At 63.5% G+C, this 56,943-nt stretch carries 54 protein-coding genes, 1 tRNA gene and 1 pseudogene (1 of these 56 only partly in view); 40 read left to right on the top strand and 16 right to left on the bottom strand.

What is annotated here, in order from left to right; genetic code table 11:
• Positions 1-881, top strand: the 3' portion of a protein-coding gene (locus FDP28_RS15135) for a bifunctional methylenetetrahydrofolate dehydrogenase/methenyltetrahydrofolate cyclohydrolase (RefSeq protein WP_144662371.1). It extends 13 nt beyond the left edge of the window; the window shows 881 of its 894 coding nt (coding positions 14-894); its start codon lies beyond the left edge, outside the window; it ends in the stop codon at positions 879-881.
• Between the two features lie 83 nt (positions 882-964).
• Here FDP28_RS15135 and aqpZ read toward each other — a convergent pair whose 3' ends face one another.
• On the bottom strand, positions 965-1,744 hold the full coding sequence (aqpZ, locus tag FDP28_RS15130) for an aquaporin Z (protein ID WP_144662370.1): 780 nt from the start codon (positions 1,742-1,744) through the stop codon (positions 965-967).
• A gap of 48 nt (positions 1,745-1,792) precedes the next feature.
• Positions 1,793-2,002, bottom strand: a complete 210-nt coding sequence (locus FDP28_RS15125) for an antitoxin (protein WP_144662369.1) — start codon at positions 2,000-2,002, stop codon at positions 1,793-1,795.
• Positions 2,003-2,256: 254 nt separating this feature from the next.
• On the opposite strand from FDP28_RS15125, the gene FDP28_RS15120 reads away from it, so the two are divergent.
• From FDP28_RS15120 to FDP28_RS15080, 9 genes are all read left to right on the top strand, one after another.
• The gene (locus FDP28_RS15120) at positions 2,257-3,186 is read left to right on the top strand and encodes an ABC transporter ATP-binding protein (protein WP_144662486.1); all 930 of its coding nucleotides are present in this window, start codon (positions 2,257-2,259) and stop codon (positions 3,184-3,186) included.
• A gap of 8 nt (positions 3,187-3,194) precedes the next feature.
• Complete coding sequence (locus tag FDP28_RS15115; protein WP_144662368.1) at positions 3,195-4,049, top strand: ABC transporter permease; 855 nt, start codon at positions 3,195-3,197, stop codon at positions 4,047-4,049.
• Positions 4,046-4,879: an ABC transporter permease gene (locus FDP28_RS15110; RefSeq protein ID WP_144662367.1), complete on the top strand. Its 834-nt coding sequence runs from the start codon at positions 4,046-4,048 to the stop codon at positions 4,877-4,879. The genes FDP28_RS15115 and FDP28_RS15110 overlap by 4 nt, the downstream gene beginning before the upstream one ends.
• A 123-nt stretch (positions 4,880-5,002) precedes the next feature.
• Entirely contained in the window at positions 5,003-5,569 is a 567-nt protein-coding gene (locus FDP28_RS15105; protein ID WP_144662366.1) for a hypothetical protein, read from the top strand.
• 10 nt (positions 5,570-5,579) lie between these two features.
• Positions 5,580-6,422: an exodeoxyribonuclease III gene (locus FDP28_RS15100; protein ID WP_144662365.1), complete on the top strand. Its 843-nt coding sequence runs from the start codon at positions 5,580-5,582 to the stop codon at positions 6,420-6,422.
• 11 nt (positions 6,423-6,433) lie between these two features.
• Positions 6,434-7,525, top strand: a complete 1,092-nt coding sequence (gene trpS / locus FDP28_RS15095; RefSeq protein ID WP_144662364.1) for a tryptophan--tRNA ligase — start codon at positions 6,434-6,436, stop codon at positions 7,523-7,525.
• Positions 7,526-7,529: 4 nt separating this feature from the next.
• Complete coding sequence (locus tag FDP28_RS15090) at positions 7,530-8,207, top strand: 2'-5' RNA ligase family protein (protein WP_144662363.1); 678 nt, start codon at positions 7,530-7,532, stop codon at positions 8,205-8,207.
• Positions 8,134-9,219 (top strand): YihY/virulence factor BrkB family protein, encoded by a 1,086-nt coding sequence (locus FDP28_RS15085; RefSeq protein WP_144662362.1) that lies wholly within the window; start codon positions 8,134-8,136, stop codon positions 9,217-9,219. The genes FDP28_RS15090 and FDP28_RS15085 overlap by 74 nt, the downstream gene beginning before the upstream one ends.
• A gap of 18 nt (positions 9,220-9,237) precedes the next feature.
• Positions 9,238-9,390, top strand: coding sequence for a DUF1269 domain-containing protein (locus tag FDP28_RS15080; RefSeq protein ID WP_144662361.1), 153 nt, complete (start codon positions 9,238-9,240; stop codon positions 9,388-9,390).
• A 9-nt stretch (positions 9,391-9,399) separates the two neighbouring features.
• On the opposite strand, the gene FDP28_RS15075 is transcribed toward FDP28_RS15080, so the two are convergent.
• Together FDP28_RS15075 and FDP28_RS20980 are read right to left on the bottom strand one after the other, a co-directional pair.
• Positions 9,400-11,580: a hypothetical protein gene (locus tag FDP28_RS15075; RefSeq protein WP_222120650.1), complete on the bottom strand. Its 2,181-nt coding sequence runs from the start codon at positions 11,578-11,580 to the stop codon at positions 9,400-9,402.
• A 120-nt stretch (positions 11,581-11,700) separates the two neighbouring features.
• Positions 11,701-12,510 (bottom strand): annotated as a pseudogene (locus tag FDP28_RS20980) (glycoside hydrolase family 43 protein); the annotation flags it as partial.
• Positions 12,511-12,619: 109 nt separating this feature from the next.
• Here FDP28_RS20980 and FDP28_RS15070 point away from each other — a divergent pair.
• Positions 12,620-13,921 carry an ABC transporter substrate-binding protein gene (locus FDP28_RS15070; protein WP_144662359.1) on the top strand — a complete coding sequence of 434 codons (1,302 nt, stop codon included), beginning with the start codon at positions 12,620-12,622 and terminating at the stop codon, positions 13,919-13,921.
• Between the two features lie 81 nt (positions 13,922-14,002).
• On the opposite strand, the gene FDP28_RS15065 is transcribed toward FDP28_RS15070, so the two are convergent.
• From FDP28_RS15065 to sdhC, 5 genes are all read right to left on the bottom strand, one after another.
• Positions 14,003-14,779, bottom strand: a complete 777-nt coding sequence (locus tag FDP28_RS15065) for an alpha/beta hydrolase (protein ID WP_144662358.1) — start codon at positions 14,777-14,779, stop codon at positions 14,003-14,005.
• A gap of 114 nt (positions 14,780-14,893) precedes the next feature.
• Positions 14,894-15,676 carry a succinate dehydrogenase iron-sulfur subunit gene (locus FDP28_RS15060; protein ID WP_144662357.1) on the bottom strand — a complete coding sequence of 261 codons (783 nt, stop codon included), beginning with the start codon at positions 15,674-15,676 and terminating at the stop codon, positions 14,894-14,896.
• Positions 15,676-17,475, bottom strand: a complete 1,800-nt coding sequence (sdhA, locus tag FDP28_RS15055) for a succinate dehydrogenase flavoprotein subunit (RefSeq protein WP_144662356.1) — start codon at positions 17,473-17,475, stop codon at positions 15,676-15,678. The genes FDP28_RS15060 and sdhA overlap by 1 nt, the downstream gene beginning before the upstream one ends.
• Before the next feature lie 100 nt (positions 17,476-17,575).
• On the bottom strand, positions 17,576-18,052 hold the full coding sequence (locus tag FDP28_RS15050) for a succinate dehydrogenase hydrophobic membrane anchor subunit (protein WP_144662355.1): 477 nt from the start codon (positions 18,050-18,052) through the stop codon (positions 17,576-17,578).
• 3 nt (positions 18,053-18,055) lie between these two features.
• Positions 18,056-18,436, bottom strand: a complete 381-nt coding sequence (sdhC, locus tag FDP28_RS15045) for a succinate dehydrogenase, cytochrome b556 subunit (protein WP_018777254.1) — start codon at positions 18,434-18,436, stop codon at positions 18,056-18,058.
• 289 nt (positions 18,437-18,725) lie between these two features.
• On the opposite strand from sdhC, the gene FDP28_RS15040 reads away from it, so the two are divergent.
• From FDP28_RS15040 to FDP28_RS14925, 24 genes are all read left to right on the top strand, one after another.
• A complete protein-coding gene (locus FDP28_RS15040; protein WP_397321062.1) occupies positions 18,726-19,823 on the top strand; it encodes a mannose-1-phosphate guanylyltransferase in 1,098 nt (365 codons plus the stop codon).
• Between the two features lie 108 nt (positions 19,824-19,931).
• A complete protein-coding gene (locus tag FDP28_RS15035) occupies positions 19,932-21,137 on the top strand; it encodes an amidohydrolase (protein WP_144662353.1) in 1,206 nt (401 codons plus the stop codon).
• A gap of 120 nt (positions 21,138-21,257) precedes the next feature.
• Positions 21,258-21,692, top strand: a complete 435-nt coding sequence (locus FDP28_RS15030; RefSeq protein ID WP_144662352.1) for a MarR family winged helix-turn-helix transcriptional regulator — start codon at positions 21,258-21,260, stop codon at positions 21,690-21,692.
• A 43-nt stretch (positions 21,693-21,735) separates the two neighbouring features.
• The gene (locus tag FDP28_RS15025; protein ID WP_144662351.1) at positions 21,736-22,167 is read left to right on the top strand and encodes an organic hydroperoxide resistance protein; all 432 of its coding nucleotides are present in this window, start codon (positions 21,736-21,738) and stop codon (positions 22,165-22,167) included.
• Complete coding sequence (locus FDP28_RS15020; protein ID WP_144662350.1) at positions 22,164-23,186, top strand: NADP-dependent oxidoreductase; 1,023 nt, start codon at positions 22,164-22,166, stop codon at positions 23,184-23,186. Before FDP28_RS15025 ends, FDP28_RS15020 begins: the two co-directional genes overlap by 4 nt.
• A 248-nt stretch (positions 23,187-23,434) precedes the next feature.
• On the top strand, positions 23,435-24,541 hold the full coding sequence (locus tag FDP28_RS15015) for a BMP family lipoprotein (RefSeq protein WP_443192756.1): 1,107 nt from the start codon (positions 23,435-23,437) through the stop codon (positions 24,539-24,541).
• A gap of 133 nt (positions 24,542-24,674) precedes the next feature.
• Positions 24,675-26,195, top strand: a complete 1,521-nt coding sequence (locus FDP28_RS15010) for an ABC transporter ATP-binding protein (RefSeq protein WP_144662349.1) — start codon at positions 24,675-24,677, stop codon at positions 26,193-26,195.
• Positions 26,185-27,534, top strand: a complete 1,350-nt coding sequence (locus FDP28_RS15005; RefSeq protein WP_144662348.1) for an ABC transporter permease — start codon at positions 26,185-26,187, stop codon at positions 27,532-27,534. The genes FDP28_RS15010 and FDP28_RS15005 overlap by 11 nt, the downstream gene beginning before the upstream one ends.
• Positions 27,531-28,820: an ABC transporter permease gene (locus tag FDP28_RS15000; protein ID WP_144662347.1), complete on the top strand. Its 1,290-nt coding sequence runs from the start codon at positions 27,531-27,533 to the stop codon at positions 28,818-28,820. The genes FDP28_RS15005 and FDP28_RS15000 overlap by 4 nt, the downstream gene beginning before the upstream one ends.
• 2 nt (positions 28,821-28,822) lie before the next feature.
• Positions 28,823-29,236: a cytidine deaminase gene (locus FDP28_RS14995; RefSeq protein ID WP_144662346.1), complete on the top strand. Its 414-nt coding sequence runs from the start codon at positions 28,823-28,825 to the stop codon at positions 29,234-29,236.
• Complete coding sequence (locus FDP28_RS14990) at positions 29,223-30,533, top strand: thymidine phosphorylase (RefSeq protein WP_144662345.1); 1,311 nt, start codon at positions 29,223-29,225, stop codon at positions 30,531-30,533. Before FDP28_RS14995 ends, FDP28_RS14990 begins: the two co-directional genes overlap by 14 nt.
• Positions 30,534-30,619: 86 nt before the next feature.
• Entirely contained in the window at positions 30,620-31,270 is a 651-nt protein-coding gene (locus FDP28_RS14985) for a DedA family protein (protein ID WP_144662344.1), read from the top strand.
• A gap of 192 nt (positions 31,271-31,462) precedes the next feature.
• Positions 31,463-32,146 (top strand): DedA family protein, encoded by a 684-nt coding sequence (locus FDP28_RS14980; protein WP_144662484.1) that lies wholly within the window; start codon positions 31,463-31,465, stop codon positions 32,144-32,146.
• 28 nt (positions 32,147-32,174) lie between these two features.
• Positions 32,175-33,317 (top strand): adenosine deaminase, encoded by a 1,143-nt coding sequence (locus FDP28_RS14975; RefSeq protein WP_144662343.1) that lies wholly within the window; start codon positions 32,175-32,177, stop codon positions 33,315-33,317.
• Positions 33,295-33,972, top strand: coding sequence for a MazG nucleotide pyrophosphohydrolase domain-containing protein (locus FDP28_RS14970; protein ID WP_144662342.1), 678 nt, complete (start codon positions 33,295-33,297; stop codon positions 33,970-33,972). The genes FDP28_RS14975 and FDP28_RS14970 overlap by 23 nt, the downstream gene beginning before the upstream one ends.
• A 116-nt stretch (positions 33,973-34,088) precedes the next feature.
• Complete coding sequence (gene eno / locus FDP28_RS14965; protein ID WP_142939905.1) at positions 34,089-35,369, top strand: phosphopyruvate hydratase; 1,281 nt, start codon at positions 34,089-34,091, stop codon at positions 35,367-35,369.
• A gap of 131 nt (positions 35,370-35,500) precedes the next feature.
• Positions 35,501-36,217 carry an FtsB family cell division protein gene (locus FDP28_RS14960; RefSeq protein WP_144662341.1) on the top strand — a complete coding sequence of 239 codons (717 nt, stop codon included), beginning with the start codon at positions 35,501-35,503 and terminating at the stop codon, positions 36,215-36,217.
• Positions 36,218-36,285: 68 nt separating this feature from the next.
• On the top strand, positions 36,286-36,960 hold the full coding sequence (locus FDP28_RS14955; protein ID WP_186313657.1) for a DUF501 domain-containing protein: 675 nt from the start codon (positions 36,286-36,288) through the stop codon (positions 36,958-36,960).
• On the top strand, positions 36,957-37,913 hold the full coding sequence (locus tag FDP28_RS14950) for a Ppx/GppA phosphatase family protein (protein ID WP_144662339.1): 957 nt from the start codon (positions 36,957-36,959) through the stop codon (positions 37,911-37,913). The genes FDP28_RS14955 and FDP28_RS14950 overlap by 4 nt, the downstream gene beginning before the upstream one ends.
• Positions 37,910-39,301, top strand: a complete 1,392-nt coding sequence (locus FDP28_RS14945; protein ID WP_144662338.1) for a S8 family serine peptidase — start codon at positions 37,910-37,912, stop codon at positions 39,299-39,301. The genes FDP28_RS14950 and FDP28_RS14945 overlap by 4 nt, the downstream gene beginning before the upstream one ends.
• A 38-nt stretch (positions 39,302-39,339) precedes the next feature.
• On the top strand, positions 39,340-40,794 hold the full coding sequence (locus tag FDP28_RS14940; protein ID WP_144662337.1) for an NAD(P)/FAD-dependent oxidoreductase: 1,455 nt from the start codon (positions 39,340-39,342) through the stop codon (positions 40,792-40,794).
• Positions 40,795-40,920: 126 nt separating this feature from the next.
• Positions 40,921-41,478, top strand: coding sequence for a GNAT family N-acetyltransferase (locus tag FDP28_RS14935; protein ID WP_144662336.1), 558 nt, complete (start codon positions 40,921-40,923; stop codon positions 41,476-41,478).
• A 21-nt stretch (positions 41,479-41,499) separates the two neighbouring features.
• Positions 41,500-41,573, top strand: a tRNA-Leu gene (locus tag FDP28_RS14930).
• 220 nt (positions 41,574-41,793) lie between these two features.
• Positions 41,794-43,155 (top strand): ABC transporter substrate-binding protein, encoded by a 1,362-nt coding sequence (locus FDP28_RS14925; RefSeq protein WP_144662335.1) that lies wholly within the window; start codon positions 41,794-41,796, stop codon positions 43,153-43,155.
• 290 nt (positions 43,156-43,445) lie between these two features.
• Here FDP28_RS14925 and FDP28_RS14920 read toward each other — a convergent pair whose 3' ends face one another.
• The 4 genes from FDP28_RS14920 to FDP28_RS14905 are packed head-to-tail and all read right to left on the bottom strand — an operon-like array spanning position 43,446 to position 47,502.
• Positions 43,446-44,216, bottom strand: a complete 771-nt coding sequence (locus FDP28_RS14920) for an ABC transporter ATP-binding protein (RefSeq protein WP_144662334.1) — start codon at positions 44,214-44,216, stop codon at positions 43,446-43,448.
• The gene (locus FDP28_RS14915; RefSeq protein ID WP_144662333.1) at positions 44,213-45,250 is read right to left on the bottom strand and encodes an ABC transporter ATP-binding protein; all 1,038 of its coding nucleotides are present in this window, start codon (positions 45,248-45,250) and stop codon (positions 44,213-44,215) included. The genes FDP28_RS14920 and FDP28_RS14915 overlap by 4 nt, the downstream gene beginning before the upstream one ends.
• A complete protein-coding gene (locus FDP28_RS14910) occupies positions 45,247-46,215 on the bottom strand; it encodes a branched-chain amino acid ABC transporter permease (RefSeq protein ID WP_144662332.1) in 969 nt (322 codons plus the stop codon). The genes FDP28_RS14915 and FDP28_RS14910 overlap by 4 nt, the downstream gene beginning before the upstream one ends.
• Positions 46,216-46,224: 9 nt before the next feature.
• A complete protein-coding gene (locus FDP28_RS14905; RefSeq protein ID WP_186313644.1) occupies positions 46,225-47,502 on the bottom strand; it encodes a branched-chain amino acid ABC transporter permease in 1,278 nt (425 codons plus the stop codon).
• A gap of 476 nt (positions 47,503-47,978) precedes the next feature.
• On the opposite strand from FDP28_RS14905, the gene FDP28_RS14900 reads away from it, so the two are divergent.
• Complete coding sequence (locus FDP28_RS14900) at positions 47,979-48,887, top strand: Bax inhibitor-1/YccA family protein (protein WP_144662330.1); 909 nt, start codon at positions 47,979-47,981, stop codon at positions 48,885-48,887.
• A 59-nt stretch (positions 48,888-48,946) separates the two neighbouring features.
• On the opposite strand, the gene FDP28_RS14895 is transcribed toward FDP28_RS14900, so the two are convergent.
• Genes FDP28_RS14895 through galT form a run of 3 tightly spaced genes read right to left on the bottom strand, consistent with a single transcriptional unit; the run spans position 48,947 to position 52,543 of the window.
• The gene (locus tag FDP28_RS14895) at positions 48,947-50,185 is read right to left on the bottom strand and encodes an acetyl-CoA C-acetyltransferase (protein WP_144662329.1); all 1,239 of its coding nucleotides are present in this window, start codon (positions 50,183-50,185) and stop codon (positions 48,947-48,949) included.
• A gap of 52 nt (positions 50,186-50,237) precedes the next feature.
• Positions 50,238-51,398 (bottom strand): galactokinase, encoded by a 1,161-nt coding sequence (gene galK / locus FDP28_RS14890; protein ID WP_144662328.1) that lies wholly within the window; start codon positions 51,396-51,398, stop codon positions 50,238-50,240.
• A complete protein-coding gene (galT, locus tag FDP28_RS14885) occupies positions 51,395-52,543 on the bottom strand; it encodes a galactose-1-phosphate uridylyltransferase (protein WP_144662327.1) in 1,149 nt (382 codons plus the stop codon). Before galT ends, galK begins: the two co-directional genes overlap by 4 nt.
• A 122-nt stretch (positions 52,544-52,665) precedes the next feature.
• Here galT and FDP28_RS14880 point away from each other — a divergent pair, with 122 nt between their 5' ends.
• The 4 genes from FDP28_RS14880 to FDP28_RS14865 are packed head-to-tail and all read left to right on the top strand — an operon-like array spanning position 52,666 to position 56,831.
• Positions 52,666-53,616 (top strand): aldose 1-epimerase family protein, encoded by a 951-nt coding sequence (locus FDP28_RS14880; RefSeq protein WP_260842490.1) that lies wholly within the window; start codon positions 52,666-52,668, stop codon positions 53,614-53,616.
• A 60-nt stretch (positions 53,617-53,676) separates the two neighbouring features.
• A complete protein-coding gene (locus FDP28_RS14875; RefSeq protein ID WP_144662325.1) occupies positions 53,677-54,957 on the top strand; it encodes an AI-2E family transporter in 1,281 nt (426 codons plus the stop codon).
• A gap of 3 nt (positions 54,958-54,960) precedes the next feature.
• Positions 54,961-56,199, top strand: a complete 1,239-nt coding sequence (gene ilvA / locus FDP28_RS14870; protein ID WP_144662324.1) for a threonine ammonia-lyase — start codon at positions 54,961-54,963, stop codon at positions 56,197-56,199.
• 14 nt (positions 56,200-56,213) lie between these two features.
• On the top strand, positions 56,214-56,831 hold the full coding sequence (locus tag FDP28_RS14865) for a rhomboid family intramembrane serine protease (protein ID WP_144662323.1): 618 nt from the start codon (positions 56,214-56,216) through the stop codon (positions 56,829-56,831).
• Positions 56,832-56,943: the final 112 nt, after the last annotated feature.

Genomic DNA, 56,943 nt, shown 5'->3' with positions numbered 1-56,943 from the left:
CCGCACAGATCCTTGACGGCAAGGCCACCGCCGCAGCCATCAAGGCAGAACTGACCGAACGCGTTTCCATCCTGGCCGGCAAAGGCATCGTCCCGGGCCTGGGTACCATCCTGGTGGGTTCGGACCCCGGCAGCACCTGGTACGTCGGCGGCAAGCACAAGGACTGCGCCGAGGTCGGCATCCAGTCCATCCGTCGCGAGCTGCCTGAGGACATCACCCAGGAAGAACTGCTCAAGGTTGTCCAGGAGCTCAACGAAAACCCTGAATGCACGGGCTACATCGTCCAGCTTCCGCTGCCCAAGCACATCGACCAGGACGTCATCCTTGAAGCCATGGACCCGGACAAGGACGCCGACGGCCTGCACCCCATGAACCTTGGCCGCCTGGTGGCCAACGTGAACGGCGAGATGAAGTCCCCGCTGCCCTGCACCCCCAAGGGCTGTGTGGAGCTGCTTCGCCGCCACAACATTGAACTCAAGGGCAAGCGTGTCCTGGTGGTCGGCCGAGGCGTCACCATCGGCCGCCCGATCGGCCTGCTGCTGACCCGCAAGGAAGTCAACGCCACCGTGATCCTGGCCCACACCGGAACCGTGGACCTGCCCGCGGAACTGAAGCAGGCCGACGTCGTGATCGCTGCTGCCGGCGTGCCGCACATGATCAAGGCTGAGGACCTCAAGCCGGGTGCCATCGTGCTCGACGTCGGTGTCAGCCGCGTGGACGACGGCAACGGCAAGGCTGTGGTCACCGGAGATGTGGACCCGGCTGCTGCCGACGTCGCCGCCTGGTTGTCCCCGAACCCGGGTGGCGTGGGTCCGATGACCCGCGCGATGCTGCTTGCCAACGTCGTGGAGAGCGCCGAGCGCCAGGCCGGCATCGCCTGAGATTCCACAACAGTGCAGGGCGCCTGCTCCCCATGGAGCAGGCGCCCTGCACTTTTAAGCCGTCACGTCCTGACGGTCCGGAATCAATCCGTTGTGGCTGCAAACACGCCGCGGTAGAGCGCTGCTGCTGCAATGGCACCGGCGATCGGGGCAACAATGAACACCCAGAGTTGGCCGAACGCCCAGCCCTCGCCGTAGAGGGCCGTCGCGATGGAACGCGCCGGGTTTACCGAAGTGTTTGTCACCGGAATGCTGACCAGGTGGATCAGCGTGAGGCTGAGACCAATGGCAAGGGCGGCGAACCCTGGCGTTGCCCGCCGGTCCGTAACGCCGAGGATGACCAGGACGAAGACCGCGGTCAGCACGAACTCGATCACCAAGGCCGGGACGAGGCCAAAGCCTCCGGGGGAGTGATCACCGAAACCATTGGAGGCGAAGCCACTGGCCCGGGCGGAAGTGAAGAAGCCGTTGGGGCCGCCGGCAGCGATGGCGGCCAGGACGCTGGAAGCCACCGCACCGCCCACAACCTGGGCCACGATGTACGCCGCGATGTCCTTGGCGGGAAACCGCCCGGCAACTGCCAGTCCGATAGTGACGGCCGGGTTGAAGTGCCCACCCGAGACGTGGCCGAACGCGTAAGCGCCTGCAACGACGGTCAGACCGAACGCCAGTGATACGCCGAGAAGCCCCACGCCCAAGGTGTTGGCTGGATCCGGGAAGTTCGCTGCGAACAGTGCGGTCCCCACGCCACCAAAGACCAGGATGAAAGTACCAACGGCTTCGGCTCCCAGCCTGGAAGTCAAGGTCGGGCTGCTATCAGGAACGGTGGGACGCGGAGCGGTGCGGGTATTACGGCTGACCATGCTGGGCCTTTCACATGCTGGGTAAGGAGACGGGGATGTTCTGAACGGCTACTGGTCCGAAGCCTCGCCGGCATCTCCCTTGACCTTTGCTACATAGTCCGACGCAGCACCCTGAACGAGATCAACCTGGTCGGCGAACTTGCCGTCGGTCTTTTCATCGAAGATGTCGCCGGCCTTTTCGATGCCATCCTGAATGGCCTCTTCGTTGCCCTCGATGAGGTCCTTTGCTTTGCCCTGCAGATCATCGAAAAGTCCCATGGGGGTTCTCCTAGCCATACGTTGAGATTGCCGCGGAGGCGATTTGCTCCACATATGGACGGTCTGCCGAAAGGCAGGTTCGTGACGCGGTTCAGCCCATCTTTTCCGGAACACGCGGCGCTCGCGGGGCGACTATATTCAATAAATTTGCGGAATAGATCTTTCACATCTTCCTTGGCGCTACTAGTCTGCTGAGGGTGCACAATGAAGCAATCCGCTCTGCCTCGCCGGAATCACCACAAGCCAGCTTCGACATGAACCCACCCACAGTCATCAGCGCACACAACCTCACCAAGACCTACGGTGAGCTCACCGCTGTCGACAACATCTCCTTCGACGTGCCGGCAGGGGAGTCTTTCGGCCTGCTGGGGCCCAACGGCGCCGGGAAATCGACCACCATGAAAATGATCGGCGGCGTCTCCCAACGCACGTCCGGCTCGCTGAACATCATGGGGCTGGACCCCGAGACGCATGGCCCCGAGGTCCGCGCGCACCTGGGAGTGGTTCCCCAGCAGGACAACCTGGACGAAGAGCTCAAGGTCCGGGAAAACCTCATTGTCTACGGCCGGTACTTCGGGCTGCCCCTGAGCTACCTGCGGCCCAAGGCCGATGAGCTCCTGGAATTCGCCCAGCTCACGGACAAAGCCAACTCAAAGGTTGATGCGCTCTCCGGCGGCATGAAGCGACGGCTCACCATCGCCCGTTCGCTCATCAATGAACCCCGCGTCCTGCTCCTGGACGAGCCCACCACCGGCCTGGACCCGCAGGCGCGCCACATTCTCTGGGACCGGCTGTTCAGGCTCAAGGAAAGCGGGGTCACGCTCATCCTCACTACGCACTACATGGACGAGGCCGAGCAGCTGTGCGACCGGCTCATCGTGGTGGACAAGGGCCGGATCATGGCCGAAGGCTCGCCGGCGGCATTGATCCGCGAGCATTCGTCGCGCGAAGTACTCGAGCTCAGGTTCGGTTCCGAGCGGAACGCGACAATCGGCGTCGAACTTCAAGCCATCGGCGAGCGGCTCGAGACGCTGCCTGACCGCGTGCTGATCTACGCACACGATGGCGAGGCAGCGCTGGAACAGGTCACCGCCCGCGGACTGAGGCCGCTGACATCGCTGGTGCGGCGCTCCTCACTCGAGGACGTGTTCCTCCGGCTGACGGGCAGGAGCCTCGTTGACTAGGGGGACCGTTGACTGACAAACCAAGCACGACGGCGGTGCCCCCTTTGCGGGCCCACCCACCTGAGGTTTCGGCTGCCCGGGCGCGCCGTTGGGGTTCCTTCTTCTACGCCGAGCAGGTCCTGAGGGTCATGCGCAATTACGGCTGGTCCGTGATCCTGTACAGCGTTGGGCAGCCTGTGGCGTATCTGTTCGCCATGGGAGTTGGCCTGGCCAGTTTGGTGGACGCCAACAGTGTGTCGGCCTTCGGCGGGGTGAGTTACCTGGAGTTCGTGGCGCCGGCGTTGCTGGTCTCCGCTGCCGTGATGACGGCGTCGGGAGAGTTTTCCTATCCTGTCATGGATGGATTCAAGTGGCGCCGCGTGTTTTACGGGCCGCATGCCTCGCCGTTGACACCGCAGCAGATCGCCAGCGGACACATCATGGCCAGCACGCTGAGGTTCCTGCTGCAGTCGGTGGTCTACTTCGCGGTAGTTGCCATGTTCGGTGCATCGCCGGGTCCGTGGGGTTGGGTCTCTGCGATCGTCGCGACTGTTGCGGCACTTTCCTTCGGGTTGCCACTTATGGCCTATGCGGCGGGCATCACCCAGGACAAGGGGCAGTTCGCGTTGGTTCAGCGGTTCATCGTGATGCCCTTGTTCCTTTTCTCCGGGACGTTCTTCCCCTTGGACACCTTGCCGATTGCCGTGCGCTGGATCGGCTGGATCTCCCCGGTCTGGCACGGGACGGAGCTGGGCCGGGTGTTCACCTACGGGATGGACGAGAACCCGTTGCTGACCATTACCCATGCGGTGTTCCTGCTGGCGTCGGCCGTGGTGGGCTGGGTTCTGGTCCGCCGCCAATTCGTGAAAAGGATGGGTTCATGAGCGTCCTGACGGGCGGGCACAGCGCCACCGATGTTGCCAGGGAGCGCAAGTTCGGTTCCCTGTACTCCCGCAACGCCCGGGCCGTGGTGGGGCGTGGCCTGATGGCCGCGAAATCCAGCACTTGGCTGGTGCTGGTGTCCGGGTTTTTCGAGCCCGTGCTCTTCCTGCTGGCCATGGGGGTGGGTATGGGCTCGATCGTGGGTACCGTGCAAGGGCCGGGAGGTGCGGAGATCAGCTATGCCGCCTACATCGCCCCTGCACTCCTGGCGGTTTCGGCGATGAACGGTGCCATCTACGACTCCACGTGGAACGTCTTCTTCAAGATGAACTTTGCCAAGCTGTATCAGGGGATGCTCTACACCTCCCTTGGCCCGTTGGACGTTGCCATCGGGGAAATTTTCCTGGCGTTGCTGCGCGGTCTTCTCTATGCCACGGGGTTCACGGCGGTCATGGGTGTGATGGGGCTGCTCACCAGTTGGTGGGCCATCCTGGTGATTCCAGCGTCGGTGTTGATCGCTTTCGGCTTCGCCAGCTTTGGCATGGGCATCACCAGCTTCATGAAGACCTTCCAGCAGATGGACTGGATCAACTTCTTCCTCCTGCCCATGTTCCTGTTCAGCGCCACGTTCTATCCGCTGAGTGTCTACCCGCAGCCGATCCAGTGGTTAATCCAGGCCATGCCCCTGTGGCACGGAGTGGAGCTTCTGCGGCAGATCAGTGTGGGTGTCTTCACCCCTGCCACCGCCATCCACGTGGGCTATTACCTGGTGATGATCGCACTGGGAATCATGCTCACCACAGGAAGGCTGCGCCGACTCTTCCTCAAGTGATGGAGTTTTTGTACAGCCAACGCGCTTATGGGCCTTTTAGGCGCATCAGGTATACAAAAACCCGCGTGTTCGCCGTCCGTGGAAGCGTCCGGGGCACCTTTGTGCGTTTGAGAGAATGGGTTCATGCAATCTCTCGGTGACCCGCACCCGTCCACGTCCGCCGCCGGCAAAGGCATGTTCAAGGGCTTCCGTATCGGTGGCTTGGGGATGACGGTCGTCATCATCGCCTTCCTGGTAGCCGTTATCTTTGCGGCCAACCAGAACGACGTCGTCGGTTGGGTCGTGGCTGTGGTGGCCTTCGGTTGGCTGGCTTTGGCCACCTTCGTGGTCCTGAGTATCCGCAGGGCAGCCCAGCGGGCAGGAGCAAAGCTGACTGAAGCGCACAATGCGTTCAACGCAGCAGCCGGCCGCGCGCCGTCGTCGAACGTTGCTGACAACGGCGGCACCCGTGTGGTCGCCGAGCGCAGCCAGGCGGACGAGGTCCGGGACCTCAAGCTTGACCACTCTTTCAAGATCGTTCAGGTCCAGGTCCGGGTAGTCGACGAGGAACGCGCCAAGGGTGCCGCCGCGAACCAGGACACCATCAACCGCGCCCTGGAAACCATCGCCATTACGGCCACCAATGCCAGGGACATGATCAAGTCTTCCGGCGGCTCGGACGAGCCGGTGGCCGGCACCATCATCGACTAGAGTAGAGCGGGTGAGTACGGCATTGAAGAAGGACTTCCTTCGCATCGCATCAGTCAACGTCAATGGCCTCAGGGCTGCCTACAAAAACGGCATGGCGGAATGGCTGGAGCCGCGCGAGGTCGACATTCTTTGCCTGCAGGAAGTCCGCGCACCTGACGACATCGTCAGGAAGCTGATCGGCGAAGGCTGGCACATCCTCCACACAGAAGCTGAAGCAAAGGGCCGCGCAGGCGTGGCCATTGCTTCCCGTGAGGAACCCACGGCAACCCGCGTGGGCATTGGCGACTCCTACTTCGATACCTCAGGACGCTGGGTTGAAGCCGACTTCAACGTCAAGAACGCGGCGGGGGAGTCCTCCACGCTGTCCGTTGTCAGCGCCTACGTGCACTCCGGCGAAGTCGGCACCCCGAAGCAGGATGACAAGTTCCGCTTCCTCGATGCCATGATCACCCGGCTTCCTGAGCTCGCCAAACACAGCGACCACGCTTTGGTGGTTGGCGACCTCAATGTCGGGCACACGGAACTCGATATCAAGAACTGGAAGGGCAACGTCAAGCGTGCCGGCTTCCTCCCGGAGGAGCGGGCTTATTTTGACCGCTTCCTCGGCGAAGAAATCGGATGGAGGGATGTCCACAGGGGCCTGGCAGGAAATGTCGCCGGCCCCTACACCTGGTGGTCCCAGCGCGGTAAGGCCTTTGACACTGACACTGGCTGGCGCATCGACTACCACCTGGCCACCCCGGACCTCGCGGCAGCTGCTTTCTCCGCTGTGGTTGACCGGGCGCCTTCGTGGGACACCCGCTTTTCCGACCACGCACCGCTGGTAGTCGACTACCGGCTCCAAGTTCCCTAAGGTATTCCTCCATGACAAGCTCCACCACTGAAACCGCCACGTCTGCCGGCACGTCCACCAAGCTGGCCGTAGGCGCCAAGCACAGGGTGCTCTCCGGCATGCAGCCCTCTGCTGACTCGCTGCACCTCGGCAACTACCTCGGCGCCCTGGTCAACTGGGTCCGTATGCAGGACGAGTACGACGCCGTCTTCTTCATCCCGGACCTCCACGCCATCACGGTGCCGCAGGATCCCGCGGAGCTCGCCCGGCGTACCAGGGTCACCGCCGCTCAGTACATCGCCGGCGGCGTTGACGTGGAAAAGTGCACCTTGTTCGTCCAGTCCCAGGTGCCGGAGCACGCCCAATTGGCGTGGGTTCTGAACTGCATCACCGGCATGGGCGAGGCTGCCCGCATGACGCAGTTCAAGGACAAGGCCCAGAAGCAGGGTTCAGACCACGCCAGCGTTGGCCTGTTCACCTATCCGATCCTGCAGGCCGCGGACATTCTGCTGTACCAGCCCCACGGTGTACCGGTGGGCGAGGACCAGCGGCAGCATGTGGAGCTGAGCCGGGACCTGGCCAACCGCTTCAACAGCCGGTTCGGGGAGACGTTCCAAGTACCTGAGGCCTTCATCCAGAAGGAATCGGCCAAGATCTACGACCTCCAGAACCCCACAGCCAAGATGTCCAAGTCCGCCGAATCACCGGCCGGTCTCATCAACCTGTTGGACGACCCCAAGACCGTGGCCAAGCGCATCAAGTCAGCCGTCACGGACACCGAAACCGAGATCCGCTACGACCGTGAGAACAAGCCAGGCGTATCCAACCTGCTGACCATCTACGCGGCCATCAGTGGTACTCCGGTGGAGAAGATTGTGGCGGACTACCAGGGCAAGATGTACGGACACCTGAAGGTGGACCTGGCCGAGCTCGTCTCCGGGCACCTGGCGCCTATCCGTGAGCGGGCCAACGAACTCCTGGCCGACCCTGCGGAACTGGACCGGCTCCTGGCACACGGTGCGGACAAGGCACGGGAAATCGCCTCTGCCACCCTCGCTGACGTCTACTCCAAGGTTGGCTTCCTGCCCTACCGCGGGGCCCTCGGGAACCAGGGAGCCCTCTAAGTCCATGTGCGCCGCTGGCCAGCTCAACGTCAAGACCGACACCCGCAAGGGTGTGGGTCCTGACGACTCCCGCCAGCCCGCTGTCACCGGCGCTGATTGCGGCGCCGGTGACGCCATGTGCGTGGGAGTGATCCTGGGCTTCCCGCCGGAGGTAGCCCGCGAGCTTCAGGAATGGCGGGCTTCCTTCGGAGACCCGATGGCTGATGTCATTCCCGCCCACATCACGTTGATCACCACCACCCCCACCCAGGACTGGGCGGCTACCCGTGAACACGTGAGGGAAGTAGCCCGCAACCAGGAGCCCTTCCACATCACGATCTCCGGCACGGGATCCTTCCGGCCCGTCTCGCCCGTGGTGTTCGTGAACGTCGAAGAAGGCTTTGAGGAATGCGTGCAATTGCACGAGAAACTCCAGAGCGGCCCCCTCGAACGGACACTTCCTTTTCCCTACCATCCGCACGTGACCGTGGCGCACGACGTCGCCCAGGAAAATCTTGATGAGGCCGAAACGGTCCTCAGAGATTACCGAGCCACCTTCCCTGTGGTTAGCATGGGACTTTACGAGCACGACACCAACGGAATTTGGCAGCTACGGGAAGAGCTCGACTTTGGCGGCGATACTGACGAAGAACAGCAAGCGGATTCAGGCCGCGGAGGCAGGCGCTCCTCCACTGCCAACTGAACTGGCGAAACTCAAGCTTGAGCTGCTCCGGAAGCGGCAGGACTGGGGTCATGCCAAGCGCGCCGGGGAAGGTCCGCTGAAGAAAGCCGGTGCCTTCTTCGCGCTTTTCATGGCTCGACTGAACACCAACCGGGCCATGCGCTCGTTCCAGCACTACACGCGCCAACACGGGCCCCTCCTGAGTGCCGGCATCGGTTTCAACATGTTCTTCTCTGTAACAGGTCTTCTCACCACGGGCTTCGCCATCGCCGGCATTGTCTTGGGCGGTAACCCGGTACTGGAGGACGCGGTTATCCGAAGCGTGGCCTCCGCGGCGCCGGGCTTGCTGCAGGTCAACGGCGGCGAGGGCCTGGTGGATCCCCAGTCGCTGCTCAATCCCTCGGGCCTGGGCTGGACCGCGGTCATCGCTGCCGCCGTCACCATCTTCACCTCCCTCGGCTGGATCGCGAGCGTCAGGGAAGGCTTGCGAGGCGTCATGAACGAGGGCCCCTTGGTGCGTAATGCCATCCTCCAGAAGCTTATCGATGCCGGCACCCTGCTGCTCCTCGGCGTGATCCTGGTGGTCAGTGCCGGTGCCTCCCTGATTTTTGGAACAGCGGCGGATTGGTTCTTCCAGCTGCTGCGTCTTGATGAGAATGTCGCCGCCCCGATTGCCGCGGTCGTGAAAATTGTGGTTCCGCTGTTGCTGAACTGCGCGACGGCGGCAGTACTGTTCCGCGTCGCCGGTGGCCTCTCTTTAACCCGGCGCGCGTTCCTCGAAGGAGTAGTGCTGGCAGGTGTAGGAACCACCGTTCTGCAGTTTTTCAGTACTGAACTTCTTGCCCGTTCCGGCAACAACCCCGTTTTGGCGTCGTTCGCCATCATCATTGGCCTGCTGATCTGGTTCAACCTGGTGAGCCAGGTGTACCTGGTTTCGGCATCGTGGTCGGCTGTTCGTGAGGCGGATACGGAGTCGGGGGAGAATCCACGGAAGAAGGTCCTCGGTTCGCGTCGCGTAGTGCCGCGTACCTGACCAGCGATTGGAGGCCGAATGAACAATCAGCTGTGGATTTCCTGCCTGCTGGGTGCTGCCGTGGGGCTGATTGTCGGGCAGTTGATCTTCAACTCTCCCTTCCTGGGGATCCTTGTGGGCATTGGTCTTGGCGCTCTCGTGGGAGCCGCAGTAGGCCCCCGCCCCCGTTAACAAGAGCAACTAGGGGGATTGCACCAGTCCTTCCCACCTCACAGTCCAGTCCGGCGGGAAACCCGGGGCGTGACGATCCGGTCCGTTGTCCCAGCCCGCCGCCATCAGGGCCGCCGCGGCCAGCAGACCACCATTTCCGGGCAAGTACAACGGCAGAGAGTCGGTTTGGCGGTTGTGGCCGTTGGGAAGCACTGTGTTCTTGCCGGCGTCCAGCAGGAGCGCGTCCACAGCGGCCTCGGGATCGCCCAGGCGTGCGGCGGTCATGGCCATGACGGTGTAATCCCAACCCCAGGTGCTGCCCCAGTCCCAGTCCGCCAGGACGTCCTTCAACGTAGCGCGCATGACGTCCGGGTCGATCACCGCGGTCTGCGGGAGGACCCCCAGTGCGCACAGCATGGACGGGTGGTCCGTGCGGATGGTGAAGGGCTCCACATCCATGGCGGCATACACGCCGTCCACCACCCGCGGACGGACCATGCCGTCGGCCACCTCCGACCATGCAGGCACAGGCTCCAGTCCCAGCCGTTCCCGCCAGGCGGTCGCTGTTTGGAGCCCCCATTGCCAATACGCCAGCTCAAATGTGGGGTTGGTGACCGTCGACCTGATCGCACCATAACTCTCCTGCGCCGGAATCAGGGGCGGCCCCAACTCGAACCCCCTCGGCGTGGGATGGGCGAAACTGGCCATGAAAGCCGCCGATTCGAACACGATCTCCGCGAACTCCTCCAGCACCTCCCGCGTGGGATGGGCCCGGTACACCAGCTCGGCCAGGTAGATGGGATGCGGTTGTTGCCAGATGAGGAAAGTGCCGATGGTGCTGGGGCTCTCCCGACCATCCGGTCCAACCTGTTTGGGCCAGCGGACACCGTCAAAACCCTGCTGCTTGGCGGTCTGCCTCGCTGCATCCAAAACCGTTGAATACCACCGCAGGGACGGCAGCAGGAGCTCCACCCGGTTCCAGTGCGCGAAATGGGCCGCGTGCCACCAGTGCATCTCCAGGTGGAAGCGGCCACGCCACGAATTGCACACGAGCCCCGTCTCCTGCGGCGGCAGCGATCCCGAACAGTTGATCGTCGTCAGATATTGGGACAGGACAATCCGTCGTTCCAATTCCTTGGCCCGGGGATCGGTGGTCGAGTTCAATTCAATCGAGCCGCCGGAGCACCAGAACCGCGGCCACCAGTCGGCCGAGGCTGCCGCGACGCAGCTGCCGGCTTCCAGTTCCGGAGAACGCACGACGCCGGCCCCTGGCTTCGCCTGCTGGCTCGCCACAGTGGTTGCTTGGCCTTCTTTGCTGCCACGCGGGATGCAATCACCGTCGCCGGCTGAAACAAATGCGATGGAGAGGTCCAGGACGTCCCGCTTGGCGCTGATCCGCACGGAGTGCTCGCCCGCCTGCTCAAGGTCCAGGCCGTTCCCAGTGACCACGACGTCATACCGGGAGTTATCCAGTTCGCGGTGCACAACCCACTGTGTGGCGTTCGTGGTGGGGGCTTGGGCGGGCAGGTCCAGCTTCGTGGAGTGGGCCTCGGGCTTGGTCCAGTCGGCGGCGTCATGCCAGGCTTCGGAACCGTACGGAAAGTCGATGCCGATCAGCAGCCCGTGCCCCAACGCAGGCGACTCCACACGCAAGCCGAGCTTGTCGACGTCGGGATGGCACGCCGTCGTGACCTTGACGGGGTGACCCGCCAGCATGAAGCGGCTGGTCACCGTGCCGGTCCAGAGGTCCAGGGTCTGTTCGGTTGCCGTGACATCTGACGGTGTCAGGGCGCGTTCCTGACCGTCCTCGATCAGCCGGAAACCGATCCGACCGAGGTCCAGTCGATGCGGGTTGGCTCTCAGCCACGTCTCGGCGGCGGAGGTATCCGTCTCTCGGTCGTTGACGATCTCGCCAACCATGTCCACGTAGGGGACGGGTCCGCGGGGTGAATCGTAGAGGACGGTGGAACCGGCCAGTGTGTAGGGCCCGGCGGGCGGAACTGAGTGCCAGGCCCACTGCGCTTGGGTCCCAAGGAGTGTTCCGGGCGGGAGTTCGCCCCTTGCCCCGACGGGGTACAGGCCGGGAAATGTCTGGAGGCCCGTGAGGTCCATGGTGAACGCAAATTCGCCGTTGCCCACAGAGACCGGGCTTTGCGGGTCCAAGGCCTGCTGGTGCACGTTGTGCCGGCGGACAAGGGCTTCCCGGTCGATGGCTTTCCTGTCACCGGCTTTCCTGTCACGGGAACCGGCTGCGGGCTCGAGTACCACTGTGTCCTCGAGCTCGCGCAGGGGGAAGAACGCAGCGCGCTCGTCAGGACTTTTGTTGGGCTGGTGCAAGGTAAGGAACAGGCCGCCGTCCAGGTGACGGGCGATCATGCCGTGTCCGCCGTCCTTGCTCCACAACGCCGCGGGTTCCTGGGCCCATGGGCCCAGCACGGTCCCCGACTCGCTGCGGGCAACACCCATGGCGTAGCCCTCCTCACCGAAGCTGGACCAGAGCATGATCAGCTTGCCGCTGGTGAGCCTGTGCAGGAACGGGCCATCGGTGACGTGCGGGGGTGCGCCGCTGTGGGACGGTCTGTCCAAGGGGCGGGACCAAGGGGCCTCGGAAGCCGTGAACAGGACGTGCGGTTCGCCTTGTGCGCTCCTGAGGTCGGGACTGAGCCGTTGGGCGACCATGGCGCCGTCGTCGATTTGCTTCCATTCGTGGCAGAACACCAGCCACGGCACCCCGTCCTGGTCGACGTGCAGCGTTCCGTCAAGACACTCCCATCCGGAGGGAGTGACAGGGCCGTCGCTCCAGGGCTCGTACGGGCCTTCGGGCTCCACGGCAGAGAGTATCTGGGTTCCACGGGAGTGGCCGGGGGCGGTGAAGGTCGCGAACATGTAATAGCGGCCGCGGTACTGGTGGACTTCGGGCGCCCAGTATTGTTCCTTGCTCCAGAATCCGAGAGCGGGACGGAAAGCGGGGAACGGCCCCTCCCATGCCACGAGGTCTTTGCTCCTGTAGCAGTCGAAGCCCGTGGCCGGACCGGACCAGATGTTTTCGTCAGTGCTGCCAAAGAGCAAGTACTCCTTGGAGCCGGGGAGCGTCAGGACGTAGGGGTCCCGGATCTGGATATGTTCCAAGCGTTGGGGCATGGCGGACTCCTCGCGGAATGAATAGTTCATGGCCTGAACCATTGACGAATATACACCCTTTTGATACGTTTCAGGAACCGTTTTCTCAAGGCTGAAAGAAGCTTACCCAATGACGCGTAAATCTCTCCGAAAAATTCGCAAATCCCTGGCGTTCCTTACTGCCGTGGGCATGCTGGGACTCACCGCAGCATGTTCCAGTCCATCCTCCAACCAAGCTGAAGACGGGCCAGTGGAAATCCGTTTCTCATGGTGGGGAAACGCCTCCCGTGCCGAGCTGACCAACAAAGCCATCAAGGAGTTCGAAGCCGCCAATCCCAACATCAAGGTCAAGCCCGAGTACGGCGACATCGGTGGCTACTTCGACAAACTGGCCACCCAGGTGGCAGCCAACGATGCCCCGGATGTCATCACCATGGGAGGTGCCTACCCGGCTGAATATGCCAATCGCGGCGCACTTCTGGACCTCTCCAAGGTGCAGGGCTCACTGGATCTGTCAAAGCTGGATCAGGGCGCTGTGGAAAACGGCCAGGTGAAAGGGAAGCAATATGGTGTCTCCACCGGGGCCAACGCACTGGCGATCGTGGTGAACCCTGCTGTCTTCCAGGCGGCAGGAGTTGCCCTTCCGGATGACAGCAAATGGTCCTGGGACGATTTCGCCAAGGTGGCTGCGGACATTACGGCCAAGAGCCCCAAGGGGACCTACGGTACGGCGACGGTTCTAACCCATGACTCCCTGGATGCCTTCGCCCGCCAGCGGGGGAAGTCCCTGTACACCCAAGACGGCCAGCTGGGCCTGGACAAGGACACGGTGCAGGACTACTTCGACTTCTCGTTGAAGCTCAGCGAGTCAGGTGCGGCCCCCAGCGCCTCCGAGACGGTCGAGAAGCTCAATGCCAGCACGGAGCAGACGCTCATGGGCATGGGGCAAGCCGGCATGATGCTCACCTGGAGCAACTCCCTCACTGCGCTCAGCAAGGCATCGGGGGCCGACCTGAAATTGCTCAAGCTCCCCGGCGAGACGCCCACCCCGGGTATCTGGCTCCAGTCCTCGCAGTTCTACACCATTTCCGCCCGCAGCAAGCACACGGATGCCGCTGCCAAACTGGTGAGCTTCCTGGTCAACAACGAGGCCGCGGCCAAGATCATCCAGAGCGACCGAGGCGTACCCAGCAATGCGGGAATGCGCACAGCCGTCCAGGACCTGCTGACGCCCCAGGGCAAGGTTGAGGCCGCCTACATCGACCAGATCGGCAAGATGGACTTCGCCCCAACGTACATCGGACCTACCGGCTCCACTGCCGTTTCCGAGATCACGGCCCGCATCAACACCGAGGTCCTGTTCAAGCGGCTGACCCCGGAGAAGGCAGCCGAGCAGTGGCTCAGTGAAAGCAAGGCCGCCATCGGCAAGTAGCTACCCAACTAGGGGACAGCAAATGCTCCACTGACGCCTCAGTGGAGCGTTTGCTGTCCCCTACTTGGGTGGGCAGGGCCGTCAGGTGGCGTCGCGGATCTCCAGATAGGGGTCGGCCCAGGCACCGATGATGCGCGCCACTCGCGCGGCCTGGCCTTTGCCCGTCAGGAGATGTTCGCTGCCTTCAAGGGAGATGAAGCTTCGCGGATGCCGGGCAGTGCGGAAGATTTCACTCGCGTTGTCGATCCCCACGGTGTTGTCGGTAGGGGAGTGCATCACCATTAGGGGCTTGTGGAGCGTCCGGATGCAGTCGCGCAGGTCAGCCCGCTCTACGTCCTCCACGAAGTGCCGGCGGATCTCCATGGGACGTCCGCCCAGGTCCACCACGGCCCTGCCGTCGCGCAAAATGGATTCGATTTCGGCGTCGAACATGTGCTCGACATGCTTGGGTTCATACGGCGCACCGACAGTCACCACAGCGTTCAGCCCCGGAATGTCACGGGCAGCGGCCAGGACAGCCGCACCCCCGAAGGAATGGCCTACCAGCAAAGAGATCTCCCGGCCGGTGAGCCGCATGAAGTCTGCCGCCAGGATGGTGTCGGCCACCTTGACGCTGAACGATCCAGCCGACCATTCGCCTTCGGACCCGCCGAGGCCCAGGTTGTCGAACCGGAGCATGCCAACACCCTGCTCGGCCAGGCCCTTGCAGATACGCGACGCCGCAGGGCTGTCCTTACCCAGCGTCAGCCCGTGCGAGTACACGCCCCAGCCCCGCACGGGACCTTCGGGTACGTCCACAATTCCGGCCAGCGTATCGCCGGTGCTTCCCGTGAAGCTGATCTTCTCAGAGCGTGACACGCTGGTCTCCTTGCGTTGGGATGTGGGTTGCGGCGGTTGATTAACGACGACGGCGCCCCTCACCTGCGCAGGTGAGCGGCGCCGTCGTCGTGCTGTTCTTGAGGGAACGGCTGACTAGATCTTGCGGGCCAGGATGGCTTGCTTGACCTCGGCGATTGCCTTGGTCACCTGGATGCCACGGGGGCATGCTTCCGAGCAGTTGAAGGTGGTGCGGCAGCGCCACACGCCTTCCTTGTCGTTGAGGATCTCAAGGCGCATGTCGCCGGCGTCATCACGGGAATCGAAGATGAAGCGGTGTGCGTTGACGATCGCTGCCGGGCCGAAGTACTGGCCGTCGGTCCAGAAGACCGGGCAGGACGAGGTGCAGGCTGCGCACAGGATGCACTTGGTGGTGTCGTCAAAGCGCTCACGGTCCTCGACGGACTGCAGGCGTTCCTTGGTGGGCTCGTGGCCCTTGTTGATCAGGAACGGCATCACTTCGCGGAAGGACTGGAAGAACGGTTCCATGTCCACGATCAGGTCCTTCTCCACGGGGAGGCCCTTGATCGGCTCGACGGTGATGGGCTTGGACGTGTCCAGGTCCTTCAGCAGCGTCTTGCAGGCGAGGCGGTTGCGGCCGTTGATGCGCATCGCATCGGAGCCACAGACACCGTGGGCGCAGGAGCGGCGGAACGAAACCGTGCCGTCGATCTCCCACTTGACCTTGTGCAGGGCGTCCAGCACACGGTCCGTGCCGTACATGGTCAGCTTGTAGTCGTCCCAGCGCGCCTCTTCCGAGATTTCCGGATCGTAGCGGCGCACGCGGAGCGTGATGTGGAACGTGGGAATTTCACCGTCGCCGGCAACACTCGCCGGGAGCTCGATCTTGGATGCGGGCTCTGCCATTTCGGTCGTCATTAGTACTTACGCTCCATCGGCTCGTAACGGGTGAAGATCACGGGCTTCGTCTCCAGACGGATGCCCGCAACGGATTCCGCCGAGGAGGCGGCAGTGACGGAGTTGTCCAGGTAAGCCATGGAGTGCTTCATGAACTTCTCGTCGTCGCGGTCCGGGAAGTCCTCGCGGTAGTGGCCACCACGGGATTCCTCGCGGTGCAGGGCACCGACGGTCATGACCTTGGCCATGTCCAGCAGGAAGCCCAGCTCCACGGCTTCCAGGAGGTCCAGGTTGAAGCGCTTGCCCTTGTCCTGGACGGTAACGTGCTTGTACCGCTCTTCGAAGGATGCGATGTCGCGGAGAACCTGCTCCAGGGATTCCTTGGTGCGGAAAACCTGCATGTTGGCATCCATGGTGTCCTGCAGTTCCTTGCGGATCTGCGCGACGCGCTCGGTGCCGTTGCCGCTGAGCAGGCCATCAAGGATGCCGCGGGTCATTGCCTCGGGGTTCTCCGGCAGCTCGACGAAGTCGGCGGTCTTGGAGTACTCCGCTGCGGCGATGCCGGCACGCTTGCCGAAGACGTTGATGTCCAGGAGCGAGTTGGTGCCCAGTCGGTTCGAGCCGTGGACGGAGACACAGGCAACTTCACCGGCTGCGTAAAGGCCGGGAACGATCGTGTCGTTGTCCTGGAGCACCTCGGTGGAGATGTTGGTGGGGATGCCACCCATGGCGTAGTGCGCCGTCGGGAACACCGGGACGGGATCGGTGAACGGTTCCACACCAAGGTAGGTGCGGGCGAACTCCGTGATGTCCGGAAGCTTGGCCTCGATGTGTGCAGGCTCAAGGTGGGTGAGGTCCAGAAGGACGTAGTCCTTGTTCGGGCCACAACCGCGTCCCTCACGCACTTCGTTGGCCATGGCGCGGGCCACAATGTCACGGGGTGCGAGGTCCTTGATGGTGGGGGCGTAGCGCTCCATGAAGCGCTCACCTTCGGAGTTACGCAGGATGGCACCTTCACCACGTGCACCCTCGGTCAGGAGGATGCCCAGGCCGGCGAGGCCTGTCGGGTGGAACTGGAAGAACTCCATGTCTTCCAGGGGGATGCCGCGGCGGAAGGCGATGCCCATGCCGTCACCGGTCAGGGTGTGGGCGTTGGAGGTGGTCTTGAAGACCTTGCCGGCGCCGCCGGAGGCGAAGACGACAGACTTGGCCTGGAAGACGTGCAGTTCGCCGGAAGCGAGGTCGTAGGAGACGACGCCGGCAACACGCTTCTGCTTGTACGGCGTACCGTCCTCGCGTACGGCGTCTTCCTCGACGATCAGGAGGTCAAGGACGTAGTACTCGTTGTAGAACTCAACGTTGTGCTTGACACAGTTTTGGTACAGGGTCTGGAGGATCATGTGACCGGTGCGGTCTGCTGCATAGCAGGCGCGACGGACGGGAGCCTTGCCGTGGTCACGGGTGTGGCCACCGAAGCGTCGCTGGTCGATCCGGCCCTCGGGGGTGCGGTTGAACGGCAGACCCATCTTTTCCAGGTCCAGCACGGCGTCGATGGCTTCCTTCGCCATGACCTCGGCTGCGTCCTGGTCAACCAGGTAGTCGCCACCCTTGATGGTGTCAAAGGTGTGCCATTCCCAGTTGTCTTCCTCGACGTTGGCCAGTGCTGCACACATGCCACCCTGCGCTGCACCGGTGTGCGAGCGGGTGGGGTAGAGCTTGGTCAGTACCGCTGTGCGTGCGCGCTGACCGGACTCGATCGCGGCGCGCATGCCGGCGCCACCTGCACCGACAATGACGACGTCGTACTTATGGACCTGCATACCAGATGCTCTCTCTTTCAAAAATTCAGATGGTCGGCGGAGGCTGCTCCGCTACTTCAGGCGGACCGGCAAGCCGGCCACGCCGATGCGGCACGGGCCGCTACGGTGCCGGGCAGAATCCGCCGGGAAGCTGGACGCCGTCGACGACGGGGCACGGGTTGAACGTGAAGATCACCAGGGTGCCCAGGATGATGATGACCAGCGTGGCCGCGTAGAGGACCATCTTGAGCCAGAAGCGCGTGGAATCCTTCTCGGCGTAGTCATTGATGATGGTGCGGACACCGTTGGTGCCGTGCAGCATGGCAAGCCACAGCATGGCCAGGTCCCAGAACTGCCAGAACGGATCGGCCCACTTGCCGGCGACGAAACCGAAGTCGATGGCGTGGATGCCTTCGCCGACCAGGAGGTTCACGAAGAGGTGGCCGAAGATCAGCACCACCAGCACGATGCCGGACAGGCGCATGAAGAGCCAGGCGATCATCTCGAAGTTGCCGCGGCTGGAGCCATTGCGGTTGTACTTCGGGGCGATCTTCCCGGTCCCGATTTTTCCACTGCGTGGTGTTTCGATGGTTGTCATGGCTTAGTGGCCTCCCAGCGCGAGGGAAAGGTGGCGGATGGCGAAGCCGGCGAACGTGACCAGCCACAGTGCAAGCACGACCCACAGCATCTGGCGCTGGTACTTCGCGCCCTTCTTCCAGAAGTCGATCGCGATCACGCGCAGGCCGTTGAAGGCGTGGAAGATGATCGCAGCGACCAGGCCCGTTTCACCCAGGGCCATGAGGGGGTTCTTGTAGGCACCAATGACGGCCGTGTAGGCCTCAGGGGACACGCGCACCAATGAGGTGTCCAGCACATGGACCAACAAGAAGAAAAAGATCACTACACCGGTAATACGGTGTCCAACCCAGGACCACATGCCTTCACGGCCGCGGTACAAGGTGCCAGCTGGTTTTGTCGGCACTGATTAAACCTTCCTGCAACACAGCGGCGCTGGCATGGGATCCATGCGGGGGGAACGCCTGCTGCGAGAGCACTCGTAGCTCACGCCTAAATCTAGGCTTCGCTCACAGCATATTCAATTTAGGCCCGGCTTCTCTGCTTGTTAATTCCATGTTTCCTGCCCGGATTCAGGCGATTTTGGGTACCGTCTGAGACGAACGCCACATCCGTGGCGTTCTGCGGAGCTTCCCGGTTGCGTCGGATAAAGTGTTGCGGTGAGTACAGAAGACGCGAAATACCCGGAATCGCCCATGAACCGCTTCCATGCGGTCATTCCGGCGGGCGGTGTGGGGACCCGGCTATGGCCACTCTCGCGTGCCGCTGCGCCTAAATTCCTGCACGACCTCACCGGCTCGGGCAGCACCTTGTTGAGGGCTACCTACGACCGCTTGGAGCCGCTGGCCGGCGAACGCGTTCTGGTCGTAACAGGCGAAGCCCACCGCGCGGCAGTCTGCCGCCAGCTCCCCGAAGTGGGCGACGACGAGCTCGTCCTTGAGAGTGAGCCCAAGGACTCCGGCGCCGCCATCGGCCTTGCCGCGGCCATCCTTTACCGCCGCGATCCCGACACCATCATGGGCTCCTTCGCCGCGGACCAGGTGATCAGCCCCGACGACCTCTTCCAGGAGACGGTCCGCGAAGCGATCTACACCGCGGCCGAAGGCAAGATCGTCACCATCGGCATCAAGCCCACGCACCCGTCCACGGGCTTCGGCTACATTCGCTCCGGCGCCGCGCTCAACATTGAGGGTGCGCCGAATGCCCTGGCCGTTGCGGAGTTCGTTGAGAAGCCCAGCCAGGAAGTTGCCGACAAGTACGTCGAGGCAGGCGATTACGTGTGGAACGCCGGCATGTTCGTCGCTCCCGTGGCGCTGATGCTCAAGCACCTCGAAGCCAACCAGCCCGAGCTCTTCGCAGGTCTCCAGGAGATTGCCGCGGCATGGGACACTCCGCAGCGTGCCGAAGTAACGGCCCGGGTGTGGCCCACCCTGCCCAAGATTGCCATTGACTACGCCGTCGCCGAGCCCGCAGCGGCAGCCGGCGATGTCGCCGTCGTGCCCGGCACCTTCCGCTGGGACGACGTCGGCGACTTTGCGGCGATCGGTCGCCTGAACAACGCCGGCGACGTCGATGAAGTGACGGTTCTCGGCGAGGGCGCACGCGTGTTCGCGGAGAACGCCAGTGGCGTGGTGGTTTCCGATACCAAGCGCGTCATCGCCCTCATCGGCATCAAGGACGTCGTGATCGTGGATACCCCGGACGCGCTGCTGGTTACCACCAAGGAACATGCCCAGTTGGTGAAGGGCACCGTGGATGCGCTGAAAGCCAGCGGAGACACGGACGTCCTGTAGCGCCGTCTTATACCGTGAGCCACCTCTTTGGTTGTCCTGCGTCTGAACGCGGCGTAACCAAGAGGTGGCTTTCGTTCTTCCTGTGCCGTGGATGGCTAGAGTTGTGACGTGCGCAATTACACGACTGAAACTGAGCCCACTCCTGTCGTTGGCCCCTGGGTTGATGAACTGTTGCCAGGACTCATCGAATTCCGGCGCGACCTCCATGCGCACCCGGAGCTGTCCTTCAAGGAGTTCCGGACCACGGACAAGCTCGTCGAACGACTGGAAGCGGCGGGGCTGAATCCTCGTCGGCTCGAAGGCACCGGCCTGACGGTCGATGTGGGGGAGGGGCCCATCGCGACAGCCCTTCGTGGTGACATTGACGCCTTGCCGATCATCGAGGAAACCGGCCTGCCGTTCGCCTCCAAGAACCACGGTGTCACCCACGCCTGCGGCCACGACATCCACACCACCACCATGCTGGGCATCGCCTTGGTTCTCCAGCGCATGCACAAGAACAATCCGTTGGGCGGCACGGTCCGGATCATCTTCCAGCCGGCCGAGGAAACCATGCCTGGCGGGGCGTTGTCCTGCATCGAACAGGGTGTTCTGGAAGGTGTTCCGCGCATCCTGGCCCTGCACTGCGATCCGCGCATCAACGTTGGCCAGATCGGTACCCGCATCGGCGCCATCACTTCTGCCTCCGACACCATAAAGATCGAACTGTCCGGGCGCGGTGGGCACACGTCCCGTCCGCATCTGACCGAAGACCTGGTCTTCGCGCTGGCGCAGATCGCCGTCAACGTGCCCGCTGTCCTTTCCCGGCGGGTCGATGTCCGCAGTGGTGTGTCCGTGGTGTGGGGGCAGATCTCCGCGGGGTCGGCTCCCAACGCGATTCCCGGCAGCGGATACATGGCCGGCACGATGCGCTGCCTGGACCGGGACGCCTGGCATGACGCTGGTGAGTTGCTGGACGACGTCGTGAAGCAGGTCGCCGCGCCCTACGGCGTGGACGTGCACCTGGAGCACACCCGTGGCGTCCCTCCGGTGGTGAACTCGGAGCATGAAACAGCGCTCATCGAGGCATCGGCCCGCGCTGAGCTGGGGGAGAACGCCGTGGTCCTGACTCCCCAGTCCATGGGCGGGGAGGATTTCGCGTGGTTCCTGGCGGATCTCCCCGGTGCCATGATGCGCCTGGGCACCCACACTCCGGGCGGCGAAGAATATGACCTGCACCGCGGAGACTTCATCGTGGACGAGCGTGCGCTGGGGTACGCCATCCGGGTCCTCACGGGTGCCGCCCTCCGCACCATCCGGGACCTCGAGCAGTAGGCCAACTGAGGGACAGCACATGCTCTATTGAGTGCTCAGTGGAGCATGTGCTGTCCCTCAGTTGGGTGGGTGGGCGGGAATAAGTTGTGCACAATTGAATTGTGCACTATCGTTTTGTCCATGAGTGATGCACCCCGCCTCCGCCACCAGGTCTGCTTCGCGCTGTACTCGGCCTCCAAGGCCGCGACGGCGGTCTACCGCCCCGTGTTGGACGAACTCGGCCTGACGTACCCGCAGTACCTGGTGATGCTGGTGTTGTGGGAGCAGGAGCCGCGAAGTGTCCGTGAACTTGGCGCCGAACTGGGCCTCGATTCCGGAACGTTGTCGCCCTTGCTGAAACGCCTTGAGGGCCTGGGGCTCGTGGAGCGCAAGCGCTCCGCCGACGACGAACGCCGCGTGGACGTCGTGCTGACCGACGCCGGAACAGCCCTCAGTGCCCGGGCCCAGGCAGTGCCGCAGCGCCTGGCCGACGCCGCAGGGCTCGACGCCGCCGAGATCCAGCAGCTGCACGCGACCCTCGGCAAGCTCACGGCCGCGCTGAACAGCTCACTCTGACATTTTTCACGCGATCCAATTCCCGAAGAGAACGGAAAACACCTTGAAGACTCTCTACACAGCCGAGGCACTGGCCTCCGGCGAAGGCCGCGACGGCAACGCCCGCACCAAGGACGGAAAACTGGATGTGGCCCTGGCCAGCCCGGTGGAACTGGGTGGCAACGGCCAGGGAACCAACCCCGAGCAGCTTTTCGCCGCCGGTTACGCTGCGTGCTTCCACTCCGCCTTGAGGCTTGTCGGCCGGAAGGAACGCGCGGATGTCAGGGATTCAGCTGTAGCCGCCAAGATCCACTTCGGCGCATTGACCGACAGCGAAGGCTACGGCCTTGCCGCTGAGCTGGAGATCGCCCTGCCTGCCCTGGACCGCGAAACCGCCGAAGCCTTGATGGCCAAGGCGCACCAGATCTGCCCCTACTCCAACGCCACCCGCGGCAACATGGCCGTTGACCTCAAGCTCGTGGAGTTCGCAGCATGAGCGCCGCCGCCAGCACGCCGGTGGAAACCCGCGAGATCCAGCTCGCTTCACGTCCGGTAGGCCGTCCCGCCCCGGAGAACTTCCGCTTGGCGCAGTCTGCGCTGCCCGAGCTCGCTGAAGGCCAGATCCTGGTGAAGAACCAGTTCATGTCCGTGGATCCCTACATGCGCGGCCGCATGAACGACGTCAAGTCGTACTCGGCGCCGTTCCGCCTGGATGCAGCGCTCGACGGCGGTGCCGTAGGTGAGGTGATCGCGTCCCGTTCGGACGCGCACAAGGTGGGTGACGTCGTCGTGCATCAACTGGGGTGGCGTGAACACGCGGTGGTGGACGCGGCAGCAACCACGCCAGTGCCGGGCGGGCTTGCCCCGACCTCGGCCTTCCTGGGCGCGCTGGGCATGACCGGCCTGACCGCCTACGCCGGCCTGCTGAAGGTGGCCGAGTTCAAAGAGGGCGACGTCGTCTTCGTCTCCGGTGCGGCCGGCGCAGTTGGTTCCATGGTGGGCCAGATCGCCAAGGCCATGGGTGCCTCCAAAGTCATCGGCAGCGCCGGTTCGGCGGAGAAGGTTGCCCGCCTTGTGGAACTCGGATTTGATGCCGCGTTCAACTACAACGACGGCCCGGTCCTCGAGCAGCTCCGGGAAGCTGCGGGGGAGCGCGGGATCGACGTGTACTTCGACAACGTCGGCGGGGAACACCTTGAGGCCGCATTGGCCACCCTCACCGTCGGTGGCCGGGTGGCAATGTGTGGCGCCATCGCCCAGTACAACTCAACCGAGCCGCCGGCCGCCCCACGAAACCTGGCCGTGGCCATCGGCAAGCAGTTGACCCTCCGCGGTTTCCTGGTGGGCGGACAGCGCCAGCACGCTGCCGAGTTTGCCCGGAAAATGGCCGGATGGCTTGCAGATGGAACCATCAGCTACGACGAGACGATCGTTGACTGCTTGGAAAACGCCCCGCAGGCCTTCATTGATCTGCTGGACGGAGCCAACACCGGAAAGATGCTCGTCCGGTTGTAGTCGTGGGTAGTCGGGTGTGACTTGCACACCCGGCTACTGCTTGGTAACAAAAAGTCAACAATCTGTCCGGGAGGGCGGCTTTGTGCTACTCCGGTGTGTTCCAGGCCACTAGGGTTGTTGCTATAAGTGCGCCTCGGCGCAGTGCTGCGAAGCCTCAGTGAAAACAGAATTTCTGCCCCGAAGTTTTTGGAAACGGACACTCATTGACCATCCGTCGTAGCGCCAATCACTTTCTTCCTGGAGGAAAATTGAAGAAACCACTGCGTGCCACCCTGAAGCGCGGTTCAATGGCCGGTGTCGCAACCGTCGGCGCAGCAGCGCTCCTGCTGACCGGCTGTGGCCAGGCCCCCGATGCCGGATCCGGCACCGCTACCAAGAGCGATTTCCTCGGATGCATCGTTTCCGACTCCGGCGGATTCGACGACCAGTCCTTCAACCAGTCCTCATACGAGGGACTCAAGAAGACTGAGAAGGACCTTGGCATCCAGACCAAGTCGGCCGAGTCCAAGGCCAACAGCGACTTCGAAACCAACCTCAACGGCATGGTTTCCGCAGGCTGCAACCTGACCATCACTGTGGGCTTCCTCCTGGGCGATGCCACCAAGGCTGCCGCCGAGAAGAACACTGACAAGCACTTCGCCATCATCGACTTCGCGTATGACACCCCTGTAGCCAACGTCAAGCCGGTTGTCTACGACACCGCGCAGGCTGCCTACCTGGCGGGCTACGCCGCAGCAGCAACGTCCAAAACCGGCAAGGTGGGCACCTTCGGCGGCATCAAGATCCCGACCGTGACAATCTTCATGGACGGCTTCTACGACGGCGTCCAGGCCTACAACAAGGCCAAGGGCAAGAACGTCCAGGTTGTTGGCTGGGACAAGAACACCCAGGACGGCTCCTTCACCGGTGACTTCGAGAAGCAGGACACCGGCAAGCAGGTCACCATCAACCTGCTGGACCAGGGCGCGGACATCGTCATGCCCGTGGCAGGTCCGGTCGGCAAGGGTGCAGGCGCAGCCCTCAAGGAAGCCAAAGCTGCCGGCAAGGACGTCAAGCTCATCTGGGTTGACTCCGACGGCTACCTGACCGCTCCCGAGTACAAGGACCTCATGCTGACCTCCGTGGTCAAGCAGATGGGCGAGGCCGTTGAAACCGTGGTGAAGGACGACAAGGACGGCAAGTTCAGCAACGAAGCGTACGTTGGCACACTCGCCAACGACGGCGTGGCCATCGCCCCGTTCCACGACCTCGATTCCGCTGTTTCTTCCGAAACCAAGTCCGAACTCGACGCCATCAAGGCGGACATCGTCTCCGGCAAGCTCGTTGTCGAATCGAAGGCAAGCCCCAAGAAGTAAGCAATTCCTGGACGCGCCGCCAGTACCGTGCCCCGGTACTGGCGGCGCGTTTTTGCCCTGACTAGGCTGATCCCAAAGCTCGTGGCTTTGGAGCTGTTCAGCCGTCCCTCGGACTCAAAGAACGGTGGGAGTTGTGAAACTCGAATTGAAGGGGATCTCGAAAGCGTTCGGGACCTTCTATGCCAACCAAGACATCGACCTCGTGGTCGAATCCGGCCAGATCCATTGCCTCCTCGGCGAAAACGGTGCCGGCAAATCAACCCTCATGAACGTGCTCTACGGGCTGTATGAGCCCACCGCGGGCCAGATCCTTGTGGACGACCAGCCTGTGAACTTCCGCGGCCCGGGCGACGCCATGGCTGCCGGTATCGGCATGGTGCACCAGCACTTCATGCTTGTCCCTGTGTTTACGGTGGCCGAAAACGTGGCGCTCGGTGCCGAACCGACGTCCTTTGGCGGTGTCCTCAGCATCGACGAGACCCGGAAAAAGATCCGGGAAATTTCCGACAAGTACGGTTTCGACGTCGATCCCGACGCCCTGGTGGAAGACCTCCCGGTGGGCGTCCAACAGCGTGTCGAAATCATCAAGGCCCTGGTCCGGGAAGCCAAGGTCCTCATCCTGGACGAGCCCACAGCGGTGCTCACCCCGCAGGAAACCGACGAACTGCTGGACATCATGCGCCAGCTCAAAGCCGGCGGGACGTCCATCGTCTTCATCTCGCACAAACTGCGCGAAGTAAAGGCCGTCTCCGACGTGATCACAGTGGTCCGCCGCGGCAAAGTCGTTGGCGACGCACCTCCCACTGCCTCACCCACGGAGCTCGCCTCCATGATGGTGGGCCGCCCGGTCAGCCTGAGCCTGAACAAGGCCGCCGCCCAGCCCAAGGAAACCACGTTCGTCGTCGAAAACCTGACGGTCCGCGCCGCCAACGGAACCAACGTGGTGGACGGGATCAGCTTCGACATCGCACAGGGCGAGATCCTTGCCATCGCAGGGGTCCAGGGCAATGGCCAAACCGAGCTGACCGAAGCCATCCTCGGAGTCCAGGAACACGTGACAGGCTCGGTGGTCCTGGACGGGAAGCAACTCCTGGGACTCCCCGTCAAGGACGTGCTGCGCTCCGGCGTCGGCTTTGTCCCCGAAGACCGTACCGTCGACGGCTTGGTGGGTCCTTTCTCGGTGGCCGAGAACCTGGTGCTTGACCTGTACGACCAGGCTCCGTTTGCCAGCGGTATCAGCATGAAGCCCGCCAAGGTGGCCGAACATGCCAAGGCCAAGATCGAGGAATTCGATATCCGCACGCCCTCTGCCGGGTCGGCTGCGGGAACCTTGTCCGGTGGCAACCAGCAAAAAGTGGTCATGGCCCGGGAGCTCTCCCGGCCGCTTCGGTTGTTCATCGCAAGCCAACCAACCCGTGGTGTGGACGTCGGCTCCATCGAATTCCTGCACAAGCGCATTGTTGCCGAGCGCGACGTCGGGACGCCGGTGATGATCGTTTCCACGGAGCTGGATGAAGTCATCGAACTCGCAGACAGGATCGCAGTGCTCTACAAGGGCAAACTCGTGGGAATCGTCCCGGCGGGAACACCCCGCGACACGCTCGGCTTGATGATGGCCGGCGTCGGCCCGGAAGGAGGCTCCGATGACCACTAGCAGCGACGGGTCCACCAAGGACCAAACCCCTGGGGAGTCCACAGCGGAAGTACGGGCAGCAGACGTTGCCTTGGATACCGCCGGAGGGACCCTTGAGCCGTCCATTGTCCCGGTTTCGTCCCAGAGTGGAGATCCCGGACACGAACAGGGCAACCTGATGCGTCGCATTGTCATGGGCAATGGCTTCGTGTCTGTTTTGGCCGTCATTGTGGCGCTGTTCCTCGGTGGCTTGCTGATTGCCAGCACCGATTCCCAGGTAGCCAAGACCGCGGGCTACCTCTTCGCCCGTCCCAGCGATTTCCTGACCGCGCTGTGGTCTGCCATGACGGACAGCTACGTGGCGCTCTTCCAGGGCTCGGTCTTCAGCCCCCGGCAGGGCTTCAAGCCGCTGCTGGAAACGATGACGGTTGCCACGCCCTTGATCTGTGCCGGCTTGGGCGTTGCCCTGGCCTTCCGTGCGGGCCTTTTCAACATCGGTGCGCAGGGGCAGATCATCATCAGCGCCACCCTTGCCGCCTACGTCGGGTTCACCTGGCACCTGCCCTTCGGCCTGCACCTGCTTCTCGTTATCATCATGGGTGTCCTCGGCGGCGCCGCATGGGGCGCGATCGTCGGTATCCTCAAGGCCCGGACCGGCGCGCACGAGGTCATCGTGACCATCATGCTGAACTATGTGGCCTTGTTCCTGCTGGACTTCCTCCTGAACACCGCAGCGTTCCGGCGGCCGGGGGACAACAGCCCCATCTCGCCGCGTTTGGATGAAACCGCAACCTACCCGGTGCTCATTCCGGGATCCCGGCTCCACCTTGGCTTCCTTGTGGCCATCGCGCTGACCTACGGCGTGTGGTGGATGTTGAACCGGTCCACTGTCGGCTTTGAATTCCGTGCCGTTGGTGCGAACCCGATCGCTGCCCGCACGGCCGGCGTCAAGGTACCCCGGGCCACCATCCTCGTGATGGCACTGGCCGGTGCCTTGGCCGCATTCGGTGGCGTCGCGCAGGTCGCCGGCACCGAAAAGGTGCTGACTGGAGGTGTGGCGGCCCAGATCGGATTCGACTCCATCACTGTTGCCTTGCTCGGCCGCAGCACGCCGTGGGGGACCTTCTTCGCGGGACTGTTGTTCGGTGCCTTCCGCGCCGGTGCCGTGCAGATGCAGATCCAAACCGGAACACCCATCGACATCGTGCTGGTGGTCCAGTCCCTGATCGTCCTGTTCATCGCTGCTCCGCCACTGATCCGATCGATCTTCCGGCTGGAAGGCAAGAAAAAGAAGAAGGACAAGACACCGAAGGCGGCCCCTGAAGCTGCCCTTGCCAACGCCACCGGAGGTGCCAAATGAGCGCGACAACCACTGCCCCCAGGTCGGGTTCCACGGCCCTGCCGGGGTTCCGACCGTCCTTGAAAGTTCCCGTTTCGCTGGGCGTCCTGGCCCTTGTTGCACTGGTCTTCTTTGGCTTCCTCGGCTCGGACAAGACAGCGGAGATGAAGATCAGCGATACCGGCGACGCGGTAGCAGTCCCGGCGCTGATGATTCCCGGCCAAGTGGGTGGCATCGTGCTCGGCATCCTGTTGCTGGCCATGGCTGCCTACTCGATCTACCTCTGGACACAGGGAGAAAAGTCGCCAAAGTGGCTTCCCATAGCGTTCGCCGTGGTCTTCGTTTTCGCCCTGTTGGTGTGGATTGTGGCCGGTGCCCGTCAGCCGTCCATTTCCCTGGCAGGCCTGGTGGCCGGTTCGGTGACCCTCGCGGTTCCATTGGTCTTCGGCTCGCTTTCGGGCGTCCTGTGTGAGCGTGTCGGCGTGGTCAACATCGCCATCGAAGGCCAGCTCCTGGGCGGCGCGTTCACGGCAGCCCTGGTGGCCACCATGACCGGAAGCCCGTACATCGGCCTGATCGCCGCGGCCGCTGCCGGTGCGGTGGTCTCCATGGTCCTTGCGGTGTTCAGTATCAAGTACCTCGTGAACCAGATCATCGTCGGTGTCGTCCTCAACGTTCTGGTCTCCGGCCTGACGGGCTTCCTGTACGGCACGCTCATGGTCCCCAACAAGGAGCAGTTCAACACTCCGGGCCGCTTGGACATCCTGCCCATCCCGCTGCTCTCGGACATCCCCATCATTGGGCCCATCCTTTTCGAACAGTCCATCGCCGGCTACCTCATGTACATCGCTGTGGCCGTCGTCTGGTTCGGCTTGTTCAAGACCCGCTGGGGCCTGCGCGTCCGCGCCGTCGGCGAGCACCCGCAGGCTGCCGATACCTTGGGCATCAACGTCAACGCAACGCGTTTCTGGAACGTCACCCTGGGTGGTGCTATCGCCGGCATCGGTGGCGCGGTGTTCACCCTGGTGACCATCGACTCCTTCACCAAGGACATCTCCGGCGGCCGCGGCTTCATTGCGCTGGCTGCCCTGATCTTTGGCCGATGGAACCCGATCGGGGCGTTCCTGGCGTCGCTGCTGTTCGGTTTTGCGTACAACCTGCAGTCCATTCTGGGCATCATCGGAACGCCCGTTCCCAGCCAGTTCATGGCCATGCTGCCGTACCTGGTGACCATCTTCGCCGTCGCCGGCCTGGTGGGTAAGTCGCGGCCACCAGCCGCAAGCGGCATACCGTACGTGAAGGGTTGACGATGTCCGCGAACGAGGTCGACTGGCAGGCCCTGGAAACTGCCGCGGTCCAGGCGATGGCCAACGCCTATGCTCCCTACTCGAAGTTCCCGGTAGGGGCTGCGGCCCTCACCGAGGACGGCAGGATCGTCAGCGGCTGCAATGTGGAGAACGCCAGCTACGGGCTGACTCTCTGCGCCGAGTGCGCCCTGGTGGGCCAACTCCACATGAGCGGCGGCGGCAGGATCGCCGCTTTCTATTGTGTGGACGGCCAGGGCAATGTCCTCATGCCATGCGGACGCTGCCGCCAGCTGCTCTACGAATTCCGGGCACCCGGGATGCAGCTCATGACCACCCAAGGCATCAAAACCATGGACCAGGTGCTCCCTGACGCTTTTGGTCCTGAACATCTGGAGGAGACCCTTGACCAGCACTGAAGCCTTCGACGCTGTCCAGATCATCACCATCAAACGTGACAAGGGCACGCTCACCCCGGAACAGATCGACTGGACCATCGACGCATATACGCGCGGCGTCATCGCTGAGGAACAGATGGCGGCCCTGAACATGGCCATCCTGCTCAACGGCATGGACCGCCAGGAGATCTCGCGTTGGACCTCGGCGATGATCGCCTCGGGCGAGCGGATGGACTTCTCGTCCCTGACAACGCCCGACGGCGGCCGGAAGGCTACCAGCGACAAGCACTCCACCGGTGGGGTAGGGGACAAGATCACCCTGCCGCTGGCACCGCTGGTGGCCGTTTTCGGCGTCGCTGTACCGCAGTTGTCCGGCCGGGGCCTTGGCCACACAGGCGGAACCCTGGACAAGCTCGAAGCGATTCCCGGGTGGCGGGCCAACCTCAGCAACGACGAGATCATGGCCCAACTCCAGGACGTGGGCGCTGTGATCTGCGCTGCCGGATCGGGTCTGGCTCCCGCGGACAAGAAGCTGTACGCCTTGCGCGATGTCACCGGGACGGTGGAGGCGATTCCGCTGATCGCGTCCTCGATCATGAGCAAAAAGATCGCCGAAGGCACGGGCTCGTTGGTCCTGGACGTCAAAGTGGGCTCCGGAGCATTCATGAAGGACGAAGCCAAGGCCCGGGAGCTTGCCGAAACCATGGTGGCACTGGGCAAGGATGCAGGCGTACACACCGTTGCCTTGCTTACCGACATGTCGACGCCGTTGGGACTCACAGCAGGCAACGCCATCGAAGTGGAAGAGTCAGTGGAGGTCCTCGCGGGCGGCGGTCCGGAAGACGTCGTCGAACTTACCGTCCGCTTGGCGGAGGAGATGCTGGCCGGTGCCGGTATCCACGACGCCGATCCGGCGGCCGCGCTCAAGGACGGCCGCGCGATGGACGTCTGGAACCGGATGATCGAGGCCCAAGGCGGCGATCCCCGGGCGGCGTTGCCGGTGGCCAAGGAGTCCGAGGTGGTTTACGCCCCCGCCGACGGTGTCCTGGTCGAACTGGACGCACTGTCCGTGGGCGTCGCAGCTTGGCGGCTCGGCGCCGGCAGGGCCCGCAAGGAGGACAAGGTGCAGGCCGGGGCAGGCGTCCGGATGCACGCCAAGCCCGGAGCCCTGGTGCGCGCGGGCGAGCCGTTGATGACGCTCCTGACGGACACCCCGGAGAAGTTCGACCGGGCCAAGGAAGCTCTCCGCGACGCGGTGGTCATTGCCCCGGAGGGTTCGCGGCCGGGCAGTCAGCTGATTATCAGCAGAATCGCCTAGGCTTAATTGTTCCGGGCCATCCAGCGGGTGGCCCGGAACATTTGTCACCCGGCGCCTGTGGGGGAGCCGCCTACCTTAAGGAAACCGTGCAGGGCATCAACGATTTCATCCTGGCCGCGGCGGGACAGCCGTGGGTGCTGTTCCTGGTGTTGGCGTGCTGCCTGATTGACGGCTTCTTTCCCCCCATTCCCAGCGAGTCCGTGGTGGTGGGCCTCAGCGCTGTATCCGGCAGCAGCGGTGTGCCGAACATCTGGCTGCTGGGCCTCATGGCGGCATTTGGCGCCTTCGCCGGGGACAACATCGCGTACATCATCGGCAGCCGGATCGGTACGCAGCGATGGCGCTGGATGCGCAGGCAACGGATGCAGGGTGCTTTCCGCTGGGCGGGCAAGGAACTCCGACGCCGAGCGGCCTCCCTCATCATGGTGGCCAGGTTCATTCCCATCGGCCGGGTGGCAGTCAACCTCACCGCCGGAGCAACGCACTTCAACCATCGCCGCTTTGTGGCTCTGACTGCGCTTTCGGCGATTCTGTGGGCCAGCTACTCCGTGGTCCTGGGGTACTTCTTTGGCGTCTGGTTCGAGCACAACCATCTGCTGGGGGCCGTCATCGCGATTATGGTGGCAGTGATCCTTGGCGTCATCATTGACCGCATCATCAGCAAGGTCCGCGGTGCCGCGCCACTGGACGGCAAGAACATCCCCGAACAGGATGCCCCGCCTCCACCCACGGTATGACGCCCGTGGCCTCCCAAGATCAGTCCGCCGGTTGACGCCGCAGCAAGGCCCGGCCGATAGCGTTAAGCGTGTGATTCCACGGCTGGGGCGTAGCGAACGACGTCCCGGCCATGGGACACTAAGAGCGACTTCGATCACACTGTCAAGTCATATTCATCTAGGAGCTACCGCCGCGTGGAGTTTTTGAACCAAATGCTCGAGCATGCAGCCGGGCAGCCCTGGATATATCCCGTACTTCTCGTCTTCTTCTTCATTGACGGATTTGCCACCATCCTCCCCAGCGAAACAGCCATTGTTGGTCTCTCGGCGCTGTCCCTTCACAGCGGAGAACCGAATCTTTGGATCCTGGGCGCAACTGCCCTGGTGGGAGCCATGGCCGGCGACAACATGGCGTACATGCTGGGCCGCAAAATTGGTCTGACCCGCTGGAAGTGGATGCGCCGCCCCAAGGTACAGAAAATGTTCGCGTGGGCCCAGTACGAACTCGACAAGCGCGGCGCTGTGCTGATCTTCACGGCCCGCTACATTCCGTGGGGCCGCGTTGCCGTGAACTACGTCGCCGGACAGACCGGCTTCCGGCACCGGACCTTCTTCTGGCTCGACGCCTTTGCGTGCATCACGTGGGTGGCATACTCCATCGGCATCGGCCTGCTTGCCGGTCAATGGGTGCACCACAATCCGCTCCTGGGCGTTGGTATCGCCGTTGCCTTCGCTGTTGTGCTGGGTATCATCGTGGATCACACGCTTCGCTGGTGGCACAAATACCTTGAGAAAAGGGACCACTCCAGGGAGGCCGCCGCAGCCGCGCAGGCTCCGTCGATGGATGAGTCCCACAAGGCCGTGGTGGGCGTCGACCGTTCCAAGCCCGCTGGCTAAGGTCCGGCCGTCCCCCTAGTCTTAGTACGTGACTGAGCCCATACTTGACGCTGCCCCTGCCCTCGACTTCGATCTGAAGAGCCTGCCGAAGGTTTCCCTTCATGACCACCTGGATGGTGGCCTCCGCCCCGCCACCATCATTGAACTCGCCCAGGCTGTGGGCCACACGCTTCCCTCCACCGACCCTGTGGCCCTCGGCCAGTGGTTCCGTGACTCCGCCGATTCCGGTTCCTTGGTCCGGTACCTTGAGACGTTCGACCACACCATCGCCGTGATGCAGACCAAGGAAGGCCTGTTCCGGGTTGCCAAGGAGTTCGTCGAGGACCTGGCTGAAGACGGCGTGGTGTACGGCGAAGTCCGTTGGGCGCCGGAGCAGCACCTCCAGAAGGGCTTGACCCTTGATGAAGTGGTGGATGCCGTCCAGGCCGGCCTTGAGGCGGGCGTGGATGCCGCCGAGGAGCGTGGCCAGCAGATCCAGGTGGGCCAGCTGATCACTGCCATGCGCCATGCTGACCGTGGCCAGGAGATCGCCGAACTCGCGGTCCGCCACCGGACCAACGGAGCCGTTGGTTTCGACATTGCCGGCGCTGAGGACGGCTTCCTGCCTTCGCGCTTCAAGGACGCCTTCACCTACCTGGCGGAAAACAACTTCCCCGCCACTATTCACGCTGGGGAAGCCGCCGGGCTGGAGAGCATCCAGTCCGCACTTGTTGATGGCAGGGCCCTGCGCCTGGGCCACGGCGTGCGGATTGCCGCGGACATTACGGTCGATTTCGAGGACAACGCGGACGACGACGGCGAGGGCACCGTTGGCATGGTGACCATCGGCAACGTTGCCGGCTGGGTCCGCGACCGCGGAATCGCCCTGGAGATCTGCCCGTCCTCGAACCTGCAAACCGGCGCAATTTCCGGTTTCGGCGAGGGCATCGAGAGCCACCCGGTGGACATGCTCTTCCAACTGGGCTTCAACGTGACCATCAACACCGATAACCGCCTGATGAGCGGGGTCACCCTGACGGACGAGTTCGAGCTCCTGGTGGAAACCTTCGACTACGACCTCGATGACCTGCTGGAACTGACCCTCAACGCAGCTGAGGCAGCCTTCCTCCCGCTGGATGAGCGCGAAGCCTTGGTCGAGTACATCAACGATGCCTACGCCAACCTCGGCTGACAAAACCAGCCTCGACGAGCTGCTGGGAACGGTTGCGGCCCTGCGTGAGCACTGCCCCTGGATGGGGGCGCTCACGCACGAGTCGCTGGTTGAGTACCTGATCGAGGAAGCCTATGAAGTGGTGGACGCGATCGAAGCCGGCGCTGTGGACGATGAGCTCCGCGGCGAGCTGGGTGATGTGCTGCTCCAGGTGGTGCTTCATGCCCGGCTCGCCGAGGAGCGCGGCAGTTTCGATTTCGCAGCCGTGGCCCAGGGCATCAACGCGAAGATGGTCCGGCGCAACGGGCACGTTTTCAAGGCCGATGGCTCCCTCCAGGAGACATTCCCGGCGAGCGTCGAGGAGATCATCGTCAAGTGGGACGCCGCCAAACGCGCGGAAAAACCGGAACGCAAGGATCCCTTCGAGGGCATTCCGCCGCACCTTCCCGCGTTGGCCGCCGCGCAAAAATCCCTTGACCGGGCTGAGCGTGCGGGACTCGGCACCCAAGGCGAGGCGTCCGCCGTCGAAATTCCTGTTATCCCGGACTCTGAAGAGGCCCTCGGTGAGTTGCTCCTGGGGATCGTCGCCGGAGCCCGGGATCAGGGATTCGACGCCGAACGGGCTCTCCGTGCCGCTGTTCGATCGTTTCAGAACCGCCAGGCCCGGCCTTCATGACGTGAAAGGTTGGAATTCGTTCCGTAACCTGAGCCACTCTGGACTACGCTAGTAGCGACGAGGACGTTGAGAATTTCCCTCCTCATTCCTGTAATTTGCCCATAAGGAGCACATCCATGGCGCTTATCGATGCCATCCACGCACGCGAGATCCTTGATTCCCGCGGAAACCCGACCGTAGAAGTTGAGGTTCTGCTCTCCGACGGCCAGATCGGCCGCGCAGCAGTTCCCTCCGGTGCTTCCACCGGCGAGCACGAAGCTGTCGAACTCCGCGACGGCGACAAGGGCCGTTACCTCGGCAAGGGTGTCCAGAAGGCCGTCGACGCGGTCATCGACGAGATCTCCCCGGCACTCATTGGCTTCGACGCCACTGACCAGCGCAGCATCGACCAGGCCATGATCGACCTCGACGGCACCCCGAACAAGGGCAAGCTGGGCGCCAACGCCATCCTGGGTGTCTCCCTGGCCGTGGCCAACGCTGCCGCAGCCTCGGCGGACCTGCCGCTCTACAAGTACCTGGGCGGCCCGAACGCCCACGTGCTGCCCGTTCCGCTGATGAACATCCTCAACGGTGGCTCGCACGCCGACTCCGACGTTGACATCCAGGAATTCATGATCGCCCCGATCGGCGCCGAGACCTTCTCCGAGGGCCTGCGCTGGGGCGTTGAGGTCTACCACAACCTCAAGGCCGTCCTCCAGGAGAAGGGCCTCTCCACGGGCCTCGGCGACGAAGGTGGTTTCGCTCCCAACCTGCCGTCCAACCGTGCAGCACTGGACCTGATCACCGAAGCCATCAAGAACGCCGGCTACACCCCGGGCACGGACATCGCCCTGGCACTGGACGTTGCCTCCTCCGAGTTCTACAAGGACGGCGCTTACCAGTTCGAAGGCAAGGCACTGTCGGCCACCGAGATGAGCGCCTACTACGCCGAGCTCGTTGCCGACTACCCGCTGGTTTCCATCGAGGACCCGCTGGACGAGAACGACTGGGAAGGCTGGAAGACCCTCACCGACACCATCGGTGACAAGGTCCAGCTGGTGGGCGATGACCTCTTCGTCACCAACCCGGTCCGCCTGCAGCAGGGCATCGACGCCGCAACGGCAAACTCCCTGCTGGTCAAGGTCAACCAGATCGGCTCCCTGACCGAAACCCTGGACGCCGTTTCCCTGGCCCAGCGTTCGGGCTACACCACCATCACCTCGCACCGCTCCGGCGAAACCGAGGACACCACGATTGCTGACATCGCCGTTGCCACCAACGCCGGTCAGATCAAGACCGGTGCCCCGGCCCGCTCCGAGCGCGTTGCCAAGTACAACCAGCTGCTGCGCATCGAAGAAGAACTCGACGACGCCGCACGCTACGCCGGCCGCAGCGCGTTCCCGCGTTTCAAGGGCTAGCCTTCAGCGAAAACAGCTGACCGGTGGCTATGGTGGAAAGACCATGGCCACCGGTTCTGTTTAAGGCTGGCCAGGTTCGAAAGCAAGCGCTGCAACCCCGCCAGGCAAGCACCGGGCATTACAGGAGTGTCATGGCCACCCGTCGACCAAAAGTACCCAGGGCCGACGCCCTTGGCCGCCCTGCCGGCACTGCACGCCCTGCCGGGGCATCCGCTTCCGGCCGTCCCGCCTCCCAGGCTTCCGACGACGCCGACGTCATTTCCTTGGGTGCCTCGCGCACCACTGACAAAACCTCGACGACGACAAAATCGTCGACGGCGACAGGCACCAAGTCGACCGGAAAGTCGGCCCCTGCTGGTGCAAAGCCAAAGAGTGGCAGCACCGGTGATGGGCACAAGCGTACGGACAAAGGGCACTCCAAGGATGGGGCGGGCAGAGGCTCAGAACAGCTTGATCCGGTACCTGCAAAGGCATTTTCCGGCAGGATGCTGGCCTTGGCCGTGGTGATGATCGCCATCACTATCCTGTTGGCTCCTACGGTGAAGATTTTCCTCGAGAAGCGCTCCGAAATCTCGGCCCTGGAAGCTGAGATTGCCAGCCGGAAAGCCGAGCAGACTGAACTGAACAAGCAGATCTCCCGGTGGCAGGATCCCAACTATGTGAAACAGCAGGCCCGCGACCGCATTAACATGGTTATGCCGGGTGAAACAGGTTACTGGGTGTTTGGCGGGGAAGATGCCGCCGGCACGCCAGGTGGCCGCACCGGCTCCGGATCGACTGCAAACCCGGAGAATCTGCCGTGGGTGGATGCTCTCTGGGAGTCCATCAGACGATCGGCAACTGACTAGACGCGGCGCCCACCGCCGTCGTGTCCGCATGGGACACGGCAAAAAGGGAAGGAAGGTTGGCAGCGCAAGTGGAAGAGAACACGGCAGCCGTGCCGCAGGAATCCCGCCAGCCATCAGCACACGATCTCGAGGTGCTCAGCCGCCAGCTCGGCAGGCCGGTCCGGGATGTCGTTGAGATCCCCGCACGCTGTGTCTGCGGCAACCCGTTGGTAGCGGCAACTGCTCCACGGCTCAGCAACGGAACTCCGTTCCCCACCACTTTCTACCTGACGCATCCCGTCATCACGTCCGCGGTGTCCCGGCTTGAAGCGGGCGGGCTCATGAGCGGGATGAACGATCGCCTGACAGGGGACAAGGAGCTGGCGGGCGCCTACAGGGGTGCCCACGAAGCCTACTTGCAGGCCCGCAACGACATTGCTGATCGCTCGGGCACCGGCGCCGTTCCTGAAATCGATGGGATCTCCGCCGGCGGCATGCCCACCCGCGTGAAGTGCCTGCATGTCCTGGTTGGCCACTCCCTGGCTGCCGGTCCCGGCGTGAACCCGCTGGGGGACGAGGCTTTGGAAGCCATTGCCGAGTGGTGGACCAAGGACCGCTGCTATTGCGACGGCGCCTGGGATACTGCGGGCGAGGCACCTTCGAGGGACTTGAGCCGCCATGGACCGCAAGGCCTTCCGGACATCGTGGGCCGTCCCGCGCCGGTGCGGAAGTCAAAGTCTTCGGCCGACGAGGGAACAGCATGAGCCGTGTCGCCGCCATCGATTGCGGCACCAACTCCATCCGCCTGCTCATCGCCGATGCCTCGGCGAACGGGGCACCCGGGCCGCTTGCCGACGTCGTGCGTGAAATGCGCGTGGTCCGGCTGGGGCAAGGCGTGGACGCTACGGGGGAGCTTGCTCCCGAGGCCCTGGAGCGGACCTTCGCGGCCGCCCGTGACTATGCGGAACTGATCAACGAACACGGCGCGGAGCGGGTCCGTTTCGCGGCCACCTCCGCTACCCGCGATGCCCGCAACCGCGATGTCTTCGTGGACGGCATCCGGGACCTTCTGGGTGTGGAGCCCGAAGTCATCAGTGGCGACGAGGAAGCTGCGTTGTCCTTCGCCGGGGCCAGCAGCGCCTTGCCGGCGATGGGGGAGAAGGCTGTCCTGGTGGTGGATCTTGGCGGCGGAAGCACGGAGTTCGTCCTGGGCGACTCGGCGGGCGTCATCGCGGCGCGCTCGGTGGATATCGGCTGCGTGCGGCTCACGGAACGCCACCTTCGCAATGATCCTCCTACGGCTGCGCAGATCGCCGCGGCAGAGGCCGACGTCGACGCCGCGCTTGACCTCGCTGCGGAAACTGTCCCGTTGGATCGCGCCACCGCGGTAGTCGGTGTGGCGGGTTCCATCACCACCATCACAGCCCACGCTCTTGGCCTGACCGAGTACCAGCCCGAGCGGATCCACGCTGCTTCCTTGGACCTTGCCACCATCAGCGATGCGTGCACCAGCCTGCTTGCGATGACGCGGGCCGAACGTGCTGCCCTTCCCTACATGCATCCCGGCCGTGTCGACGTCATAGGCGCTGGCGCGTTGGTGTGGCGTCGTATTCTGGCGCGCCTGGCCGAGGTCAGCGACGGCAGCATCCGTACAGCCGTATCCAGTGAGCACGACATCCTGGACGGCATCGCGCTCAGTATCCGGGACGCCGTATGACGGTGCCTCACCGGCGCACCATCTCCGCAGCGCTTGCTGCCGTGATGGCTGGCGGCGCCCTGCTTGGGGCCCTTGCGACGGCGCCCGCCGCTGCTGCGGACGCCTGGCGGGACAAGGAATTCTGGCTCAAGGATTCCGGTGTCACCAACGCCTGGCAGGTCTCCAAGGGCGCAGGGGTAAAGGTTGCTGTCATCGACAGTGGCGTCGATGGAAACCACCCCGACCTCAAGGGCGCCGTGGTGGGCGGAACGGATGTCTCCGGAGCCGGGGCGCCCAATGGGCAGAAAAGCATCGGAGCCAAGACCGAGCACGGGACGCTCGTGGCCACCATGTTGGCCGGCCGCGGCCACACGACCCCGACGCCGCCGCCGTCGGCTTCTGCCTCGGCCACTCCGACGCCTGTGCCCACCACGCCTCCGGCAGGGGGACCGGACGGAATCGTTGGCGTGGCGCCGGAGGCGGAGATCCTCGCGGTCTCCACATGGCTTGGCTCGCCCAACCCCGGTGGCAAGACCGACCAGGAACAGATTCCCGATGCCGTTCGCTGGGCCGTCGACAACGGCGCGAAGGTCATCAACATCTCCCTCGGCAGTACTTCGCCGGACTGGCCGCAGAGCTGGGACGCCGCGTTCCTCTATGCAGAGCAGAAGGACGTGGTGATTGTTGCCGCTGCCGGGAACAGGGTAGGTGGCAACATCCAGGTTGGCGCCCCCGCAACCATCCCCGGCGTCCTCACCGTGGCCGGCCTGGACGGCGAAGGCCGTGCAAGCATCGATTCATCGTCCCAGGGCATCAGCATCGGGGTTGCAGCTCCGGCCGAGAACCTCGTTGGCGGTATCCCGGGAGGCGGCTACGCCGAGTGGGCAGGAACGTCCGGGGCCGCGCCGATAGTGTCCGGCGTGGCGGCCCTTATCCGGTCCAAGTGGCCGGAGATGAGTGCCAGCCAGGTCATCAACAGGATTGTCAGTACGGCCAAGGATGCGGGAGCTCCCGGCAAGGACCCGATTTACGGCTACGGGATCCTCGACGCCGAGGCCGCCCTCAAGGGCGATGTCCCCGCCACCAGCAGCAACCCCTTGGGCTCCATCGCGGACTGGATCCGTGTTCACCGCCGCGGGGTCCTCAGTGAACCCTCGCAGGCTCCGGTGGCCAGTCCGACCAGCGCCCCGCCAACGTTGGCCGATCCCACAGTCCCGGCAGCGAAGACGCCGGCGACAGTCGACGAGGCCTTGCCGGCCGCCGTCGTGCTTGGATTCGGCGCCCTTTTCATCGCCCTGGTGACCGGGGCCGCCATCCAGCTGCGGCGGGTTTCGAGGAATCCTCCCGCCGTCCCCGAAGAGGCAGAGACGGGAACCCTGGAAGTGGTGGATCCGCCCTCCAAAACGTAGTTAGTGAAGATTTTCACAAAGTGTTGTACTCTGGACTCATGGCAACCACCCCAGAGCTCATCGACCGTCCCCGGGTTCTCGTCGTCGGCGGCGGCTACGTCGGCCTGTACGTAGCACTCAAACTGCAGAAGAAGATCGCGAATGCAGGTGGCATCGTCACCGTCGTCGATCCGCTGCCCTACATGACTTACCAGCCGTTCCTCCCCGAGGTGGCCGGTGGCAACATCGAGGCACGCCACGCCGTCGTCTCCCACCGCCAGCACCTGAAGCAGACTGAGCTCATCCAGGGCCGCGTCACTGGCATCGACCACGCCAACCGCACTGCAGTGGTGGCTCCCTCCGATGGCGGCGAGCCGTTCGAGATTCCGTACTTCGACGTCGTCATCGCAGCTGGTGCCATCACCCGTACCTTCCCCATCAAGGGCCTCGCGGACAAGGGCATCGGCCTGAAGACCATCGAGGAAGCCGTTGCGCTGCGCAACAAGGTCCTGGAGCGCATCGAAGCCGCTTCAACCATGACCGACCCCGCAGAACGCGCCAAGGCACTGACCTTCGTGGTTGTTGGTGGCGGCTTTGCCGGCATCGAATGCCTCACCGAAATGGAAGACCTCGCCCGTGCCGCGGTCCGCAACAACCCGCGCATCCGCCAGGAAGAGGTCCGCTTCATCCTGGTCGAAGCCATGGGCCGCATCATGCCCGAGGTCACCGCTTCCCAGGCCGAATGGGTTGTGGAGCACCTCCGCAGCCGCGGCATCGAGGTTCTCCTCAACACGTCCCTGGACAGCGCCGAGGACAACCTCAAGCTGATCAACCTGCCGGACAAGACGTCCGCCGGTGAAGTCGAAGCCGACACCCTGGTGTGGGCTGCCGGTGTGCAGGCCAACCCGATGATCCGCTCCACCGACTTCCCGCTGGAACCGCGCGGCCGCGTCCGCGTCCTCCCGGACCTGCGCATCGCAGGCGACGAGGGCATCATCGAGAACGCCTGGGCAGCCGGCGACATCGCCGCTGTTCCGGACCTCACGGGCAAGGGCCTGCCGGATGGCACCTGCGTCCCGAACGCCCAGCACGCACTTCGCCAGGCCAAGAAGCTCGCCAAGAACCTCTGGGCTTCCCGTTGGGACAAGCCGCTGCACGACTACAAGCACAAGAACCTTGGTGCTGTTGCCGGCTTCGGCGAGTGGAAGGGTGTTGCCAACATCAACCTGCTGGGCCGCATCGGCCTCAAGGGTGGCCTCGCCTGGCTCGCGCACCGTGGCTACCACGGCATGGCGATGCCCACGGTTGAGCGCAAGTTCCGCGTCGTGTTCGGCTGGATCCTGTCCTTCTTCGCCGGCCGCGACACCACGCAGCTGATCGACCTCGACAACCCGCGCGGTGCTTTCGTTGCCGCAGCAACCCCGGCTCCCAAGCCGGCCGCTGCGCCGGCACCGGCTCCTGCGGCTGAGAAGCCCGCCGAGGCCAAGACTCCGGTCACCGCTGACGCCAAGTAGTACACGTCCGACGGCGGCTGCTCCCGGAAGGGGAGTGGCCGCCGTCGGCGTTTAACCGCGTATGACGACGACGCCGCTGGCGGTTCCGGTGGCCCCTAGACTGTTTGCCATGCTGGCGAAACAGACATGGAGACACCCTTGGAGTCCTTGAATCCCGTGCTCCGGAGCGAGCAACCCCAAGACCGCGCGAAGATCCTTGAGCTGACGTCCGAGGCCTTTGCCATCTCGCCGGTCACCGGTCGACCGGTGGAAGGCACCCCCATTGAGGTTGGCCTGCTGCGGGAGTTGTTTGAGAGCGAGGAATATATCCCCGAGCTCAGCATCGTGGCGGAGATCGGCGGGGACATCGTGGGCCACGTCATCACTACCCGCGGTTGGGTGGGGGATGAGCCCTTCCTTGGCCTGGGTCCCGTCGGCGTGGCTCCCGCACTGCAGCGGCGGGGGATCGGTGCGGCCCTTTTGCAGGAAACCGCCACCCGTGCCGCGGCCGCCGGTGAACCGGGCATCGCCTTGTTGGGCAGCCCCGCCTACTATCCGCGGTTCGGTTACGTTCCCGGCGTCTCGGTGGGCGTCCAGCCGCCTGAAGCCCGGTGGGGCGACCACTTCCAAGTGCTGGCACTTCCCGGCTGGCACCACGGCGTCCGCGGCACCTTCCGCTTTGCGACGCCCTTCGAACGGCTGTAGCTGGGATACCATGGTCCGGGCGCCCCAGTAGCCCAATTGGCAGAGGCATCAGACTTAAAATCTGCGTGTTGTGGGTTCGAGTCCCACCTGGGGCACTGCGGGAAGGGGAGCGTGTGCTCCCCTTCCTTTTTTCGTTTTCTTTTCGGAGAATCTTCCCAGCAGGCTCGTAGATTCCCCACAGGCAACGAGTGTTATAGGGATGTGACCTGAATCACTTATGTTCCCGGATCAATTGCACTAGTTTGAGTCCTAATCAGGAACACCTGAGTAATCGCATCAAAGGCAGTTCGCACCTTTCGATCGAGGAGACAACGAATGTTTGATCTTTCCCAAGCGGCGCCCCGGGCCGCCAAGCTGACAGCGCTTGGCATTGGGGTGGCTCTTCTCGCCACGGCTTGTGGTGGGTCCTCCACGCCGAGCCAGACCGGCTCCGGCTCCAGTTCCGCAGCCTCGGCGGGGATTTCCTGCCCGGCTCCCAGCGCGGGGGCAGGTGCCGGCAACAGCCAGGCCGCCACCAACTCTGGACCTGTACCTCCTTCGACCACCACGACGTCCACGCCGCTGAAGATTGGATCGCTCCTGCCGACAACGGGGTCGCTGGCGTTCCTTGGCCCACCGGAAATCGCCGGCGTGAACCTCGGCATCAAGGAAGTCAACGACGCCGGTGGTGTCCTGGGTGCTCCAGTGTCCGTGGTCCACCGCGACTCCGGTGACACCAAGACCGACATCGCCACGCAGTCCACCACGGCACTGCTCGGACAAGGCGTCAGCGCCATCATCGGTGCAGCGTCCTCGGGTGTTTCCAAGACGGTCATCAACCAGATCACCGGTGCCGGCGTCATCCAGTTCTCGCCTGCGAACACGTCGCCCGACTTCACCACCTGGGACGACAAGGGACTGTACTGGCGTACTGCACCGTCCGATGTCCTGCAGGGCAAGGTGCTCGGCAACTACATGGCTACCTGTGGCGCCCAGACCGTTGGCATGATCGTATTGAACGACGCTTACGGAACCGGCCTCCAGAAGAACGTAAAGGAAGCCTTCGAAGCAGCCGGTGGCAAGGTCGTGGCCGAGGAACTGTTCAACGAGGGTGACTCCCAGTTCAGCAGCCAGGTGGACAAGGTCCTGGCCGCCAAGCCGGACGCCATCGCGCTGATCACCTTTGACCAGGCCAAGAGCATCGTCCCGTTGATCACCGGCAAGGGCATCAAGCCCACGCAGCTGTTCATGGTGGACGGCAACACCTCCGACTACAGCAAGGACTTCCAGGCGGGCACGCTGAAGGGCGCCCAGGGCACCATCCCGGGTACCTTCGCCAAGGACGACTTCAAGAAGAAGCTCCTGGCCATCGACCCCGCCCTGAAGGACTACAGCTACGCAGGTGAGTCCTACGACGCCGTGAACCTGATCTCACTGGCTGCTGAAGCCGCCAAGAGCACCAAGGGCACGGACATCGCAGCCAAGCTGAAGGAAGTCTCTGAGGGTGGCGAGAAGTGCAACAGCTACGCCGCTTGCGTAACGCTCCTCCGCCAGGGCAAGGACATCGACTACGACGGCCAGTCCGGTCCGGTCACGTTCTCCGACGCCGGTGACCCCACCGAGGCCTACATCGGTATCTACGAATACCAGGACGACAACACCTACAAGCCGGTCCGTGAAGAGTTCGGCAAGCTCTAATCAGCCCGCTCTCCACTAAGCCCGAACAGGTCCCCTTCCGCAGGAAGGGGACCTGTTCCGTTTAAGGCAACGCGGGGTCACTTATGGCCCCTTCAGAGGCCAAACATGGGCCATAAGTGACCCCGCGTTGCCTTGTGGAGTGGCTGGGAGGTTCGACGGCGGCGCTTGGGTGAGTGCCGCCGTCGTCGGTTTGTCATGGGGCCGGCAGGTGCGGGGGGCCTGACAAGCAAAAAGGGCGGGTCCGGGATCATGAACCTGATCCCGGACCCGCCCATTGGCTGGTGCGGTTGCTAGACCTCGTCGGCGAGCGTGCCGAGGTAGAGCTGGATGACCTTGGGGTCCTTCATCAGTTCGCGGCCAGTGCCCGTGTACGCGTCCTTGCCCTGGTCCAGGACATAGCCGCGGTCGCAGATCTGGAGGCAACGGCGTGCGTTTTGTTCCACCATGATCACCGAGACGCCGGCACGGTTGATTTCGTGGACCCGGAGGAACGTCTCGTCCTGCTTGACGGGGGAGAGGCCTGCGGAGGGCTCATCCAGGAGCAGCACCGCAGGATCCATCATGAGGGCCCTGCCCATGGCGACCATCTGGCGCTCACCACCGGAGAGCGAACCGGCCCGCTGTGCGCGCCGCTTCGCCAGTTCAGGGAACAGGCTGGCGACGAAGTCAAAGCGTTCGGCGAACACCTTGGGCCGCTGGAACATCCCCATCTGCAGGTTCTCTTCAATGGTCAACGTGGCGAACACGTTGTTGGTTTGCGGGACGAAGCCCACACCCTGGGTGACCAGCTTGTTCGCCTTCAGCCCTGTAAGGTCCTGCCCGCGCACCACAACCGTGCCGGAGTGGACCTTGACCAGGCCGAACATGGCTTTCAGCAGCGTTGACTTGCCGGCGCCGTTGGGTCCAATGATGCCGATGAGCTCGCCCTTGCGGGCTTCGATGCTGCAACCGTTCAGGATGTTGACGCCCGGGATGTAGCCTGCGACAAGGTTGGTGACCTTGACTACGGCCTCGTCGGTGGGGGCGGCGGCTGGAACCGGCATGGCACTGGTGCTGCTCATTTGCCCTCCTCTTTCCTGTGGTCGGTTGTCGTCGGCTCAGCTGTGGTCGGGGAGGTCGTCGTGGATTCAGGGATGTCCGACAGGATGCCGGCATCTTCGGTTCCGACGACGGACTCGTCGTCCGCCTCGAGTTCTGCCTCGAGTTCCTTGATGCCTTCGGCGTCGCCGAGGTCGACGTCGTGGTGGGCACCAAGGTAGGCGTCGATGACGGCAGGATTCTTCATGACTTCACCCGGAGGTCCTTCGGCAACAACCTTGCCCTCTGCCATGACCACCACCCAGTCGGCGATGTGGCGGACCATGTTCATGTCGTGCTCAACGAACAAGACAGTCATGCCTTCGGCTTTGAGGTTCTTGATGTGGTCCAGCAGTGATTGTGTCAGGGCGGGGTTGACGCCTGCCATCGGCTCATCGAGCATGACGAGCTTGGGCTTCACCATCAAGGAGCGTGCCATTTCCAGGAGCTTCCGCTGGCCGCCCGAGAGGGACGCCGCGTAGTCGTCCTTCTTGGCATCCAGCTTGAACTTTTCGAGCAGGATGTTGGCTTGGTCGGTGATTTCCTTTTCGCGGCCACCCCAGATGCCTTTGAACAGGGCCTTGGAGAGGCGCTCGCCGGGCTGGTTGGCCGCGCCGAGCCGCATATTCTCCATGACGGTGAGCTTGCCCATCACCTTGGTCAGCTGGAAGGTCCGGACCATGCCCATGCGTGCCACCTTGTAGGAGGACACACCAGCCAGGCTGTTGCCTTCGAACTGCCACTTGCCGGTGTTGGGGGTATCGAATCCTGTCAGCAGGTTGAAGAGCGTGGTCTTGCCCGCACCGTTGGGCCCAATCAGCGCCGTGATCTTGTGGCGGGGGATTTCCAGGTATTCCACGTCGACGGCGTTGATGCCGCCAAAGGAACGCGTGACGTCCTCTGCCACCACGATCGGATCGCGCTTCTTGCAGCCGGGAGTGTTTTCCCCGACGGCGATGGGGCGGGAGTCCGTCATGTAGTCGATGTTTTCGGTGTTACGTTCGTTGGTCTCACTCATGCGAAAGCAAGCTCCTTCTTATTGCCGAACACGCCCTGCGGGCGGAAGATCATCAGGAGCATCAGAGCCACGCCCACCAGGATGTAGCGCAGCTGGCCGGCCTGCACTGTAGTCAGCCAGGTGATGACTCCCGATTCGATGAGGCCATAGAGCAGGCTTTGGGTCAGCGAGAGGACAACCCAGAAGATCATTGCTCCAATGACCGGCCCCAGTACTGTGGCCATGCCGCCGAGCAGGAGGCAGGTCCAGAGGAAGAACGTCAGTTCCGTGCCGTAGTTGGACGGTTGGACGGCGCCGCGGGGGAGGGTGAAGATCATGCCGGCCAAAGCACCGAGGACGCCGCCGATCACAAGGGCCTGCATCTTGTAGGAGTACACATTCTTGCCGAGCGAGCGCACGGCATTCTCGTCTTCCCGGATACCCTTCAGCACACGTCCCCACGGGCTGCGCATCAGAAGCCAGACCAACAGGCAGCACACGACCACCAAGGCCCAGCCGACAACGCGGATAAAGAAGTCCCTGTTGTTCATGCCCATGTAGGAGCCCTCGGGGAAGGGGTTCATGGCGTAGAAGTCGCCCTCGAACGCGGCCAGGCCGTTTGCCGAACCGGTGACGCTGGTCAGCTGGTTGGTGGTCACGACGTACCGTACGATCTCTGCCGCGGCGATGGTGACAATGGCGAGGTAATCGGCCCGCAGCCGCAGGGTGGGAATACCCAGGATGAAGGCGAAGATCACGGAGCACAGGACTGCGATCAGCAAGCCGATGAAGAACGGTGCCTTGAAGGTCAGCGTCGAGATGGCAAAGCCGTAGGCGCCTACCGCCATGAAGCCTGCCTGGCCGAAGTTCAGCAGGCCCGAGTAGCCGAAGTGAACGGCAAGGCCCAAAGCGGCAAGCGCGTAGGCCGCCGTCGTCGGACTGAAAAGTTCACCAAGGGCGCTGGAAAGAATGAATCCGAAGTCCATGGCCCGCTCCTAACCCACACGCTCACGCCGGCCGAGGATACCCTGCGGTCGGAACAAAAGGACAACGATCATGATGAAGAGGGCGCCAACGTACTTGAGGTCGGCAGGAAGGCCGAAAACAGTCGTCAGTTCCACGAAGATGCCTACGACGATCGAACCGATCAGGGCACCGAACACCGTGCCCAAGCCACCGAGCGTCACGCCTGCGAAGATCAGCAACAGGATTTGGGAGCCCATGTCGAAGGTGACGCCGGGCCGGTAGTAGGCCCACAGGATGCCGCCGAGCGAAGCCAGGACACCGCCGACGATCCACACGATCCGGATGACCGAGTCGACGTCGATGCCGGAGGCCGCCGCCAGTGCCGGGTTGTCGGCCACAGCGCGGGTTGCCTTGCCCAGGCGGGTCTTCAACAGGATGAATCCGATCAACGCGATCACGACGGCGCTGATGATCAGCGACCACAGGTTGTTGGGGGAGATGGAGACAGGGCCGATCTGGATCTCTGCGCTCTGGGCCCCTGGCAGCTGTTGTGTGGCGCCGCCGAAGAAGAACTGGATGACGTACCGGATGGCCAGCGCAAGACCGATGCTGACGATCATCATGGGGACCAGGCCGGAACCGCGCCGCCTCAGGGGCCGCCAGAGACCTGCGTCCTGGACGTACCCGAAGAGTCCGCCACCGACCAGGGCCAGCAGGATTGCGAGCCAGAAGGGGAAACCGAAACCGTTGAACATGAAAACGAGTACGGCACCGAGGGTGACCATCTCACCGTGGGCGAAGTTGGTCAGGCCCGTGGTTCCGAAGATGAGGGAGAGTCCCACGGCGGCCAGGGCGAGGAGGAGGCCGAAGCTCAAACCCGCGACCAGGCGGTTCAGGAGATTCTGCCCGAAGTCCTGTTGCTGGACCACGATGCCTTTACCGAAGGCGAAGATGACCGACAGGTTGGACGTCTGGCTGAACGTCACGTTGCGTGGATTCTCCTGGCCGTCGGCGAGCCTGATGCCATCAGGCAGCGTTGAGGTATCAAGCTCCACCTTGTAGGTGCCCTGAACAGGGACACCGATGCTCCACGCGCCGTTGGATCCGGAGGTGGCTTCACCTTCGAATCCGTTGCCGGAAGCTTTGATCTTGACGCCGGATATCGGGGCGCGTGCATCGTCACGGAGGAAGCCGCTGATGCTGTTCTGGAAATTGGTGGCGGATGGCGAAGGCGAGGGGGTGGTTGCCTCCGCCGCGGGGGCGGCGATCAGCAGAACAGCAAGGAGGGATGCAAACAGCGCCCCCATTGCTCTCCGCAGTCCCTTGGACCGTCTGATGGACGGGTCGCGCAGTGTGCTTCTCAAAATGGAAACCTCCACAGTGGGGGTGGTCCCGGCTGCGCCATTGCAACCGGTGCGAACGGGTCATGGGGCTTAAGAACAGTACTTGCCTGGCTGCCTCATTTGTGATCTAAGTCACCCATGTGTGGCCTATGTTACCGCTCGTGGAGACGAATGAATGCCCAGTTCGGGGGTGCAAAGGTAGCGATCAGATAACAACTGTGAAGCTATAGGCAACTAATAATGTAGGAGTCCTTAAGAAAATATTTGCCGTACGCCGACGTGCCTAAAGTTTCCCGCTGGGAAGCGTGACGCCCCGCGGATTCCTCCCAGGGTCACGGTTGAGTTTCGTCTGGGTGAACGGGGGAACTTTCCCTGCCTTACGAGCGTGGTAATTGGTACCGTGAACTATCACTTAGCCCTTTCTCAGGAGGACACCCGTAATGGCACTTGGCGGCAACCCAGTCTTCAACGGAAAGAATTTCCGTGGAGCAAAGCAGGCCCCGCCTGTACCGCACAATCCGTACGGCCAGCAATTCAACCCTGCTGGCCGCGCCCCCGGCCAGGTCTTGGACGGCCAGGCCGCGTGGTCTGCCCAGCAGCAGAGCATGACCAACGAGCAACTGCAGCAGATGTACAACCAGCCGGCGGCAGGCCCCGCTGACACCGGCCGGATGACGTACGACGACGTCATCATGAAGACCGTCGCCTGCCTGGTGGCCGTCGTGGTCGGCGCCGGCGTGACGCTCCTTGTTGCGCCTGGCTTGTCCAGCCTGTTGATGATTGTCGGTGCACTGGGCGGCTTCGTCCTTGCCCTGGTCAACACGTTCAAGAAGCAGCCTTCGCCGGCGCTGATCCTGGCGTATGCCGGACTCGAAGGCCTCTTCCTTGGTGGCCTGACCCGCATTCTGGACGGCATGTACCCCGGCGTCGGCCTGCAGGCCGTCATCGGCACGCTTGCCGTCTTCGGCGTCACCTTGGTGTTGTTCAAGAGCGGCAAGGTGCGCGCAACGCCCAAGCTGATGCGGTTCTTCATGATCGCGACCATCGGCTACGCAGTCTTCGCACTGATCAACCTCGTCATGATGTGGACCGGTGCCGTGCAGGAACCCTTCGGCCTCCGTACGAGCATCACCATTGCGGGTATCCCGCTGGGTGTCTTCATCGGAATCCTGGCCATCGGCCTGGCCGCTTTCTCGCTCATCATGGACTTCACCAGCATTGAAGAAGGCGTCCGTGCAGGTGCCCCGGAACGCTACTCCTGGGTTGCCGCGTTCGGCCTGACGGTGACGCTGGTTTGGCTGTATGTGGAAATCATCCGCCTGCTGGCCATCCTGCGAGGCGACGACTAGCCGCCAAAGCTCCACATGAAGAATGCCCCCGAAGCAATTCGGGGGCATTTTTCGTCGGACTACCTCAAACGTTCGAAAACGACCGCCATGCCCTGGCCGCCTCCGACGCAGAGCGTAGCCAGCCCCAGTGTTCCGTCGCGCTCCACCAGCCCGTTGAGCAGCGTGCTGGTCATCCGTGCACCGGTCATCCCAAAAGGATGCCCCAGCGCTATGGCCCCGCCGTGGACATTGAGCTTGTCGGGATCGATCCCCAGTTCCCGGGCACTGGCCACCACCTGAACGGCAAAGGCCTCGTTGAGCTCCACCAGGTCAATGTCATCAATGGTCAGTCCGGCCAGGGCGAGAGCGCGGCGCGTGGACTCCACCGGGCCCATGCCCATCAGTTCCGGAGAGAGTGCACTGACGCCGGTGGACACCACCCGCGCCAGGGGTTCCAATCCGAGCTCGCGGGCCCGGGCGTCGCTCATGACCACCACGGCCGCCGCGCCATCGTTGAGTGGACAGGCATTGCCGGCGGTGACGGTACCCTCCGGGCGGAAGACGGGCTGCAGCGCGGAGACCGCCTCCAGTGTCACCCCTGCCCTGGGAGAGTCATCGCGGTCTACCACCACTCCGTCCTTGCGGGTGTAGGGCGTGATGTCCCGGGCGTAGAAACCGGAGGCGATGGCTGCCTCCGCCCGGTTCTGGCTCAGTACACCCCACTGGTCCTGCTCGGCGCGGCTGATGCCGTAGCTGGTGGCAACGTTTTCAGCCGTCTGGCCCATGGAAATGTAGATATCAGGGAGGCGGCCGCCAAGCCGGGGATCGGTCCATGGAATGTTGGAGGCGGCCCGGGAGGCAGTGCGCTGGGCGGCGGCCGCGAAGGCTGGGTTGTGGTTGGCGGTATCGGTTTCGCCGGCGCCCGCCCAGTGTTGGTAGCGGGAGACGCTCTCCACTCCGGCGGAGACGATCGCCTGGGCTTCTCCGGACTTGACGGCGTGGAAGGCCATCCTCAGGGTCTGCAGGCTCGAGGCACAGAAGCGGTTGATGGTCGCCCCAGGCACCCTGTCCAACCCTGCCAGGACCGCGACCACCCGAGCCATGTTGGACCCTGCCTCACCGCTGGGTTCGGCGCAGCCCAGGAGGATGTCGTCCAGCCCCCGCCCGTCCTCGGCTCCGGGTTCGAAGCCCGGGATCTTGGCCAAGGCGGCCTCCACCATGGCCGTGGCGAGGTCGTCGGGGCGTTCATCCTTGAGGGAGCCTTTGAAGGCGCGGCCTATGGGGCTTCTGGCAGTGGAAACAATGACGGCCTCAGTCATGGCCCCAGCTTACGCCCGGCATTCGCTGCTGGTCCGGGCGCAGGCTGTGAGGTCACACAAGACGCAGGGCGCCTGCTGCCGGGGTCACGGTGAAAATGTCCGGTGTGGTGTAGCCCGCTTCCGCGAAGGAACGCACGACGGCGTCCCTCACCTGCTGCTCCCGGCCCACCGGAGTCAGCGCTATGGCCGAGCCACCGAAACCGCCGCCGGTCATCCGTGCGCCGATGCTGCCGTTTGCCCTGGCAGTGTCCACTGCGAGGTCAAGCTCCGGGCAGGAGATCTCAAAGTCGTCCCGCATGGAAACATGGCTGGCATCAAGCAGGGCCCCGATGCTCGCAGGCCCCTGTGTCCCGAGGACTTCCACTGTCTGGAGCACGCGATCGTTCTCCGTCACGACGTGGCGCACCCGCTTCAGCGTGGTCTCATCCAGCAGTCCGGACGCTTCCTCCAAACGTTCGACGCCGACGTCGCGCAGTGCTTTGACGCCAAGGATCTCGGCACCCAACTCGCAGGAGGCGCGCCTGGAGGCGTAACCGCCGTCGGCGTGTGAGTGCGAGACCTTGGTGTCCATTACCAGCAGGACCAAATCCGAGGCCTCGGCATCGAACGGGACCAGTTCAACGTGCTGGTCCCGGCAATCGAGGAAAACTGCGTGGCCTTTCGCGCCGCGCAACGATGCAGACTGGTCCATGATTCCCGTGGGTGCCCCCACAAAGATGTTTTCCGCGCGCTGGGTGGCGAGCACGAGTTCCTCAGCAGCCAGGCCCGCGCCGGTGAGTTCATTGAGGGCTGAGATGACTGCGCACTCGATGGCATGGGACGAGGACAGTCCTGCGCCCAGGGGGACGTCGGAGTCCAACAGGAGATCGAAACCGGGGACGGCGATGCCGTGTTCCTGCAAAGCCCAGGCGACGCCCAGCGGGTAGCGGGACCAGCCATCACCCGAGCCGGGTTCCAGGCCCTCCAGATCGGCCTCCACCATGCCATGGCCGCCGAAAGTGGACAGCATGCGCACGGTTGAATCGTCGCGGACGCGCAAAGCCACCTTCGCTGTCCTGTCGATGGCGAAGGGGAGCACGAACCCCTCGTTGTAGTCCGTGTGCTCGCCGATCAGGTTGACGCGTCCCGGTGCCTGCCACACGCCGTCGGGAGCGGCGCCAAAGGTTTCCAGGAAGCGGTCAGTGAGGGCGGTGGCGTCCGCGGTGGTGGTCATGCTCGGCTGCCTTCCATGGATTTGCCGGACGGTGCCGCAGCGACGCTACGCAGGCGCTCCGCCACGGCTTCGGGTGTGGTGTCGTTGATGAATGCACCCATGGCCGCTTCTGATCCGGCCAGGTACTTGAGCTTATCGGCTGCACGCCGGGGCGAGGTCAGCTGCAGGTGCAGCTGGCCCGCGGGCCGGAGTACGGGGTCAAGGGGTGCTTGGTGCCACGCCGAGATGTAGGGCATGGGAGTGGGGTACAGGGAGTCGAGCCGCTTCAGCAGGTCAAGGTAGACATGCGAGAGCTCGTCGCGCTCCTCGCCGGTCAGGGCAGCGAGGTCAGGGACGCTGCGGTGCGGGACCAAATGGATCTCCAGCGGCCAGCGGGCAGCGAAGGGGACGTACGCGCTGAAGTGCTTGGCCTCGAGCACCATGCGGCTGCCGTCGTTGCGTTCGGCCCTGAGCAGGGATGCCGCGAGCGTTTCTTTCGCGTCGACGTCGTCGTAATACTTCCGGGCCACAGCGCCGAGCTGTTCTGCGCGCGGCGTCACGTAGGGGTAGGCGTAGATCTGGCCGTGCGGATGGTGCAGCGTGACGCCGATGTCGGCACCCCGGTTTTCGAAGGGGAACACCTGCTTGATGCCCGGCAGTGCGCTCAGCGCTTCAGTCCGCTGGGCCCATGCTTCGATCACAGTGCGGGCGCGGGTTTCGCCCAGCTCCGCAAAAGAACCTGTGTGCTGTGGCGTGAAGGCGACAACCTCGCAGCGGCCGAAAGCCGGGCCGGTGAGGCCGTGGCCGTTGTGTCCCGGCGCGGGCGCCGTGGGAATGTCGCCCATAGCCGGTCCCAAGGAGGGGAAACGGTTCTCGAACACCACGACGTCGTAGTCAGGTGCCGGAATTTCGGAGGGGTTCGCCGGTGTCGTGGGGCAGATGGGGCACTGATCCGCCGGGGGCAGGTGTGTTCGGCTTTGCCGGTGCGCGGCGATGGCCACCCAGTCTCCGGACAAGGCATCGTACCTGACGTCACCGGGCTCGCCGCGGGCGGGAAGCGGACGGTGATCCACCAGCGACTCCGGTGTCCTCTCCGGCGTTCCGGGATCGTCAAAGTAGATCAGCTCTCGGCTGTCCGCAAGGCGGGTGGTGGTGATGCGACTCATGAAATCATCATTCCACAAGTAACCAAAAACGCATAGTTTCTAACAAAATCAAACATGGCTTGTTGCGGGCTTGGTGGCGGATCCGTAGCTGCCGCGATCGAAGAATGCAGTACCGTAATGCCATGCCTGCCTCTTCGTTGCCAGCCGACCCTGCCCATCAGACCGACCCGCGCCGTTTGGCTACCGGACGGCAGTTCGAACTGCGCCGCGGGGACGCCGTCGCCGTGGTCACGGAACTGGCCGCAGGGCTTCGGCTCTACGCCCGCGGTGGTGTCCAGCTGACGGAGACGTACGGCGACGACGAGATATCTCCCGGCGCCACAGGCATCACCCTGGCTCCCTGGGCCAATCGGGTGGAAGACGGGGTCTGGTACCTGGACGGCAAGAAGCAGCAGCTGGACATCACCGAGGTTTCCCGGAACAACGCCAGCCACGGGCTGCTGCGCAATGCCGGCTACGCGTTGGTGGATGAATCCGAATTCTCCGTAACCCTAGAAGCCACGGTCTTTCCCCAGCATGGCTATCCGTTCCTGGTCCAGCACCGGGTGCGCTACGAGCTCGACGACGCCCTGGACCTCCGCGTGTCGCAAACCCTGGTCAACCAGTCGCAAAGCCCGGCACCTTTCGTCCTGGGCGCCCATCCCTACCTCCGGCTCGGCGACACCGCCCCCGAAGACCTGGTCCTCACTGTCAAGGCGCGCACCCGCCTGGTAGCCGATGATCGGTTGATCCCACGCAGCACTGCCCCCGCGGATGGCCCCTATGACTTTTCGTCCGGTACCGCAGTGGGTCCAGCGCTTGTGGACGTCGCGCTGACGGACTTAACGTTCGACGGCGGCGTGGCCCGCCATACGCTTGCCGCCCCCGATGGTCGCAGTGTCAGTTTGGAGCAGGACGGGAACTGCCAGTACGTGCATGTCTTCATCACCGACACCTTCCCGGGTCGATCCAAGGCGGTGGCAATCGAACCCATGACAGGGCCGGCGAACGCCTTCAACAGCGGCGATGGCCTTCGGTGGTTGGCGCCGGGCGGAGATTTCACCATGAACTGGGGCATTGCCGCATCCCTCTAGCCCCTGCCACCGCCTGCGGGTCGGTTTCCCATACGGGGCGGGCTACGGAATTATGGTTTTATGACGCCTACGCCGGACGCCAAGCCCCGTTCTGACCGCCAAATCGCCGAGGACATCCCTTACGGGGTGCGCATAGCTGCCGCCTGGTCCTGGCGGGCAGGGCTGATCCTGCTTATGGTCGGTGCCCTGGTGTGGCTGCTGGGCAAGGTCAGTTTCCTCATTATTCCGGTGATGGTCGCGGCCCTGCTCGCGGGACTGCTCTATCCTGTGGTGGCCTGGCTGCGCAACCGCAAGGTTCCCAACGGCGCCGCGGTTGCCATCACGGTCCTTGGCTTCATCGGCGTGATTGCCGGCGCCCTGGCCCTGGTAGGGCGGCAGCTCGTCTCCGGGTTCGGCGAGCTCTGGCAGGAAGCCCTCACCGGAGTCCAGCAAGTTCAAGCCTGGCTGGCCGATGGCCCGCTGCACCTGACCGCGGACCAGATCGACAAGTACATCGCCGATGGTGCCAACGCCCTGCAGAACAACAGCAGCAGCATTCTCAGTGGCGCCCTTTCCTTCGGCAGCACCGCTGGCCACTTTGCCGCGGGCCTGGTGTTGGCATTGTTCATCCTGATCTTCTTCCTGTTGGAAGGAAGCCGGATTTGGGGTTTCCTGGTGCGCCTGCTGCCGAAAGCGGCGCGGCGTGCCACAGACGGCGCAGGCCGGAGGGGCTGGACCTCCATGGTCAGTTACGTCCGGATCCAGATGTTCGTAGCCTTCGTGGATGCAGTCGGCATTGGCGTTGGCGCCGCGATCATCCAGGTTCCTTTGGCGCTGCCCCTGGCGGTCCTGGTCTTCATCGGCTCCTTCATCCCCGTGGTGGGTGCACTGGTCACCGGCGCCATCGCTGTGCTGCTGGCGCTCGTCGCCAACGGCCCCATCAATGCCCTGATCATGTTGGCCATCGTCCTGCTGGTTCAGCAGCTTGAAAGCCACATCCTGCAGCCCCTGGTCATGGGCAAGGCCGTGGCCCTTCACCCGGTGGCAGTGATCCTCACCGTAGCGGCCGGCTCTTATCTGGCAGGCATCCCGGGAGCCCTGTTCGCTGTTCCGCTGCTCGCCGTAGTAAACACGGCAGTTCGCTACATTGCGGGCCGGACGTGGGAACATGATGAAGGGTTGGGCGGCGTCGAACTCCAAGGGGCGGCCGGCTCGGCCGGCCAGGACAATGATGCCAACTTCAAGGAAGCACACCTTCCCCGGCCCGAATCCCGTCCTGCAAAGGATGGCACCGGCAAGACCAAGGCCGCAGGCAGTAGCTCTGTTGAGAGAACTGTGGCCGACACCAATAAAGGAGAATAGTCAGTGAATACCCTCGATACCCTGCCCGTCACTCTGGACGATGTCCTCAAGGCGCAGGAGCTGCTCGGGGGCATTATTACCAAGACTCCTGTGGAGTCGTCGCGGGCGCTGGGCCACCTTGTGGGCGGGAACGTCTTTTTCAAGTGTGAGAACCTGCAACGTGCCGGCTCCTTCAAGGTTCGTGGTGCCTATGTGCGCATGGCCCGGCTGACAGCCGAAGAGAAGAAGCGCGGCGTCGTAGCGGCATCGGCAGGCAACCACGCCCAGGGTGTGGCAGTGGCTGCCAAGAGCCTGGGCATCAACGCCCGGATCTACATGCCCCTGGGCGTAGCCCTTCCCAAGCTGGCCGCCACACGCAGCCATGGGGCAGAGGTCGTCCTCCACGGCCACAATGTAGACGAAGCCCTCGCCGAAGCGCAGCGCTACGCCAACGAAACCGGGGCCGTCTTCGTGCACCCCTTCGACAACGTTGACGTCGTGGCAGGCCAAGGCACCATCGGTTTGGAGATCCTGGACCAGGTCCCCAACGTCGACACCATTCTCATGGGGGTTGGTGGTGGCGGGCTGCTGGCCGGCGTCGCAGTTGCCATCAAGGCCCGAGCCAAGGAGCTGGGCCGTGAGATCAGGGTCATCGGCGTCCAGGCAGAAAATGCCGCGGCCTACCCGCCGTCATTGGCCGCCGATGCGCTGGTGCCGCTCAAGAAAGTTTCCACCATGGCCGACGGCATCGCCGTCGGACGGCCTGGACAACTGCCGTTCAGCATCATCCGCGAGCTTGTGGACGACGTCGTAACCGTCAGCGAAGACTCGTTGGCCCGTGCGCTGATCTTCCTGCTGGAACGGGCCAAGATGGTGGTTGAACCCGCCGGTGCCGTGGGCGTAGCTGCCCTCATGGACGGCAAGATCGAAAACCCGGGGAACACCGCCGTCGTGCTTTCCGGCGGCAACATCGACCCCATGCTGATGCTCAAAGTCATCCAGCGCGGTTTGTCGGCCGCAGGCCGGTTCATGACAGTACGCATGATGCTCGATGACCGGCCCGGTTCGCTGGCCACCATCGCCCGCATCATCGCCGAAAATGATGCCAACGTCACCGGCCTGGACCACACGCGCTTGGGTGGATCCATCAGCATGGGCGATGTTTCCATCACCATCAACCTGGAAACGAAGGGCCACGAACACGGTGAGCAGGTCCTCGGCGCCTTGCGGGCCGAAGGCTTCCAGCCCATCGTGGTGCACTGACGGGAGGGGCGGCCATGGTGCTGGGAACACCTGAGGGACCTAAGGCCGACGCCGAGGAATCGCTGGCGGGCCGGGCAAAGGGCGGGTTGCTCTTCATGGGCGGTTTCGTGATCCTGCTCTATGTCATCGAAATCCTGAACACGCTGATGCGGCATGCCCTTAATGCCACCTTCGGGCTGCGACCCCGTTCCATGGACGGCTTCCTGGATATCCTGACCTTTCCGTTGCTGCACGCGAACTTCAACCACCTGATTTCCAACACGTTGCCGTTGATCATTTTCGGCTTCCTGGTATTCCTGTCCGGAATCCGTGTCTTCATTACGGCTCTGGCTTTCAGCTGGCTGGGCTCGGGATTGACGGTGTGGCTCATCGGCGGGGGAGGGGTAACCGTGGGAGCCTCCGGCCTGGTATTCGGTTTCTTCGCGTTCCTGCTGGTCCGGGGCTTCTTCAACAGGAGCTGGTGGCAGATCCTGCTCTCCGTGGTGCTGTTCATGGCTTACGGCAGCATCCTGTTCGGCGTGCTGCCTACGGTGATGGGCTACATTTCCTGGCAGGCCCATCTCGGCGGAGCAGTGGGCGGCATCATCGCTGCGATACTGCTCCGCCCCAAACCGGCAACCGCCATCCCCTGACCCAACCAGGGGACAGCAGATGCTCCACTGAGCCCTTGTCATGTCTCAGGACCTTGTAGACAGTTCATGTCTCAGGACTTCGTAGACAGTTGGTGTCTCATGAGTGTGTAGA

This window comes from Paenarthrobacter nicotinovorans (assembly GCF_007670255.1).
In the GTDB taxonomy this organism is placed as follows: Bacteria; Actinomycetota; Actinomycetes; order Actinomycetales; family Micrococcaceae; genus Arthrobacter; species Arthrobacter nicotinovorans_B.
Note: the sequence above shows the minus strand (reverse complement) of the source record. Positions and strands in the feature narration are given on the sequence as shown.

Bases quoted from the DNA above. Each gene is read 5' to 3' on its own strand.
- galK (WP_144662328.1), bottom strand. From the start codon at position 51,398: ATGACCACCACCGCGGACGCCACCGCCCTCACTGACCGCTTCCTGGAA.
- FDP28_RS15105 (WP_144662366.1), top strand. From the start codon at position 5,003: ATGCAATCTCTCGGTGACCCGCACCCGTCCACGTCCGCCGCCGGCAAA.
- FDP28_RS15020 (WP_144662350.1), top strand. From the start codon at position 22,164: ATGAGCGCCGCCGCCAGCACGCCGGTGGAAACCCGCGAGATCCAGCTC.
- sdhA (WP_144662356.1), bottom strand. From the start codon at position 17,475: ATGCAGGTCCATAAGTACGACGTCGTCATTGTCGGTGCAGGTGGCGCC.
- aqpZ (WP_144662370.1), bottom strand. From the start codon at position 1,744: ATGGTCAGCCGTAATACCCGCACCGCTCCGCGTCCCACCGTTCCTGAT.
- FDP28_RS15000 (WP_144662347.1), top strand. From the start codon at position 27,531: ATGAGCGCGACAACCACTGCCCCCAGGTCGGGTTCCACGGCCCTGCCG.
- FDP28_RS14925 (WP_144662335.1), top strand. From the start codon at position 41,794: ATGTTTGATCTTTCCCAAGCGGCGCCCCGGGCCGCCAAGCTGACAGCG.
- FDP28_RS14980 (WP_144662484.1), top strand. From the start codon at position 31,463: ATGCTCGAGCATGCAGCCGGGCAGCCCTGGATATATCCCGTACTTCTC.
- FDP28_RS14915 (WP_144662333.1), bottom strand. From the start codon at position 45,250: ATGAGTGAGACCAACGAACGTAACACCGAAAACATCGACTACATGACG.
- FDP28_RS14935 (WP_144662336.1), top strand. From the start codon at position 40,921: ATGGAGACACCCTTGGAGTCCTTGAATCCCGTGCTCCGGAGCGAGCAA.
- FDP28_RS14900 (WP_144662330.1), top strand. From the start codon at position 47,979: ATGGCACTTGGCGGCAACCCAGTCTTCAACGGAAAGAATTTCCGTGGA.
- FDP28_RS14945 (WP_144662338.1), top strand. From the start codon at position 37,910: ATGACGGTGCCTCACCGGCGCACCATCTCCGCAGCGCTTGCTGCCGTG.
- FDP28_RS15060 (WP_144662357.1), bottom strand. From the start codon at position 15,676: ATGACGACCGAAATGGCAGAGCCCGCATCCAAGATCGAGCTCCCGGCG.
- FDP28_RS14995 (WP_144662346.1), top strand. From the start codon at position 28,823: ATGTCCGCGAACGAGGTCGACTGGCAGGCCCTGGAAACTGCCGCGGTC.
- FDP28_RS15030 (WP_144662352.1), top strand. From the start codon at position 21,258: ATGAGTGATGCACCCCGCCTCCGCCACCAGGTCTGCTTCGCGCTGTAC.
- FDP28_RS14865 (WP_144662323.1), top strand. From the start codon at position 56,214: ATGGTGCTGGGAACACCTGAGGGACCTAAGGCCGACGCCGAGGAATCG.
- FDP28_RS15110 (WP_144662367.1), top strand. From the start codon at position 4,046: ATGAGCGTCCTGACGGGCGGGCACAGCGCCACCGATGTTGCCAGGGAG.
- FDP28_RS14895 (WP_144662329.1), bottom strand. From the start codon at position 50,185: ATGACTGAGGCCGTCATTGTTTCCACTGCCAGAAGCCCCATAGGCCGC.
- FDP28_RS14910 (WP_144662332.1), bottom strand. From the start codon at position 46,215: ATGGACTTCGGATTCATTCTTTCCAGCGCCCTTGGTGAACTTTTCAGT.
- FDP28_RS15120 (WP_144662486.1), top strand. From the start codon at position 2,257: ATGAACCCACCCACAGTCATCAGCGCACACAACCTCACCAAGACCTAC.
- FDP28_RS15005 (WP_144662348.1), top strand. From the start codon at position 26,185: ATGACCACTAGCAGCGACGGGTCCACCAAGGACCAAACCCCTGGGGAG.
- FDP28_RS15050 (WP_144662355.1), bottom strand. From the start codon at position 18,052: ATGACAACCATCGAAACACCACGCAGTGGAAAAATCGGGACCGGGAAG.
- FDP28_RS15125 (WP_144662369.1), bottom strand. From the start codon at position 2,002: ATGGGACTTTTCGATGATCTGCAGGGCAAAGCAAAGGACCTCATCGAG.
- FDP28_RS14880 (WP_260842490.1), top strand. From the start codon at position 52,666: ATGCCTGCCTCTTCGTTGCCAGCCGACCCTGCCCATCAGACCGACCCG.
- FDP28_RS15070 (WP_144662359.1), top strand. From the start codon at position 12,620: ATGACGCGTAAATCTCTCCGAAAAATTCGCAAATCCCTGGCGTTCCTT.
- FDP28_RS15090 (WP_144662363.1), top strand. From the start codon at position 7,530: ATGTGCGCCGCTGGCCAGCTCAACGTCAAGACCGACACCCGCAAGGGT.
- FDP28_RS14950 (WP_144662339.1), top strand. From the start codon at position 36,957: ATGAGCCGTGTCGCCGCCATCGATTGCGGCACCAACTCCATCCGCCTG.
- FDP28_RS14905 (WP_186313644.1), bottom strand. From the start codon at position 47,502: ATGGGGGCGCTGTTTGCATCCCTCCTTGCTGTTCTGCTGATCGCCGCC.
- FDP28_RS14920 (WP_144662334.1), bottom strand. From the start codon at position 44,216: ATGAGCAGCACCAGTGCCATGCCGGTTCCAGCCGCCGCCCCCACCGAC.
- trpS (WP_144662364.1), top strand. From the start codon at position 6,434: ATGACAAGCTCCACCACTGAAACCGCCACGTCTGCCGGCACGTCCACC.
- FDP28_RS15040 (WP_397321062.1), top strand. From the start codon at position 18,726: ATGAACCGCTTCCATGCGGTCATTCCGGCGGGCGGTGTGGGGACCCGG.
- galT (WP_144662327.1), bottom strand. From the start codon at position 52,543: ATGAGTCGCATCACCACCACCCGCCTTGCGGACAGCCGAGAGCTGATC.
- FDP28_RS14970 (WP_144662342.1), top strand. From the start codon at position 33,295: ATGCCTACGCCAACCTCGGCTGACAAAACCAGCCTCGACGAGCTGCTG.
- eno (WP_142939905.1), top strand. From the start codon at position 34,089: ATGGCGCTTATCGATGCCATCCACGCACGCGAGATCCTTGATTCCCGC.
- FDP28_RS14875 (WP_144662325.1), top strand. From the start codon at position 53,677: ATGACGCCTACGCCGGACGCCAAGCCCCGTTCTGACCGCCAAATCGCC.
- FDP28_RS14960 (WP_144662341.1), top strand. From the start codon at position 35,501: ATGGCCACCCGTCGACCAAAAGTACCCAGGGCCGACGCCCTTGGCCGC.
- FDP28_RS14940 (WP_144662337.1), top strand. From the start codon at position 39,340: ATGGCAACCACCCCAGAGCTCATCGACCGTCCCCGGGTTCTCGTCGTC.
- FDP28_RS15080 (WP_144662361.1), top strand. From the start codon at position 9,238: ATGAACAATCAGCTGTGGATTTCCTGCCTGCTGGGTGCTGCCGTGGGG.